The sequence below is a fragment of the Streptomyces diastatochromogenes genome (assembly GCF_002242805.1).
GTDB classification, from domain to species: Bacteria; Actinomycetota; Actinomycetes; order Streptomycetales; family Streptomycetaceae; genus Streptomyces; species Streptomyces diastatochromogenes.
The window spans coordinates 1-47,795 of sequence record NZ_MCGQ01000063.1 but is presented as its reverse complement, the minus strand read 5'-3'; the positions used below and the strand labels follow the sequence as shown (position 1 = coordinate 47,795).

General features: G+C 72.1%; 37 protein-coding genes and 1 pseudogene. 15 read left to right on the top strand and 23 right to left on the bottom strand.

Features of this window, described 5'->3' with window-relative positions:
• From BEK98_RS44310 to BEK98_RS44295, 4 genes are all read right to left on the bottom strand, one after another.
• A partial coding sequence (locus BEK98_RS44310) for an LCP family protein (protein WP_208643404.1) occupies positions 1–872 on the bottom strand: 872 nt, incomplete at its 3' end.
• A 145-nt stretch (positions 873–1,017) separates the two neighbouring features.
• A complete protein-coding gene (locus tag BEK98_RS44305; protein ID WP_094222513.1) occupies positions 1,018–1,377 on the bottom strand; it encodes an ArsR/SmtB family transcription factor in 360 nt (119 codons plus the stop codon).
• 104 nt (positions 1,378–1,481) lie between these two features.
• Entirely contained in the window at positions 1,482–3,443 is a 1,962-nt protein-coding gene (locus BEK98_RS44300) for a peptidoglycan recognition protein family protein (protein WP_167444422.1), read from the bottom strand.
• Between the two features lie 484 nt (positions 3,444–3,927).
• On the bottom strand, positions 3,928–5,682 hold the full coding sequence (locus BEK98_RS44295) for a DUF6055 domain-containing protein (protein WP_244202245.1): 1,755 nt from the start codon (positions 5,680–5,682) through the stop codon (positions 3,928–3,930).
• Positions 5,683–5,978: 296 nt separating this feature from the next.
• On the opposite strand from BEK98_RS44295, the gene BEK98_RS44290 reads away from it, so the two are divergent.
• Both BEK98_RS44290 and BEK98_RS49330 read left to right on the top strand, forming a co-directional pair.
• A complete protein-coding gene (locus BEK98_RS44290; RefSeq protein ID WP_244202244.1) occupies positions 5,979–8,501 on the top strand; it encodes a beta-L-arabinofuranosidase domain-containing protein in 2,523 nt (840 codons plus the stop codon).
• Positions 8,502–8,607: 106 nt separating this feature from the next.
• Entirely contained in the window at positions 8,608–8,781 is a 174-nt protein-coding gene (locus tag BEK98_RS49330) for a hypothetical protein (protein ID WP_167444421.1), read from the top strand.
• A gap of 35 nt (positions 8,782–8,816) precedes the next feature.
• On the opposite strand, the gene BEK98_RS51485 is transcribed toward BEK98_RS49330, so the two are convergent.
• The 4 genes from BEK98_RS51485 to BEK98_RS44270 form a co-directional block, all read right to left on the bottom strand.
• Positions 8,817–10,310 (bottom strand): ABC transporter ATP-binding protein, encoded by a 1,494-nt coding sequence (locus tag BEK98_RS51485; protein ID WP_425276661.1) that lies wholly within the window; start codon positions 10,308–10,310, stop codon positions 8,817–8,819.
• A 110-nt stretch (positions 10,311–10,420) separates the two neighbouring features.
• Positions 10,421–11,254: an ABC transporter permease gene (locus tag BEK98_RS44280; protein WP_094222509.1), complete on the bottom strand. Its 834-nt coding sequence runs from the start codon at positions 11,252–11,254 to the stop codon at positions 10,421–10,423.
• Positions 11,251–12,270 (bottom strand): ABC transporter permease, encoded by a 1,020-nt coding sequence (locus BEK98_RS44275; RefSeq protein WP_094222508.1) that lies wholly within the window; start codon positions 12,268–12,270, stop codon positions 11,251–11,253. The genes BEK98_RS44280 and BEK98_RS44275 overlap by 4 nt, the downstream gene beginning before the upstream one ends.
• Positions 12,255–13,811 (bottom strand): ABC transporter substrate-binding protein, encoded by a 1,557-nt coding sequence (locus BEK98_RS44270; RefSeq protein WP_094222507.1) that lies wholly within the window; start codon positions 13,809–13,811, stop codon positions 12,255–12,257. Before BEK98_RS44270 ends, BEK98_RS44275 begins: the two co-directional genes overlap by 16 nt.
• Before the next feature lie 231 nt (positions 13,812–14,042).
• On the opposite strand from BEK98_RS44270, the gene BEK98_RS44265 reads away from it, so the two are divergent.
• From BEK98_RS44265 to BEK98_RS44240, 6 genes are read left to right on the top strand one after another with little or no spacing between them, the layout of a single operon-like run.
• On the top strand, positions 14,043–15,032 hold the full coding sequence (locus BEK98_RS44265; RefSeq protein WP_094222506.1) for a TauD/TfdA family dioxygenase: 990 nt from the start codon (positions 14,043–14,045) through the stop codon (positions 15,030–15,032).
• Complete coding sequence (locus tag BEK98_RS44260; RefSeq protein WP_094222505.1) at positions 15,029–16,030, top strand: ornithine cyclodeaminase; 1,002 nt, start codon at positions 15,029–15,031, stop codon at positions 16,028–16,030. The genes BEK98_RS44265 and BEK98_RS44260 overlap by 4 nt, the downstream gene beginning before the upstream one ends.
• Positions 16,027–17,379 carry an alanine racemase gene (locus BEK98_RS44255; RefSeq protein ID WP_094222504.1) on the top strand — a complete coding sequence of 451 codons (1,353 nt, stop codon included), beginning with the start codon at positions 16,027–16,029 and terminating at the stop codon, positions 17,377–17,379. The genes BEK98_RS44260 and BEK98_RS44255 overlap by 4 nt, the downstream gene beginning before the upstream one ends.
• 13 nt (positions 17,380–17,392) lie before the next feature.
• Positions 17,393–18,451 (top strand): cysteine synthase family protein, encoded by a 1,059-nt coding sequence (locus BEK98_RS44250; protein WP_094222503.1) that lies wholly within the window; start codon positions 17,393–17,395, stop codon positions 18,449–18,451.
• On the top strand, positions 18,451–19,842 hold the full coding sequence (locus BEK98_RS44245; protein WP_094222502.1) for an MATE family efflux transporter: 1,392 nt from the start codon (positions 18,451–18,453) through the stop codon (positions 19,840–19,842). The genes BEK98_RS44250 and BEK98_RS44245 overlap by 1 nt, the downstream gene beginning before the upstream one ends.
• Positions 19,843–19,885: 43 nt before the next feature.
• Positions 19,886–20,623 (top strand): VOC family protein, encoded by a 738-nt coding sequence (locus tag BEK98_RS44240; protein ID WP_094222501.1) that lies wholly within the window; start codon positions 19,886–19,888, stop codon positions 20,621–20,623.
• Between the two features lie 39 nt (positions 20,624–20,662).
• Here BEK98_RS44240 and BEK98_RS44235 read toward each other — a convergent pair whose 3' ends face one another.
• Positions 20,663–21,568, bottom strand: a complete 906-nt coding sequence (locus BEK98_RS44235; protein ID WP_094222500.1) for a YegS/Rv2252/BmrU family lipid kinase — start codon at positions 21,566–21,568, stop codon at positions 20,663–20,665.
• Between the two features lie 47 nt (positions 21,569–21,615).
• The gene (locus BEK98_RS44230) at positions 21,616–23,205 is read right to left on the bottom strand and encodes an FAD-binding oxidoreductase (RefSeq protein WP_167444420.1); all 1,590 of its coding nucleotides are present in this window, start codon (positions 23,203–23,205) and stop codon (positions 21,616–21,618) included.
• An 83-nt stretch (positions 23,206–23,288) separates the two neighbouring features.
• Here BEK98_RS44230 and BEK98_RS44225 point away from each other — a divergent pair, with 83 nt between their 5' ends.
• Entirely contained in the window at positions 23,289–23,897 is a 609-nt protein-coding gene (locus BEK98_RS44225) for a TetR/AcrR family transcriptional regulator (protein WP_094222499.1), read from the top strand.
• The gene (locus tag BEK98_RS44220; RefSeq protein WP_094222498.1) at positions 23,894–25,492 is read left to right on the top strand and encodes a glycerol-3-phosphate dehydrogenase/oxidase; all 1,599 of its coding nucleotides are present in this window, start codon (positions 23,894–23,896) and stop codon (positions 25,490–25,492) included. The genes BEK98_RS44225 and BEK98_RS44220 overlap by 4 nt, the downstream gene beginning before the upstream one ends.
• Here the strand turns inward: BEK98_RS44220 and BEK98_RS44215 are convergent.
• From BEK98_RS44215 to BEK98_RS44185, 7 genes and pseudogenes are all read right to left on the bottom strand, one after another.
• The gene (locus BEK98_RS44215) at positions 25,470–26,831 is read right to left on the bottom strand and encodes a tannase/feruloyl esterase family alpha/beta hydrolase (RefSeq protein WP_094222497.1); all 1,362 of its coding nucleotides are present in this window, start codon (positions 26,829–26,831) and stop codon (positions 25,470–25,472) included. The two genes, BEK98_RS44220 and BEK98_RS44215, sit on opposite strands and share 23 nt — an antisense overlap.
• 207 nt (positions 26,832–27,038) lie before the next feature.
• Positions 27,039–28,403, bottom strand: coding sequence for a S41 family peptidase (locus BEK98_RS44210; RefSeq protein WP_094222496.1), 1,365 nt, complete (start codon positions 28,401–28,403; stop codon positions 27,039–27,041).
• Positions 28,404–28,533: 130 nt separating this feature from the next.
• The gene (locus BEK98_RS44205) at positions 28,534–28,932 is read right to left on the bottom strand and encodes an ACT domain-containing protein (protein ID WP_094222515.1); all 399 of its coding nucleotides are present in this window, start codon (positions 28,930–28,932) and stop codon (positions 28,534–28,536) included.
• A 24-nt stretch (positions 28,933–28,956) separates the two neighbouring features.
• Positions 28,957–29,220: pseudogene (locus BEK98_RS44200) on the bottom strand (L-tyrosine/L-tryptophan isonitrile synthase family protein); the annotation flags it as partial.
• A 98-nt stretch (positions 29,221–29,318) separates the two neighbouring features.
• Positions 29,319–29,975, bottom strand: coding sequence for a ScbR family autoregulator-binding transcription factor (locus BEK98_RS44195; protein WP_094222494.1), 657 nt, complete (start codon positions 29,973–29,975; stop codon positions 29,319–29,321).
• A 282-nt stretch (positions 29,976–30,257) separates the two neighbouring features.
• Entirely contained in the window at positions 30,258–31,496 is a 1,239-nt protein-coding gene (locus BEK98_RS44190; protein WP_094222493.1) for a cytochrome P450 family protein, read from the bottom strand.
• A gap of 121 nt (positions 31,497–31,617) precedes the next feature.
• A complete protein-coding gene (locus tag BEK98_RS44185; RefSeq protein WP_094222492.1) occupies positions 31,618–32,301 on the bottom strand; it encodes a ScbR family autoregulator-binding transcription factor in 684 nt (227 codons plus the stop codon).
• Between the two features lie 393 nt (positions 32,302–32,694).
• On the opposite strand from BEK98_RS44185, the gene BEK98_RS44180 reads away from it, so the two are divergent.
• Positions 32,695–34,641, top strand: coding sequence for an acyl-CoA dehydrogenase family protein (locus BEK98_RS44180; RefSeq protein ID WP_094222491.1), 1,947 nt, complete (start codon positions 32,695–32,697; stop codon positions 34,639–34,641).
• A 56-nt stretch (positions 34,642–34,697) separates the two neighbouring features.
• Here the strand turns inward: BEK98_RS44180 and BEK98_RS44175 are convergent, their stop codons facing one another.
• Positions 34,698–35,303: a TetR/AcrR family transcriptional regulator gene (locus tag BEK98_RS44175; RefSeq protein WP_094222490.1), complete on the bottom strand. Its 606-nt coding sequence runs from the start codon at positions 35,301–35,303 to the stop codon at positions 34,698–34,700.
• Between the two features lie 95 nt (positions 35,304–35,398).
• On the opposite strand from BEK98_RS44175, the gene BEK98_RS44170 reads away from it, so the two are divergent.
• Positions 35,399–36,220 carry an SDR family oxidoreductase gene (locus BEK98_RS44170; protein ID WP_094222489.1) on the top strand — a complete coding sequence of 274 codons (822 nt, stop codon included), beginning with the start codon at positions 35,399–35,401 and terminating at the stop codon, positions 36,218–36,220.
• A gap of 45 nt (positions 36,221–36,265) precedes the next feature.
• On the opposite strand, the gene BEK98_RS44165 is transcribed toward BEK98_RS44170, so the two are convergent.
• Positions 36,266–38,728 (bottom strand): SpoIIE family protein phosphatase, encoded by a 2,463-nt coding sequence (locus BEK98_RS44165; protein ID WP_094222514.1) that lies wholly within the window; start codon positions 38,726–38,728, stop codon positions 36,266–36,268.
• A gap of 175 nt (positions 38,729–38,903) precedes the next feature.
• On the opposite strand from BEK98_RS44165, the gene BEK98_RS44160 reads away from it, so the two are divergent.
• The 3 genes from BEK98_RS44160 (at position 38,904) to BEK98_RS44150 (ending at position 43,314) form a co-directional block, all read left to right on the top strand.
• Positions 38,904–40,970, top strand: coding sequence for a SpoIIE family protein phosphatase (locus BEK98_RS44160; protein WP_094222488.1), 2,067 nt, complete (start codon positions 38,904–38,906; stop codon positions 40,968–40,970).
• 93 nt (positions 40,971–41,063) lie between these two features.
• On the top strand, positions 41,064–42,542 hold the full coding sequence (locus BEK98_RS44155; protein WP_094222487.1) for a glutamate-cysteine ligase family protein: 1,479 nt from the start codon (positions 41,064–41,066) through the stop codon (positions 42,540–42,542).
• A gap of 91 nt (positions 42,543–42,633) precedes the next feature.
• A complete protein-coding gene (locus BEK98_RS44150) occupies positions 42,634–43,314 on the top strand; it encodes a DUF6215 domain-containing protein (RefSeq protein ID WP_094222486.1) in 681 nt (226 codons plus the stop codon).
• A gap of 12 nt (positions 43,315–43,326) precedes the next feature.
• Here BEK98_RS44150 and BEK98_RS44145 read toward each other — a convergent pair whose 3' ends face one another.
• From BEK98_RS44145 to BEK98_RS44130, 4 genes are all read right to left on the bottom strand, one after another.
• Complete coding sequence (locus tag BEK98_RS44145) at positions 43,327–44,247, bottom strand: EamA family transporter (protein ID WP_341869049.1); 921 nt, start codon at positions 44,245–44,247, stop codon at positions 43,327–43,329.
• Positions 44,248–44,428: 181 nt separating this feature from the next.
• The gene (locus BEK98_RS44140) at positions 44,429–45,556 is read right to left on the bottom strand and encodes a saccharopine dehydrogenase NADP-binding domain-containing protein (RefSeq protein ID WP_094222484.1); all 1,128 of its coding nucleotides are present in this window, start codon (positions 45,554–45,556) and stop codon (positions 44,429–44,431) included.
• Positions 45,553–46,305 (bottom strand): TauD/TfdA family dioxygenase, encoded by a 753-nt coding sequence (locus BEK98_RS44135; protein WP_094222483.1) that lies wholly within the window; start codon positions 46,303–46,305, stop codon positions 45,553–45,555. Before BEK98_RS44135 ends, BEK98_RS44140 begins: the two co-directional genes overlap by 4 nt.
• A gap of 35 nt (positions 46,306–46,340) precedes the next feature.
• Positions 46,341–47,759 (bottom strand): DUF6002 family protein, encoded by a 1,419-nt coding sequence (locus tag BEK98_RS44130; RefSeq protein ID WP_094222482.1) that lies wholly within the window; start codon positions 47,757–47,759, stop codon positions 46,341–46,343.
• Positions 47,760–47,795: the final 36 nt, after the last annotated feature.

The following is a 47,795-nucleotide window of genomic DNA, read 5'->3' as shown; positions in this document are numbered from 1 at the left end:
AGGAAGATGTGCTGCGAGACTGTGCGGCCCAGGTCGCTGCCGTCCCCGAAACCGTGCCGGGAGCGCACGAACTCCAGCGCCGCGACCCCCTTGAGGGTGTGACCGCCCTTGGACAGCTTCAGATGCGAATAGGTGTCGTACACATCGCTGCTCACGCACACGGAGACACCGCCGACCGCGTCCGACATCTTCACCACACCGGAGAAGTCCAGCTTCACGAAGTGGTCGATGGGGATGCCGGTGAGCTGGTGGACGGTGGCCACCTGGCACGCCGGACCGTACTGCAGCGCGCTGTTGATCTGCCCGTAGTACCCGGACGTGGACTGGCCACTCGCACTGTCCTTGCAGGCCGGGACCCGGGTCATCGTGTCCCGCGGGATGCTCATCACGGTCGCGTTCGAGCGGTCGGCGGATATGTGCACCACCATCTGCACATCCGCGTTGCTGCCCGTCTGCACACCGGTCTTCGAACAGCCACCGCCCAGCTTGCAGTCCGCCTTGCTGGTCCGGCCGTCCGAACCCATCACCAGAATGTTGATCGGCGTCCGGCCGAACGCGTCCGCCTTCTCCGAACCGCCCTTGCCGTCCAGCGACACACTCTGGATGTTGCCGTTCAGATGCTGGTAGAACCACCAGCCGACGCCTGCCGTGCCCAGTACCAGGAGTGACAGACATATCGCGGCGATCTTCAGTACTCGCTTGCCGCGTCCTGCCGGACGGGCCCGGCGCCGCGAGCGCTTGTCGCCGTGCGAGCGGGAGGCGGCCCGGCCGCCCGGGCGCGGTTCATCCGGACCGCCCGTACGCTGTCCGGGCACCCGGGCGGTGCGACCGCGCGTGGCCTGGCCACCCCGATCGTCCCACGGCTCGCTCATCTACCCACTCCCCATGAACCGTCGGACCCATCACCTCGATTGCGTGATTGCGCAATCTAACAAACCCCTGGCCCGGGCAGCGCAGATCCTGTGGGAATTCACAGGTGAGGGATCTCATGGAGCGGGGAAGCAGGCCCCGGTGGGTTCAGACGCGGGCCCCGTGGAGCTGCCGTACGAGGGCGGAGGCGGGCTGGGAGCGTGCGGTGAGCTGTCCGACCAGCACCCGTACGACGGCCACGATGTCGGGGTCGTCGATGTAGTAGACCTGACGGCGGCCCTCTCGGCGCGAGCTGACGAGGCCGGCGAGCTTCAGCTTGGCCAGGTGCTGGCTGACCGCGGGCAGCGCACCGCCCACCCGGTCGGCGAGGTGCGTCACGTCGCTCTCGCCCTGTGCCAGTGCCCACATCAGGTGCAGCCGGGCCGACGAGGCGAGCAGCCCGAACGTGGCAGCGGCCGCCGCCAGCACCTCGGCCGACGGGTCCTCGAAGCCGCCGTTCTCCGCCACAGTCCTCTCCTGCCCCCGCCCGGTTTCACCGTCCACGCATGTGCGCGCACCCAGTGTAGGGGTCCGCCCAGGGTCACCTGGGCGGACCAGGACCGCGAGCGCGGTTACTTGATGTAGACCAGGCCGTCCGTGGTGATGGTCGGGCGGCCGCTGGTGCCGACCACGACGATCTTGACGGTGTGCTTGGCGCTGCTGGACCAGGTCTTGGTCCAGATGGCCTGGCGGTACTGGGTGCTGGTGGACTTCAGGTCGATCGTGGCGGTCTTCGTGCCGTCCACGTAGACGTACGCCTGCCCGGAGGTCGAGGCGCGGGAGACCACCCAGGCGGCGGAGCGGCCGGTGAAGGTCCAGGTGAGGGCGGCGCCCTTGGAGCCGCTGGAGTACGACTTGCCGCCGAGGTAGCTGGTGGAGGAACGGGTGGTCCAGCTGCCGGACTTGGTGGCGGACGTCTCCTGCAGGATCACCGGGGTGTAGGAGGGCGAGGAGGTGCGGTAGTTGCCGGCGTAGTCGTAGGCGCGCATCGACCAGGTGGCGGCGGTGCCGGACGCCGCCGTGCGGTTGGAGCTGGTGGTGGTCGGGCCGAAGGTGGCCGTCGTCGGGGACAGCAGGTCCACCTTGCGCAGTGCGGTGTTGTCGGTGACCTTCCACCCGAGGGTGACCGGGACCGCGCCGGTGGTGACCGTGCCGGTGCGCAGGGAGAGCTTCGGGGTGGTGGTGAAGGTCGGTGCGGTCGTCTCGGCCACGACGTTCAGCGCGTCGCTCGTCGTGGTCTTCCCGGACTGGTGGACGGCTCGGACGGCGACGGTGTGAGTGCCCGGGGCCAGCGTGGCGCCGGCCGAGGTGGCGTCACCGGACACGCTGGTGGCGGGCTCGCCGTCGACCAGCAGCTCGAACTTGGAGATGAGCGAGGCGGGCGTGGTGGCCGTCCAGTGCAGCGTGACGGCGCCCTTGGTGTAGTACGTCGAGCCGGAGAGGGCCGCGTCGTCGACCGAGGTGACCTTCAGACCCTGCACCGGACCGGCCGCCCAGGCGCGGATGGTGGGCAGCTGGTCGTAGAGGGAACCGCCCGGGCACTCGGTGTTGTAGCCGTCGCGGTGGCCGGAAATCCGCTGGAAGGTGTAGGCGCTGCCCGCGGTGAAGTTCGTGCTGAAGTAGTTCGTCTGGGTGGCGCCGGCCGTCAGCTGGGAGGTGCCGTCCGGGTCGAGGCCGTACTGGCCGAGCTTCCACGCGGCCACGCGGGCGATCGAGGTCAGCGCGGCGTCGGTGGCGCCGGTGGTGGTGTAGTCGCCGAGCACGGCGATGCCCGCGGACTCCCGGTTCCAGCCGTAGGTGTGGGCACCGAGCACCGGCAGGTCGACACCGCCCTTGCGGCCCTCGAAGACGGTGCCGCACTTGTCGACCAGGAAGTTGTAACCGATGTCCTTCCAGCCGTTGACCTGCACGTGGTACGCGTAGATGCTCCGCACGATCGACGCCGAGTCGGCGCAGGAGTAGTCGTTGCTGCCGTCCGTGTGGTGGACGAAGACGGCCTTGACGTCCGCGTTGTACTCAGGCGCCTCCGGGCTGATCGACTCGTCGGCGCCCCAGTCGGCGCGTGAGGTGATCGGCGGTTCGGGCACGGTGGACGGCGGCGCCGACGGTGTGGTGGGCGACGGGCTCACCGAGGAGGACGGGCTCGCCGAGGGGGACGGGCTCACCGAGGGGGACGCGCTCTCCGAGGGAGACGCCGTGTCCTCGGCGAACGCGGCCGGATGGGCGTCACCGGCGCCGGACTTGACCTCGGCGGCGGTCACCACGCCCGGATCGACCAGGTTGACCTCCAGGCCCTTGGGCAACGGGCCGGTGGAGCCGTCCTTGTGGACGACCTGCGCCTGGACGCCGTCGGAGGGGCCGACCCACAGCGGCTCGGAGGCACCGCGGACCTCGGCGTCGGGGTGCTCCAGCGGATCGACGTTCACCTCGAGGTCACGCCATGCGCTCCAGTCCCCGGTCTCCCGGCTCCGGGTGCGCACCTGCGCCTTGCCGTCGAGGCGCTTGGCGCCGCCGGTCCAGGACACACCGAGCATCGAGAACTGCGCGGTGTCGGTGCGGGGCAGCTCCCGCCTGCCGTTCGTGGTGCCCTTCAGCGCGAGGTCGTAGACCTTCACCGGCCGCTTGGCCCGGCCGCCGCCACCCGAGTCGTGGGCGGGGCTGGCCACCGCGTAGGAGACCACTCCCGCGCCGCCCAGGACCACCGCACCCAGTGTCAGCCATGCCCGCCGCTTGAGACTCAACGGTCTGTACGCATGCGCTGTACGACGGCTCACGGAGAGTCCACCCCCACAATCGGCCGGGAAGGGCCATAGAAGAACGTCACGTCAGGCCCACCCGTCACAGAGGCTGCCCCTTCCGAAAGCGCGTACCGGCCCGCAAACATCACTGGTGGACGGGGTGAAGTGAGCCAAGACACACCGCCCGACGCCCAGTGAGATGATCTTGGCCTGGTAACGCCGCAATTACCCGCGAGTTATGGGTAAATAGGCGTCAATGTGCCGGTTCGTCACCGAAGGCTCAGATGGTGATGGCGAGTTCCTGGTCGGTGAACGCGCCGTACGACGGGTTGACGTCGCTCTCGCCGCCCCGGCCGTCACAGCCCCGGTCCGGGTCGAACGTCAGGTACGTGCCCGACGAGCACGTGATCCACATCTCGGCGTCCCCGCCGAGGACGAGGCTGCCGGACAGGTTGGCTCCGCCCTGGACGATCGCGCTGTCCCTGACGACGACGTTGCCGCTGATCGTGGCTCCGGAGTTGACCCACGACAGACCTTCGATGCGGACGCCGCCGGTCACGGTCGAGGAGCCGAAGACGGCCGCGCGCGGCCCGACGTACACGGAGGCCGCGACATTGGCGCGGTCGTCGACCCAGCCGCCGCCGTTGGCGTGCCAGTGGCCGCCACCGGTCGCGGCGGGCTTCTGGTACCCGGGCTCGTAGCCGGACGGCGTGGCCCCGCTGATCCGGAACTCGTACGGGTAGCGGTGGTTCTTGGTGAATCCGTCCAGGTACCCGTAGTGGTGCACGGTGCTCGGCGTACCGGTGACGACGAGGTAGACCTCCTGCTCGCCGGCCTGGGTCTGGAAGCTGATCTGGCCGTCGGGGCTGCTGGAGACGGTGCCGTACCGAGGGGTTCCGCTGCCGTTCACGGCGACGAACCCGTACGACCAGCCGGAGCCCGCCGCCGCGTTGACGTGCCCCTTGAAGTGCAGCTTGATGAGCGACCCGGCAGTGGAGGGCACCAGCTTGATCTTGTTGTAGCCGTAGTCCGAGGGCGCCAGCGCGTCCGGGATCGCGTAGTGGCCGGCGGACTGGTTCACGGCGTTCACCGGGACACCGTTGTAGGCGTTGAGGAAGCCCGCGCCGTACACGTTGTCGATGAACGGCTTGAAGTGGGAACGGTTGGAGTAGTCGAAGGTGACCTGGTGCTGTGCGTACTCGGCGATCCGGGTGTTGAGCTGGGCCTGGGTCAGGTTGTTGATGCGCCGGTACGTCTCCAGGGGGTGCTCGGTGTTCCTCGCCTGGTTCCAGATGTCGTTGAACGTCTGGATCCCGCCGTACTTGTCGACGAGGTACTGCAGGAGCATCCAGTTGCCGTAGTGGTGGCGGCTGGAGGAGTACGCCAGGTTCTCGGTGCGCAGGAACCGGGTCAGGTCGCCGGCGCCGCCGTCCGGGTACACCTGCATCGCCATGTACTCGGCGCTGGTCTCCCAGAACGTGCCGGCCGACGGGTCGGTGAGACCCGCGTCGCCACCCTTGCCGAGGAAGGTGTAGTTCTGGAAGACATGGCCGAGTTCATGGGGCAGGCCCCAGGAACCGGGCTGTGCGGCGGCCGGGGCGATGTTGATGACGCCGACCTTGCCGTCGGCCGATCCGCCGGCGGCCCAGGCGTCGAGGGCGGTGCGGTTCCAGGTGCGGGTGATGATCACGTCGATCTTGTACTGGGCGAGCAGCCCGGTCTCCGGGGTGAACCTCATGGTGTTCACGTAGAAGGAGTACAGGCTCTCCAGCTGGCTGAGGATGTTGTCCGGATCGAACCGGTAGTCGGCCGGGGCGGACTTCGGGTCGGTGCCTGACTTCTCGCCCCACAGCAGGACGAAGTTCGCCGACTCCTTGGTGCGGTTCTGCGCCCAGGGCACCTCGCCGGTCGCCGCCCAACTCGGCGGGATGTACAGGCTCTTGGCGGCTGCGGCCGTGGGCGTCGCCGCGGGCCGGGGGTGCGCGGCGGCTGGCGACACGGCCAGGGCCGCACCCAGCGCCCAGACCGCCAGCACCAGGCATATGCGACGTGAGCATGTCAATACGAAGCGTCCTATTGTCTCCATGGTTTGGGCTCTCCGTTCGACGAAACGACGCCGCTCCGCGTCCCTGGCGGAGCCGCGCCATGGTGCCATGGGAGCGCTCCCGCAGCCAGGCTGCGGAGCCTCGCGGGTGTCATTGACATCAGGAGTCAGTCCTCTACCGTGGATCCCCGCACAGCATGTCGCACAGCCTTCGGTATTTCGAACACCAGCCAGTGGGGCGGAGAACGGGACTCTCCGCCCCACGCCCTCGACATGCGGAGGACTTCGTGACCCCACCCCTCGGCAGACGGACGTTCCTCACCGCGGCCGCCGCGGCCGCGACCGTGACGGACGGCCCCACAGCCCAGGCCGCGCCCCGTAGCACCGGCCCATCTCGCCAACAAGCCACGCGAGTAAGGCCGTTCCCGCCCGCCGCGGTGTCCCTGCTGGCCGGCCCGTTCCAGGAGAACCAGAGCCGCAACACCGCCTATCTGCGCTTCGTCGACATCGACCGGTTACTGCACACCTTCCGGCTGAACGTCGGCCTGACCACTACCGCCCAGCCGTGCGGCGGCTGGGAGGGCCCGACCGTCGAACTGCGCGGCCACTCCACCGGGCACCTCCTGTCCGGCCTCGCCCTCGCGTACGCGAACACCGGTGACACCGCGCTCCGCGACAAGGGCCGCAGGCTCGTCGCCGCCCTGGCCGACTGCCAGGCCGCGTCCCCGTCGGCGGGCTACGGCAAGGGCTATCTGTCGGCCTTCCCGGAGAGTTTCTTCGACCGGCTGGAAGCCGGCACGGGCGTCTGGGCGCCGTACTACACCCTGCACAAGATCATGGCGGGGCTGGTCGACCAGTACCGGCTGGCCGGGAACGAGCAGGCCCTCGACGTGGTCCTGCGCAAGGGCGAGTGGGTCAACCGGCGTACCGCGCAGCTGAGTCACGAGCAGATGCAGCGGGTGCTGGAGACCGAGTTCGGCGGAATGAACGACGTCCTCGCCGACCTGCACGCCCTCACCGGCGACGCCGTCTGGCTGGAGGTCGCCGAGCGCTTCACCCACACCCGGGTCTTCGACCCGCTGGCCGCCGGCGAGGACCGGCTCGCCGGACTGCACGCCAACACCCAGATCCCGAAGATGGTCGGGGCGATACGGCTGTGGCAGGAGGGCCTGCCGGACCGCTACCGGACGATCGCCCGGAACTTCTGGCAGATCGTCACCGACCACCACTCCTATGTCATCGGCGGCAACAGCAACGGCGAGGCCTTCCACGAACCGGACGTCGTCGCGGGCCAGTTGTCGAACGGCACCTGCGAGAACTGCAACAGCTACAACATGCTGAAGCTGACCCGGCTGCTGCACTTCGAGGAACCGGGCCGCACCGACCTGCTCGACTACTACGAGCGCACCCTGTGCAACCAGATGCTCGGCGAGCAGGACCCCGACTCCGCGCATGGCTTCAACATCTACTACACCGGCCTCGGGCCCGGTTCGTTCAAGCAGCAGCCGTCCTTCATGGGCACGGATCCTCAGGCCTACTCCACCGACTACGACAACTTCTCCTGCGACCACGGCACCGGCATGGAGACACACGCGAAGTTCGCCGACACGATCTACACGCACGACGAACAGCGACTGCTGGTGAACCTGTTCATACCGTCCGAGGTGAACTGGCAGGAGAGGAACATCACTTGGCGGCAGACGACCGCCCTGCCCGACTCCTCCTCGACCCTGCTCACCGTCACCTCCGGCGGCGCCAGCCATCAGCTGCTGGTCCGCATCCCCGGCTGGGCCACCGGCGCCCGCGTCAAGCTCAACGGCCGTACTCTGTCGAACCGTCCGGCGGCCGGCAGCTGGCTCACCCTGGGCCGCGCCTGGCGCCGGGGCGACCGCGTCGAGGTCACCCTGCCGATGCGTACCACCGTGGAGGCCACGCCCGACGACCCGGACGTGCAGGCCGTACTGCACGGGCCGGTGGTCCTGGCCGGGGCGTACGGCGCCACGGCCAGCCCCTGGATGCCCCGCCTGGACACCGCCACCGTCCGGCAGACGTCGGCCAGTCCGCTCCGGCTGACCGCGACCGCCGACGGCGAGACGGTCACGCTGCTGCCCATCGCCCGCGTGCACCACCAGTACTACAACGTCTACTGGCTGACAGGCCGGCCCCCGTCCCCGCCCCCGGCGTTCGCCGCCTGGCACCGCTTCGACGAGACCTCCGGCACGTCGGCCGCGGACGCCACCGGCAACGGCAGGACGGCCACCCTGGCGGACGGCGCTTCGTGGACCCAGGGGCGCACGGGTGGAGCCGTGGCCCTGGACGGGCAGGAGGGTCATGTCGCCCTCGCCGAGGACCTGTTGGCGGGGGCGTCCGCCTACTCGGTGGCGACCTGGGTGAAGCTGGCCGGGCAGCCGGCGGCCTGGAGCCGGATCTTCGACTTCGGCACCGGCGTGAGCGCCAACATGTTCCTGACGCCGATGAGCGACGCCGGAACCCTGCGGTACGCGATCACCGCGGGCGGCGGGGGTGCGGAGCAGCGCATCAACGCCGACCCGCTGCCGACGGACCGCTGGGTCCATGTGGCCGTGACCTACGGGGCCGGCACCGCCGTGCTGTACGTCGACGGCAAGGAGGCGGGCCGGAACACGGCGGTGACCGTGGAGCCCCGCTACTTCGGCAACCACATCCGGGCCGCGTACATCGGCAGGTCCCAGTACGCGGACCCGTACCTGAAGGCAGCGGTGGACGACTTCCGGGTCTACGGCAGAACGCTGAGCGCCGCCGAGGTCACGTCCCTGGCCCAGGAGAGCTGACGAGGCTGAAGAAGCGGGACGGTTCCGGCGTAACACGGCGTCAGGCACTCCGGCTCGGCGCCGTGGCCACGGGAGCGGCGGAGCGCCGACGGCTCCGGTACGGGCCATGGCGACCTTCACCGTGCCGGACGCGACCGTCCAGGTGTCCTTCGAGGTCGAGGGTGCCGGGGAGCTGGTCGGCGTCGCCAACGGCAACCCGCACAACGTGGGGACAGCTTCAAGCAGCCGCGCCGTCGCACCTGGCCGGGCCTGCGACCGGCGAGGCTCACGCTGCCTGTGACGGCCCGAAGCTGAACACGCCTGCTCCTGAACGGCTCAGGCCAGGTCCGCCGGCTCGGCGGTGCCCAGCAGGGCGCGGGTCGTGGGATGCCGTGGTGCGGTGAACACCTCGGCCGTGCGGCCCGACTCCACGACCCGGCCGCTCTCCAGCACGGTCACGGTGTCCGTGCGGTCGGCGACGAGCCGCAGGTCGTGGCTGATCAGGACGAGGGCGGTGCCGCGCCGCTCGCGCAGACCGGTCAGCAGGTCCATCACCGCCGCTCCGGTGTCCGCGTCCAGCGCGGAGGTGACCTCGTCGCAGATCAGTACCTCCGGGTCGGCCGCGAGCGCTCGGGCGATGGCGACGCGCTGGCGCTGTCCGCCGGACAGCTCGTACGGGTAGCGGTCCGCGAACGCGGGCGGCAGGCCCACCTGTTCGAGGAGGTCCACGACGCGTTCGCGGACCTCTCCGGCCGCGCACCTGCGGTGCAGGCGCAGGGGTCTGCCGAGGGTCGCGCCGACGGTCCTGCTGGGGTTCAGGGCACCGAGCGGGTTCTGGGGCACCAGCTGCACCGCTCGCCGCTGCTCGCGGCCCCGCCCGCGCAGGCCCGTGCGCAGCGGCGTTCCGGCCAGGTGGACGGTGCCGGAGCTCGCGCGCTGCAGGCCCACGACGGTGCGGACCAGGGTGGTCTTGCCGGAGCCGGAGACGCCTACGATGCCGGCCGCGGAGCCCGCCGCGACGGTGAGGTCGACGCCGTCGAGGGCCGGGACGCCGCCGAACGCGACGTGCAGGTCCCGAACTTGGAGGACGGGTGGGCCGCCTCGGTGCTCCTTCCGGGGGCGGGCCGGGCGGGTGTGGCTGTGCGTCCGGGGTGGGGGCAGGTGTGTGCCGAGGGTGACGACCTCGTCGGCGTACCGTTCGACCACCTCGGGGTCGTGGCAGGAGAAGGCGACGGCGAGGTGGTGCTCGCGGGCCAGGTGGCCGAGCAACTCACCTATCTCGTCGCGGAGTTCCGGGTGGAGCCCGGCGGTGGGTTCGTCCAGGAGGAGGACCTCGGGTCGGCGGGCGAGGGCCCGGGCGAGGGCGACGCGGCGCTGCTGTCCGCCGGAGAGGGCGCCGGGCCGGCGTGCGGCCAGGCTTCCGTCGTCCGGGAGGCGCACCTCCGCGAGGAGTGCGCGCACTGCCTCGGGGCGTCGGTCGACGGCGAGTTCCCCGATGAGCGTGCGGACCCGCATACGCGGGTTGAGGCCGGAGCCCGGGTCCTGGCCGACGTAGGCGAGACGCTTGCCCCGCAGGGCCCGCAACTCCCGCTCGGGCAAGGCGAAGACGTCGTGGCCGAGGACGTCGACCCGGCCCGCGGTACGGGTGGTGCCGGGCGGCAGCAGGCCGGTGACCGCCCGCAGCAGGGTGGTCTTGCCTGCGCCGGAGGGGCCGGTGAGGGCGGTGAGCCGGCCGGGGCTCAGGGTGAGGGAGGAGTCCTGGAGCAGGATCCGGCCGTCCGGGGCGGCGACGGTGAGGCCGCTGACGCGGACCGCGGGGCCGTCGGCCACGGGCCTCTCCGGCTTGGCATAGGGATCACCGGATCCCTCCGGCTCCGCTTCGCCGACTGGTGTGTCGTGTACCGGATCCTCCGGCCCGGAGCGCTGGTCGCGGCTGTGGCTCACTGGACGGGCACCGCCTTCCGGCCGGTCTGCGGGGCGAGCGCGGAGGCCGCCAGGTTGACGCTGAGGGCGAGCAGGGCGACGGCGGCGCCGGGGGCGACCACGGCCCAGGGGTTGAGGAGGATCCCGGCGGAGTTCTCGCGGATCATCAACGCCCAGTCGGCGGCGGGTGGTTGAGGGCCCACCTGAAGGAACCCGGCCGTGGCGACGAGGTACACGGCGGCGACGAACCTGAGCCCGAAGAGCGTGAGCACGGTGGCGCGCAGGTTGGGCAGGATCTCCCGGACCACGAGGTACCACAGGCGCTCACCGCCCGCCGCCGCTGCTTCGACGTACCCGGCCTGCGCGACCGGCGCGGCCGCACCGGCCGTGAGCCTGACGGCGTACGGCACGCCGAGGACGACGGCGGCCGCGATGACCGCGAACCTGCCGCCGCCGGGCCAGGACAGGGTGACCAGCAGGATGGCCAGGACGGAGGGCAGCAGCATGAGGACGTCCGCGATCCGCTCCACCAGCCGCCCCACCAGGGGCCGTACCGCGCCGACCGCGCCGAGGACGGCCGCGGTGCCCGTGACCAGTACGGCGACCAGCAGCGAGGCGAGCACGAGGTCGCGGCCGCCGGCCAGCAGCCTGCTGAGCACGTCCCGGCCGAGCTGGTCGCCGCCCAGCAGCGCCTCCCCCGTACCCGCCGCGTAGGGCGCGGTCACCGGAGTGTCGATCGGGTGCGGCGCGATCCAGGGGCCGACCAGGGCGAGGCCGATGAGCAGGAGGGCGGGCAGGATCCGTACGGCGGTCGCCGTGCGCGGGGTCGCTCCGCGGGTGTCCGCGGTCATCGTCGTCCTCCCGTGAGCAGGTACCGCACCAGGTCGGCCAGGAGCAGCATCCCGGTGATGACGGCTCCGGTGAGCGCCGTGACGCCGGCGATGACGGGGCTGTCGCGGTCGGTGACGGCGGAGGCCAGCACCGAGCCGATGCCGGGGTAGTTGAAGATGGTCTCGACGGCCACGGCGCCGCCCAGCAGCATGCCGGTGGAGGTGGCGAGGCCCGCCGCGATGGCGGGCAGCGCGCCCGGGAGGACGTGGTGGGTCAGGATGCGGCGGGGCGGGAGACCGTCGAGGACGGCGGTCTCCACGTGCGGGGCGCGGGCCTCGTCGGCGAGGGCCGCGCGCACGATGCGGGTGTTCCAGCCGACCTGAGGGACGGTCAGGGCGAGGACGGGCAGGACGAGCATGTCCCAGGAGGCCGGTGAGCCGCCGGCGTCGGTGAGGGTCACCGCGGGCAGCCAGCCGGTCCACAGGGACAGCACCAGGACGAGGGCGACGGCGAGCACGAACTCAGGCAGCGCGAGGACCGCCGTCGCCGTGCCGGAGACCGCCCGGTCGAGTCTGCTGCCCGGCCGCAGGGCGGCCCAGCAGCCCAGGGTCAGCGAGAGCACGGCGGTGAGCAGCAGCGCGATGCCGCCCAGCAGCAGCGTGTTGGGGAAGGCGCCGGAGACCAGGTCGGTGACCTTCTCGCCGCGCGCCGAGGTGCCGAGGTCGCCGGTGGGCAGGCCGGTCATCCAGTCCCAGAAGCGTTCCAGGACCGGCCGGTCGAGGCCGAGCAGTTCGCGGCGCGCCGCCAGGTCGGCGGCGGTCTCGCCGCGCTCGGAGGTGGCCTTGGCCGCGTCACCGGGGAGCAGTTCGACGGTGACGAAGACCAGGGCGAGCAGCGCGGCCAGCAGGGCAGCCCGCTTCAGCAGGACGAGGCCGGCGCGGACGAGCAGGGGGGCGGGGGTCCGCGCCGGCCGCCTTTCCGCGGTGAGCGGAGAGGCGGCCGGCGTCGTGGTGTCCGGGGTCAACTGGCCAGCCATGCGCTTTCGAGCTGGACCCGTCCGTATCCGGGCAGCGTGGGCAGCCCGCGCACCCGGGACCCGGCGAGGTCGATGCCGTCGGCCATGCCCCACAGCAGATAGCCCGAGCGGTCGTACTCGATCTGCTGGAGCTGCTGGAGGAGCTCGGTGCGCCGGGCGGTGTCGGCGGTGCCGATCGCCTTCTCGTAGGACTTGTCGAAGGCGGAGTCCTTCCAGCCGGCCTCGTTCTGGCCGCTGTCGGAGACCATGGTCTTGCTGGCGAAGAAGACCACGGAGTCGTTGGTGCCCCAGTAGGTGGTGTAGAGGTCGCCCTTGAGCCAGGTCTTGTCCCAGAAGACGGCCGACTCCTGCTTGACGACCTTGATCTTCACCCCGGCCTCGCGGAGCTGGGAGGCGAGCAGGGTGGCCGATTCGGCGAGTCCGGCCATGTCCTCGGTGGTGAACAGTTCGTACGTCCGCGCGGTGTCGAAGCCGGCTTCCTCGAGGAGCTTCCTGGCCTTGGCGAGGTCGCGGGTGCGCTGCGGGACGTTCTTGTCGTAGGCGGGGTCGCCGGTGCCGAGGATGTCGTTGGCGACCGTGCCGTATCCGGACAGGACCTGCTTGACCATGGCCTCGCGGTCGACGGCGAGGCGCAGCGCCTCGCGCACCCTGGGGTCGGCGAACGGGCCGTCGGCCGTGCGCATGACGAGGGGCATCGCCATGTCGTTGGGGCGGCGGACCGTCTGGATGTCCTTGCGGGAGGCGGCGGTTCGGGCGGCGACGGCGCCGGCGTTCGAGGCGACGTCGATCTGGCCGGCCAGCAGGGCGTTGGCCATCGCCTGCGGGCTCTCGAAGATCTTCACCTCGATGGCGTCGAGGTGGACCTCGCCGCCGTACCAGTCGTCGTTGCGGACCAGGCGGGCGTTGCCCGAGCGGAACCAGTCGAGCTTGAAGGGCCCGGTGCCCGGGGCCTTGGCGATGTCCTTGTCGGTGGTTCCCTCGGGAACGACGAAGGTGGTGAGCCGGGTGAGCAGCGGCAGTTCGGCGTTGGCGTAGTCGGAGACCAGGACGACGGTGTCGGTGCCCTCGGCGGTGATGTTCTTCGCCTGGATCCCGGGCAGCCGGGAGGCGCCGGACGGGGTGGCGCGCAGCCGCTTCAGCGAGAAGACGACGTCCTCGGCGGTGACCGGTGAACCGTCGTGGAACCTGGCCCCCTTGGCGAGGGTGAAGCGCCAGGTCCTGAGGTCGGCGGACGGCTTCCAGCTCGCCGCGAGCCGGGGCAGGGTGTTCGGCTTGGCGCCGGGCACGGTGAGCGTGTCGTATACGAGGCTGAGGATCAGGTAGTCGCTCTCGTTGGACTGGGTGCCGTGCGGGTCACGGGTGATGGCACCGGCCCGGCCGAGGGCGCCGACGCGCAGCGTGCCGCCCCTGCGCGGCTTGGCGGAGCCGCCGGAAGCGGACCCGGCCGACTCGTCGCCGCTGCCGCCTCCGCAGGCGGCGAGCAGGGCTGCCGCGCTCAAGGCGCCACCTACGCCGAGCAGTTGACGTCTCGTCAGGTCCACTTGGTCCTCGATTTCACAAGCCGAGCTGAAACTTTACTTAGGCTTGCCTACCCTAAATCACAGCCGGGACACAAGGGCGCACGGGCTGTGACGTAGATCAAACTTAGGTAAGCCTTGCCTACTCCCTGTGGGCTGGCTATGTTTCCGATCGGCTACCGGGCCGCGCCACAGCGGCCCGCCCCTCCGTACCGCGACCGCACCCCCCACCCGCACCGAACGGACGGTTCACCCATGCCGACGGGAGCCATCCCCGTACGCCAGCTCAGCCCCGACTCGGCCGAGGAGCTGACCACAGCGGCCCACGCCCTGCTCGCCGCCTTCGACGGCCGCGCCACCCACCCCGATCTGCTCGCCGAAGTCCCGTACACAGCCGCCTCGTTGGGGGACGGGATCCGGCACGCATGTCGTCCCGTCGACACCCCGGACGGACTGTTCGTCCTGCGTGGTCTCCCCGTGGACGACGAGGCGATCGGCCCGACCCCCGCCCACTGGTCGACCGCCGCGGACGCGGGCGCCGCATTCGACGTAGCCCTCCTCCTGCTCTCGACCCTCATGGGCACACCCGTGGCGTGGGAGGGTCAGCAGGACGGCCGGTTCGTCCACAACATCGTCCCCTCGCCCGGACACGAGCAGGAACAGACCGGCGCCAGCAGCAGCGTGCTGCTCAGCCCGCACACCGAGGACGCTTTCCACCCCGGCCGTGCCCATCTGCTCGTCCTCGGCTGCCTGCGCAACCACGACTCCGTCGCCACCACGGCCGCCAGCGTCCGCCGCGTCCAACTGGGCGCCGAAGACGTCGAGTTGCTCAGCCGGCCGGCCCTTCCCATCCTTCCCGACGACGCCTACGCCGAGGCCCAGGCCTACGCCGGCGATCCGCCGCCGGTGCCCACGCTGTGGCAGGCCGAGGACGGCCCCACCCTGCGCTTCGACCCCGCCTACACCCCGCTGGACCGGGCCTCCGACGCCCATCGCGCCGCCTACCGCCGCCTGGAGGACGAACTCGCCCGGGTCTCCGTGGCGGTGAGCCTGAACCCCGGCGAGGTCCTGGTCGTCGACAACGACCTCGTGGTCCACGGCCGCGTCCCCTTCCAGGCGCGCTACGACGGCACGGACCGCTGGCTGAAACGTTCCTCCGTGCGCGTGCCCGGACGCCGCACCCGTCCCCCCGCCGAGCGTGCGGAGCACGGCTACGGCCAGACCGTTGTGGAGGCTTTCGCATGAGCGGCATACCCGGCAGCGCGGGCAGCGCACTGCGCGTCCTGAGCACCAGCGATGTGGCGGGCATCGACATCGGCCTCGCCGACGTCGTCTCCGTGGTGGAGGAGGCGTACGGCACGCTCGCCGCCGGCCGCTCCGACAACCCGCGCAAGCTCACCGTCCAGCCCGGCGACGGCCACTCGGTGGCGTACGCGATGCTCGGCCGGGACGGTGTGCGCGACGTCGTCGCCATCAAGACGTCGTACAAGCACGGCCTGCACGAGGACCGTGCCAAGCAGCACTACTACACGACGCTGACCCTCTACGACGACACCACCGGCCTGCCCGTGGCGATGATGGACTGCGGCCGGGTCGGCGCCCTGCGCACCCCTGCCGTCTCCGCCCTGCTCGCCCGGGAACTCGCCGCCCCCGGCAGCCGCAGCGCCCTGGTCGTCGGCACCGGCACGCAGGGGCGGCTCGCGCTGCCCTTCCTGCTGACCACCCTGCCGGACCTGGACCGGCTGATGCTCTTCGGCACGCATCCCGACGGCATCCGGGCGGTGCGGGAGCAGTTGCGGGCGCACTTCCCCGAGCGGGACGTGGAGGTGGTGACCGATCTGCGGGCTGCCGCCGGGGACGCCGACATCGTGCTGGCCACGGCGGGGCCGAACACCCCGGCCGCCGTGGAGTCCGCATGGCTCAAGCCCGCCGCGCTGTCCGTGCTGGTCGGCTACGGCATCGCCCCCTCCACCCTGCACCACGCCGACCGGGTCGTCGCCACCAGCGCCGCGCAGATGCGCGTCACCGGCACGGACATGGCCGACGCGGACGGCCGACTGCGGGAGGTGGACGCCGAGTTCCCCGAGGTGCTGGCCGGGCGCGCGGAAGGCCGTACGGACCCGGGGCAGCGGATCTTCGCCTACAACAGCGGGCTGGTCGTCACCGACATCGCGCTCGGCCACCGGTTCGCCCAACTCGCCCTCGCCCAGGGCCTGGGCACGGCGGTGCAGGTGTGGCAGTGAGCACCCTGCCGACCCTGCCCGGTCGCACGACCGAAGCGGTGCGCGCGCTGCTCCGGCCCGACTCCCTGTTGTCCGAGCTGAGTTACGCGTTCGGGGGGCCGTACCACGTGCTGTTCCCCGAGCTGTTCGACAGCAACGCCACAGCGTTCCGGAAGGCGTTCGCCGAGGCGGGTGTCGACGGGCACGTCTACTACGCCAAGAAGGCCAACAAGGCGGCCCTGTTCGCGGAGCGGGCCGCGGTGCTGGGCCTGGGGGTCGACGTGGCGAGCCACGGCGAGCTGCGCGAGGCGCTGGCCGCCGGGGTACGCGGAGCCGATCTGGTGGTGACCGGCCCGGCCAAGGCGGACGAGCTGCTGCGCGTCGCCGTGCTGCACGGCGCGCTCATCGCCGTCGACGCCCTCGACGAGCTGGACCGGCTGCTCGGCCTCGCCGCCGAACTGGGCCGCACCGCCAGGGTGTTGCTACGGCGGCTGCCGCCGGCGCAGCCGGACAGCCGGTTCGGGCTCGACGCCGGCGAACTGGAGACTGCACTGCGGCGCTGCTCGGCGGCCGGCGTGGACCTGGAGGGCTTCAGCTTCCACCTCTCCGGCTACGAGGTCGGGCCGCGTGCCGACCTCGCCGCCGAACTGGTCCGGCTGTGCCTGCGCGCACGGCAACTGGGCCTGCGCGCCGACCGGATCAGCATCGGCGGCGGCTTCGCGGTCGACTACGTGGACGCGGGCGACTGGGACTCCTTCCACGAGGCCCTCCGTCCCGAGCACTTCCACGCGGGGAAGACGTTCTCCGGCTTCTACCCCTACCACTCCCCCGTCGCCGGGGCCGACGCCCTGCGCGCGGTCCTGGCCGCCGTGCCCGCCGGGGAGCAGGCTCCGCTGGCCACCCTCCTGCGCACGGCGGGAGTGACGCTGCTCGTGGAGCCGGGGCGGGCCCTGCTGGACCAGGCCGGATGCACGGTGTTCGGCGTCCAGGGCGTCAAGGAACGCGACGGGTACGGCATCCTCACCGTGGACGGCACCAGTCTGAGCCTGTCCGAGCAGTGGTTCGCCAGCGAGTTCCTGCCGGACCCGGTGCTGGTGCCCGCGGCGCCCGGACCCGGGGCGCCCGAAGGACCGTACCCGTGCTGCGTCGGTGCCGCCTCCTGCCTGGAGTCCGACCTGCTCACCTGGCGCAAGATCCCCTTCCCGCGCCGCCCCGCCGTCGGTGACCTGCTCGTCTATCTCAACACCGCCGGCTACCAGATGGACTCCAACGAGTCACCGTTCCACGAACTGCCGCTGCCGCCCAAGGCCGTCATCGAGCCCGCCGCCGGCCCGGGCCGTCCCCGCTGGCGCCTCGACCGCCACCCATAGAGAGTTCCCGACCATGGACCTGTCCCTGCACCGCCCGCCCGTCGTGCGCCGGGTCTCCGAACTCATCGGCGCCACGCCGCTGTTCGAGCTGTGCCGCACCGAGGACGACATACGGCTGCTGCTGAAGCTGGAGCAGTTCAACCCGACCGGCACGGCCAAGATACGCATGGCCCGGCAGATGATCCTCGACGCCGAGGAGCGCGGTCTGCTGCGCCCCGGCGGCAGGATCGTCGAGTCCACCTCCGGCAACACCGGTCTCGGCCTCGCCGTCGTCGCCGCCGAGCGCGGCTACACCTTCACCGCCGTCGTCGACCACCACGCCGCCGCCGACAAGCTGCGCGCGATGAAGGCCCTCGGCGCCGAACTCGTCTACGTCGCCGCCGAGGGCGACGAGGAGCTGGCCACCGCGGCCCGCGAGGAGTTCGCCGAGAAGCTGGCCGCCGAGACGCCGGGCGCCTACTTCACCGAGCAGCACAACAACCCGGCCAACGGAGTCGGTTACCACGCCGTCGCCCGCGAACTCGACGCCACGCTGGACGGCCGCGTCGACGTGCTGATCGGAGCGGTCGGCACCGGCGGCGGGCTCTTCGGCACCGGCGGCGAACTGCGCAGGACCGTGCCGGAGGTGCGGATCGTCGGCGTGGAACCGAAGGGCTCGATCGCCTTCGGGCCGCCCGCCCACGACTACTACCAGTCCGGCACCGGCACGCCCGAGGGCGCGACGATCGGCGCCATGGTCGACTACGACCTGCTGGACGAGGGCGTGAAGGTCGGCGACGTCGAGGCCTTCGCCACCGCGCGCGTCCTCGCCCGCCGCACCGGGCTGCTGATCGGCGGCTCGGCGGGCGGGGTGGTGTACGAGGCGCTGACCCGGCTCTCCGCGCTCCCGTCCGGTACGACTATGGTCGCGCTGGTCAACGACGGCGGCGAGAAGTACATGGACACCGTCTTCGACGACGACTGGATGACCGCCCGCGATCTGCTCGACGCCCATGTGGAGGGCGAGGTCGACGAGTTGCTGACCAAGCTCCGCCCCACCACCGCCCCGGACACCCCACAGGAACAGCACTGATGCCGCCCGTCCTCGCCCGCCTGCTCACCGACGGCCGCGCGCTGGCCACGCTCGCCGTACCGCTCGCGCTCACCCAGCTCGCCCAGGTCGCGCTGACCACCACCGACACCGTCATGATGGGCCTGATCAGCACCGAGGCCCTCGCGGCCGGCGGTCTGGCCATGGTCGTCTTCAACCAGCTGCGCACCATGGGCGTCGGTCTGGTCACCGCCGTCGGCAACCAGGTCGCCGCCGCCGACGCACGCGCCGAGCGGGACGGCGGCGAACAGGCACGGGAGGAGGTACGGGACCTGGTCCGGGCGAGCCTGCTGCTGGCGACCCTGGCCGGGCTCGTCGGCGCGGTGCTGATGGTGCTGATCGGGCATGGCATGATCTGGCTCGGCCAGGACCCGGACGTCGTCGACACCGCGAAGCCGGTGCTGTACGCCATGGCACCCGGGCTCATCCCGTGCCTGTGGTTCCAGGCTATCCGGCAGTTCACCGTCGGCATGCGCCGCCCGCAGGCCCTGCTGCGCATCACCATCGCCTCGATCGCCGTCAACGCGGGTCTCAACTGGGCCTTCATCCATGGCACTTGGATCGTCCCCAAGCTCGGCCTGCCCGGCATCGGGCTCGCCACGACCTCGGTGTACGCCCTGTCGTTCCTGGCGCTGTACGCCTCCGCCCGGCGCGATCCCGCCCTGGCGCCGCTGCTGTCGCTGCGCATCTGGCGGACCCGTCCGGCCACCCTGCGCCGGCTGACCGCGCTCGGCACGCCGATCGCCGCCACCTACGGCTCGGAGGCGGGCTTCTTCTCGGTCGTCGCGCTGATGGTCGGCAGCTTCGGCACCGCCGCGCTGGCCGCGCACACCGCCGTCAACCAGCTCGTGTACATCGTGTTCCAGATCGCCGTGGGCCTCTCCCACGCCGCGTCCCTCGGTGTCAGCCGCGAACTCGCCCTGGGCAACAAGGCGGCGGCCCAACGGCTCAAGACCACGGCGCTGGCCTGCGCCGCCGCGGTCATGGCGGTCGTGGCGCTGGTGTACGTGACCGTGCCGCGCCTGGTCCTGGCCCCGTTCTTCGACACCGGCGACTCGGCGGCCACCGACATCGCCGTGCATCTGCTGCTCGTCGCCGCGGTCCTGCAGTTCTTCGACTGCACACAGAACATCGGCGTCGGCCTGCTGCGCGGCCTGGACGACACCAAGGGCGGTTTCCGCGTCACCCTCGTCGGCTACTGGCTCGTCGGTCTCCCCACCGCGGCGCTGCTCGGCCTCGGCACCGGACTCGACACCCTCGGCATCTGGCTCGGCCTCCTCACCGGCCTCGCCGCCACCGCCGTACTCCTGCTGCGCCGCTTCAACCAGGGAGTCGGCCGACTGGAGGCGACCTCGGCACCGGCGCCCGTCTGAACGGGCGGCTCGGGGCGGCCTTGGCCTGCATAGGATCGCCGGCATGGCACTCCGACCTGCTCTGGTGAACATGAAGGCTCTTGACGACTCGGCGGTCGGCCGGTTCTGGGCGGAGGCGCTCGGCTGGGGTGTTTCCGGCTCGCAACCCGGCGCGACCGCCGCCAAACCAGCCGGCTTCGACTGGCTGGACCCGGTCGGCGTCTGCATCTGCGTCATCGCCGTCCCGGAACCCAAGACACCGGCGAAGAACCGTGTGCACGTCGATCTCGCCACCACCTCCGCGGCCCATCAGGCGGAGTTGGTCGCGCGCCTCCGGGCTCTCGGTGCGACGCCCGCCCACGTGGGCCAGGGCGACGTACCGTGGACGGTCCTCGCCGACCCGGAGGGCAACGAGTTCTGCGTGCTGGAGCCGCGGGAGATCTACCGGGACACCGGGCCGATCGCCCGGGTGGTGGTCGACTGCACGGATCCGCGGGCCATGGCCCGGTTCTGGGACGAGGCGCTGGACTGGACCCTGCACGAGGTGACCGACGATCGTGCGGTGCTGCGCTCCGCCAAGGGTGTCGGCCCGTATCTCGAGTTCCTCCGCACCGGCGTGAAGACCGTGCCGGACCGCGTCCATCTTGACCTGGTGCCGGACTCCGGTGACGACAAAGCAGCGGAGGTGGCCCGGCTGCGGGCCCTCGGCGCCACCGACCTCGACGTCGGCCAGGGTGACGTCCCGTGGACGTGCCTTACCGATCCGGAGGGCCACGAGTTCTGCGTCCTCGCCCGGTCCTGACGCGGAGCCTCGTGGTTCTGAACGACGGCCGCCGAGAAGTCAGGGGCGCTCCGCGGTGGCCGGCCGCCAGAGCACCGGCAGGTCCGCGGGCCGTACCCGTACCGTCACCGGCAGCGTGGCCTCCACCTCGCCGTCGGCTCCGTAGGGGACGGGGCGGGTGGCCTCGATGCGGATCTCCTTTCCGCGCAGGACCCGTACCTCGGGGCGGTGGACGTGGCCGCCTGTCTTCAGCTCGTTCATGAGGGTGAAGAACAGCCGGCGCGGGGCCTCGCGGATCATCACGATGTCCAGCAGTCCGTCGTCCACCCGTGCGCCGGGGGCGATGAGCCGGCCGGAGCCGTAGTAGGGGGAGTTGGCGGCCACGACGGTGTAGCCGCGGTGGGCGTGCTCCTCACCGTCGACGGTGACGCGGTAGTCCGCCGGTCGCCAGGTGGTCACGGCGCGCAGGCCGCCCGCGTAGTACGACGCGGACCCGCGCAGCAGCCGGGCCTCGTTGGCGTGCCGGTTGGCCAGCGCGTCGACGCCGGCGTAGACGCTGCCCAGGACCACGGTGCGGTGGTGGACGGCCGACTCCACCTCGATGGTGTCGACCGGACTGGGCTCGGCGTGCAGCAGGAGGTCGGCGAGTGCGGCCGGGTCGGCCGGCAGGCCCAGCGCCCGGGCGAAGTCGTTGCCCCGGCCGGCGGGTACGAGGCCCAGCACCGTACCCGTGCCGCTGAGCGCGCCGCCGATGCCGCCCGCCATGCCGTCGCCGCCGACGGCCAGGACCACCCGGCCGCGTTCCCCGGCCTGCCGGGCGATGTCCTGGGCGTGGGCGAGGCTGTTGCTGTACTCCGTCTCCAGTTCGGCCCCGGCCTCGCGGAGCAGTCGGGCCAGGTGGAGCAGCGATGCCGCCCCGGTCGAGTCGCCCGCGGTCGGGTTGACGACGGCGGTGAACTGTCGCATCGGTGGGCCTCCGGGCGGTGACGAGAGTGACGGGCTGGCGGAACGGATCAGTCGGTGGGCAGCAGGACGCCCGGGTTGAGGAGTCCCTCGGGGTCGAGGCGGCCCTTGACGGCGCGCAGGGCCTCGACACCCAGCGCTCCGGCCTCCCTGACATACCAGTCTCGGTGGTCGGTGCCCACCCCGTGGTGGTGGGTGATCGTGCCGCCGGCGGCGAGTACCGCGTCGTTGGCGGCGTGCTTGGCGTGCGTCCAGTGTGCGACGGGGTCCTCGCCCTGGGCGCTGACGACGGTGAAGTACAGCGAGGCGCCGTTCTCGTACACGTGGGAGATGTGGCACATCACCAGGGGCGGGGTGCCGGCCTCGGTGAGCGTGTCGGTGAGGGCGGTGCGGACCGCCGCGTACAGGTCGGGGATCCGGGACCAGAAGGCGGCGGTCTCCAGCGTCTCGGCGAAGGCTCCCGCGTCGAGCAGGGAGTCGCGCAGGTAGGGCGCGGAGTAGCGGCCGTGGGCCCAGCGTTCGCCCGGTTCGGATCCGATCAGGGTGCCGCCGGCGGCGCGCAGGACGGCTGCCGCCTGCTCGCGGCGCTGGGCCGTGTCCTCGGCCGTGCCCTCGTAGCCGGTGATCGCCATGCATCCGGCGTTGCTCTCCAGGCCGGCGCCGATGGCCTCCGGCTGGGCGAGGCCGATGAGCGTCTCGGTCTCGTCGGACAGGCGCAGCACGGTCGGCCGGGGTCCGTCCTGGGCGAGCCGGCGCAGTGCCGCCGTTCCCTCCTCGAAGGAGGCGAACCGCCAGCCCTCGTAGACCCGCTCCTCGGGCAGCGGGCGGATCCGTACGGTCACGGAGGTGATGACGCCGAAGGCGCCCTCGGAGCCGAGGATCAGCTGGCGCAGGTCGGGTCCGGCGGCGGAGCGGGGGGCGCGGCCCGTCTCGATGGTGCCCTCGGGGGTGGCGAGGGTGAGGCCGAGCACCATCTCGTCGAAGCGGCCGTATCCGGCGGAGGCCTGTCCGCTGGAGCGGGCGGCGGCGAAGCCGCCGATGGTGGCCCACTCGAACGACTGCGGGAAGTGGCCGAGGGTGAAACCCCGTGCGGCGAGCAGGGCTTCCGCCTCGGGGGCGCGCAGGCCCGGCTGCAGTACGGCGAGGCGGGAGACCGGGTCGAGGTCGAGCAGGCCGTTCATACGGCGCAGGTCCAGGGCGACGAAGGTGCTCCGCTGGGGCGCGAGTCCGCCCACGACGGAGGTGCCGCCGCCGAAGGGGACGACGGCCAGGCCGTGCGCGGCGCAGGCCCGCAGCACGGCGAGGACGTCGTCGTGGGTCGCGGGCAGGACCACGGCCTGCGGGACGTCGGACGCGTCGCCGGCGCGCAGCCGCAGCAGGTCGGGGGTGGACTTGCCGCGGGTGTGCCGGATGCGGCTCTCGGCGTCCGTACGGACGTGCTCCTCGCCGCCGACGGCCCGGGCGAGCGCCTTGAACGCCGCCTGGTCGGCCGTGGGCGCGGGCAGGTCGATGTCCTGAAGGGCGAGCACCGGCGTGGTCCGCGGTTTGACGCCGAGCAGGTCGCGCAGCAGTCCGGTCACCGTGTCGGGCAGCGGTGCCGCCTTGGCCGGGTCGCCCCAGCCGTTCCACAGCATGTCCATCGAAGGGTCGTCCTCACAGGTCGGTGTGCTCGGTTCGCGCGGCGGCGTCTCCGCCCGGCCCCCGGGGCGTTACACTGTGACACATGACGCCTATTCGTCACAACGGTCCAGACGGTTCTGGCAACGATCACGTGCTCGACGCGGTGCGCGACTGTGTGCTGGCCGTCGGGGTCCGCCGCACCACCCTCGCCGACGTGGCCCGCCGCGCCGGCGTCTCCCGGATGACGCTGTACCGGCGCTGGCCCGACCTGCGCACGCTGGTGGGCGATCTGATGACCCGTGAGTGGATCGACGTGGCGACCCACGCGATAGCGGAGCACACGCCCGGCACCGACACGCGCGGCCGGATCGTGGCGGGGCTGGTGGCGGGGGTCGAGGCGTTCCGCGCCCACCCGCTCTTCCGCAAGATCGTCGACGTCGATCCCGAGCTGCTGCTCCCCTACGTCCTCGACCGGCGCGGGGCGAGCCAGGAGGCGCTGCTGGCCCTGCTGGCCGGCGCGCTGCGCGAGGGCCACGCGGACGGCTCCGTGCGCACCGCGCACACCGAACGGCAGGCCCGTGCCCTGCTGTTGATCGTGCAGTCCTTCACCCTGTCCCTGCGCACGATGACCGACGAGGACGATCCCGACCTCGACTCCGCGGCCTTCCTCGGCGAGCTGCGCACCCTTCTGGAGAGGACCCTGACGCCATGAGCCACCTCGAGGCCGTACGAGGCTCGTCCCTCAGCGCGGGTCGGCGTACCCGGGAACTGGCCGAGGCCACCGACGGCAGGGTCGCCGACGTCCTGGTCGTCGGGCTCGGCGCCACGGGGGCCGGAGCCGCCCTGGACGCGGCCGCCCGCGGTCTGGACGTCGTCGCGGTCGACGCCCATGACCTGGCCTTCGGCACCTCCCGCTGGAGTTCCAAACTCATCCACGGCGGGCTGCGCTATCTGGCCTCCGCGCAGTTCGACGTCGCCCACGAGAGCGCGGTCGAGCGCGGGGTGCTGATGACCCGCACGGCCCCGCACCTGGTCGCCGCCCAGCCGTTCGTGCTGCCGCTGACCCCGCTGGTGTCACGGGCGCAGGCCTCGCTGGCCTGGGCCGGGTTCCGGGCCGGCGACATGCTGCGGCTGGCCGCCCGGACCCCGCGTCAGGTGCTGCCCGCCCCGCGCCGGCTGTCGGCGACGGAGGCCCGGCACCTGGCGCCCTCGGTGCGCGCGGCCGGGCTGCGCGGCGGGCTGCTCTCCTGGGACGGCCGGGTCACCGACGACGCCCGGCTGGTGACCGCGCTGGCGAGGACCGCCGCCGCGCAGGGCGCCCGGGTGCTGACCCGGGTCAGGGTGCTGGAGCTGACCGGCACGGTCGCCCGCGTCCGCGACGAACTCACCGGCGAGGAGGGCGAGATCCGCGCCCGCGCCGTCATCAACGCCACCGGCGTGTGGGCGGGGGACCTCGTCGACGGCATACGGATCCGGCCCTCCCGCGGCACGCACCTGGTGCTGCGCTCGGAGCGGCTCGGCGCCCTGCCGGCCGGCCTGCACATCCCGATCCCGGGCGAGACCAACCGCTTCGTCCTGGTCCTGCCCCAGGGGGACGGCCGGGTCTACGTCGGACTCACCGACGAGCCGGTCGACGGCCCGATCCCCGATGTACCGGAGGTCCCGGAGACCGACATCGGCTTCCTGCTGGACGTGCTCGGGTCCGCCCTGGACACGCCGGTCCACCGGGACGAGGTCGTCGGCGCCTTCGCCGGGCTGCGCCCCCTGCTGGACACCGCCGGGCCCGACGGCCCGGGTGACGCATCGGCCCGTACCTCCGACATCTCCCGCCGGCACGCGGTGCTGACCTCCCCCGACGGGGTGACCACCATCGTGGGCGGCAAGCTCACCACCTACCGGCGGATGGCCGAGGACGCCGTGGACGCCGCCGTCGAGGCCCGCGGCCTGCCCGCGCGCCCCTCCCCCACCGCCGCCCTGCCGTTGGTCGGCGCCGCCGCACCGGACCGGCTGCGCACCCTGCCCGCGCCCCGCCGGCTGGTCCGCCGCTACGGCACCGAGGCCCCGGCCGTCCACGCCCTGACGGAGCGGGATCCGGCCCTGGCCGAACCGGTGCTGCCCGGGTACCCGGTCACCCGGGCCGAACTCGTGTGGGCCGCCGGGCACGAGGGCGCCCTCGACGCGGCGGACCTCCTGGACCGGCGCACCCGGATCGGCGTCGTCCCCGAGGACCGCGCGGAGGCGCTCGCGATCGCCCAGGAGGTCCTGGCACAGGCGACCGCCGACGTCAGGTCAGTGAACCGGCGTTGACCGGATCACCGGAGCGCGGCCGGGGAACGGTGCCGCTCGGCGGCGGCTCCTCGTCGCGCTCCACCCAGGCCGTCAACGCGGTGAAGGCGGTGCGGTAGCAGGGCAGGATCGGACGCAGCCGGTCCGGGAAGGTGTCGTAGAGGCTGTCGACGTGGGTGCCGCCCTCGATCCTGTAGTACCGATGCAGTCGGGAGCGGCCCTGCTCGGCGATCATCCGCGCGTAGACGTCGGACTGGACGGTGATCGGCAGCAGCGCGTCCAGGGTTCCGTGCAGCGTGATCATCGGTCTGCCGATGCGGCCGGTGAGGGAGATCCGGGCGACGGCGTCATGGACGGGGCGCGGCCGTGCGGCGTAGTCGTACGCGGCGTCGGAGGGGCAGGGGGCGAGGATCTCCTCGGGGGTCGTACCGGCCGAGGCGCCGGGACAGGCGGGGTCGTAGCCGGGGTCGAACTCGGCGCGGTAGATCTTCTGGGTCAGGCCCCAGTACGCCTTCTCGTGGTACGGCCACAGGAACTCCGACCCGCGCGCGAAGCCGGCCGCGTACATGTCCTCGTCGTCGGCCCGGCCCAGTTGGCGGGCGACGGCGGTGGGCAGGAAGGTGAGCGGGTTCGGGCCCTCGGGCCGCCACAGTGGGCCCTCCCAGTCGACGCCGCCGTCGTACAGCTCGGGGTGGTTCTCCAGCTGCCAGCGGGTGAGGTAACCGCTGTTGGAGATCCCGGTCATGTACGTGCGGCGCGGGGCGTGTCCGTAGTGCTGGGCCACCACGGCCCTGGCGGCCCGGGTGAGCTGGGTCGTGCGCCGGTTCCACTCGGCGACGGCGTCGCCGGGACGAGCGCCGTCGGTGTAGAAGTCCGGGCCGCAGTTGCCCTTGTCGGTGGCGGCGAAGGCATAGCCCTGGGCCAGCACCCAGTCGGAGACGAGGGTGTCCATCGCGTACTGCCTGCGGACGCCGGGGGCACCGGTGACGACCAGCTTGCCGTTCCACTGTTCGGGCAGCCGGATGACGAACTGGGCGTCGTGGTTCCAGCCGTGCGCGGTGTTGAGGTGGGAGGAGCCGGGGAAGTAGCCGTCGATCTGCAGGCCGGGCACACCGGAGGGGTTGTGGGTGCCCCGGGCGGTGAGTCCGGCCCAGTCCGCCGGGTCGGTGTAGGGCGTGCCGGTGAGGGCGCTGGTCGTCAGGTCGTCGTGACGGGAGATCAGCTGCCGTTCGGCACCGGGGACCGTGATCCGGCGCCGGCCGCCGGGACCGTCGTCTGCTCGGGCGGCGGCCGTGGGTGTGACCGCCGATGCGGCCAGCAGGGCGGCGGACAGGAGGGTGGTTCGTCGACTGGGGCGCATGACGCACATCGTTGGCCTCCCGCACCGGGTCGGCCATGGAGGGAGCCCACACTCTGACGGCGTCCGTAGTAGAGCCGACGACCATGATGCTGCGATGATCCACCACTTCCCCGTCGTCCGGCTCGCCGTACCGGCCACCGAGGTCGAGTTGCAGCGCGGGGGCCTCGTTCGCGGGCCGAGGACGCTGCCGGTCGTCCGGTAGCCCGCTCACGCGGAGGGGAGTGTCCGCACCGCTCGGTCGAACGCCGAGTCGCGGCCCTGGTCGAACTCCTCCTTCGTGAAGACGGGTTCGCTCAGCTGCGGCGGGATGCCCGTGCCGTCGAAGGTGCGGCCGGCCCGGGTCAGATACTCCTCGTTCGGCAGGCCGAAGAGCATGCCGTCGGGAAGGTGGCGCAGCATCACGTCCGAGAAGACGCCCTGCGTGGGCTGCCCGATGCGCACCGTACGGCCCGGCCGGTCCAGGAGTGCCTGGGTGAAGGTCTCCCCCGCGCTCACCGTGGAGCCGCCGGTGAGGACGGCGACGGGGCCGGTGTAGCGGGGTGTGTCGGCCGGGACGACCGGAACGGGTTCGGGGCGGGTGTGCCGGGTCGGGTCGGCCGGATCGTTGCGGGCCCGCTTGGAGTACGCGATGTAGGGGGTGTCGGTGAGTCGTTGGGCGATGCGGATGCCCAGGGTGTCGGAGCCGCCGCCGTTGATGCGCAGGTCGATGATCAGCCCCGTCAGGCGTCGCACCCGGTCGGGGGTCAGGATCGTGTTCAGCGCCCTGTCGAGTTCCGCCTGCTCCGCGCTGTACGGGGCGTCCTGGCCGGCGTATCCGCCGAAGCCGGAGATCCGCAGATAGCCCTGGCCGCCGGGCAGGTCGGCATAGGTGATGCGGCCGTCGGCGAAATCCTGCCGGTAGGGCGCGTCCTTGAGGTCGCGGGCGACGATGAACTTCTTGACCTTCGCGTCCAGTTCCTCGCTCGGCAGCTCGGTGCCCGGCCGGACCTGGTAGAAGACGCGGTCGCCGTCCTGGATCGCGACATGGGCGTCGTGCAACGGCCGCACCATCCGGCTGAAGATGTCGAAGAGTTCCTGCCTGGTGGTGTCCTTGTGCACCTGCGGCCGGTAGCGGTCGCGTACGGTGTGCCAGTCGACGCCCTTCGCGGCGAAGAACGGGTAGTTCTCCTCGAAGGTCTGCCAGAAGACGTCGAAGTCGGTACGGGGGTCGTCCGGCAGGGCGCGGGTGCAGTCGGCCGGCAGCGCGCCGATCCGTCGGAGCCCCCGGTGGCCCACCGAGCTGTCCGCGGCGAGTACGGCATGGTCGCGGTCGTGCACGGTCCGCACGGTCAGGACGGTGCCGTCCGTCGTCGTGTAGGTGCCGGGTCCCGTCTGCCGTGAGGTGTCGCCCTCGACGCAGCCGGCGGACGTGGTCTGGTACTCCTGGAGGACTCCACCGCCGAGGGTGACGACGGTGCCGTAGCCGTCCATGCGCCACACGCCGTCGGTGCCCGGCCGCGCGGCGGCTGCGGCGGTCGGTGCGGCGGCCGCGGTGAGGGTGAGGGCGACGACGGTGGCCGTGACGATGCGCACGATGTGTCCTTCCGGTGCGTGCCTGCGGGGCCTTGGGGGCACCACCAGCGTGGCCGACGGCGCCGCGCCCGCTCCATCCGGTGAACCGGTGCATCGAAGGTCGGGACAACCCCCGTGTCCCGGTGGCGGTTCAGGCGGAGCGCCGCGCCAGACTCTCCAGGACGGCCACGGCCTGATGAGCATGCTCGTACGGCACGAAGAGGTGGTCGTGGTGGAAACCGGCGACGACGTTGCAGCTCAGGCCGGCGTCGGCGAGTTCCCGCGCGACCGCGGCGGTCAGCCCCACCGCCTCGAGTGCCGAATGGACGCGCAAGGTGATCCAGGCGGCCACGTAGTCGTACCCCAGCCCCGCCGCGTCCGCCTCGTCCAGACGCGCCACCAGGGTCAGGCCCTCCTGCTCGGCGACCGTGACCACCGGAGTGATGCCGGAGGGCACACCGCCCTCGACCGTGGTGAACACATAGCGACCCGGATTCAGCTCGGGGCGCATCCCGCTCAACAGCTTCTGCAGATCTCTCTCGCCGGTCATGACCACACGGTACGGAACCTGCGATCACCGCTGCCCGAAATGGCTCGGTCTGTCGTCGCGGTAGACCAGACGGCCCAGCCGGTCCGCACGGTCGCGGGGCATGAGGGCCCAGGTGCCGTCGGTGCGGCGGAGCCCGGCCGAGTGCCACGGGGTGGTCCAGGCGTCCGGGGCGTCGAGCAGGCGGATGCCGAACTTGGCGGCGCCGACGGGCCGGAGGTGGATGGACAGCCGTACGGCACGGGGGTGGTGCTGGGCGATCAGGGCGCCCCAGGCCCACCTGCGCCGCAATGTGCGCCGCCGTGGGACTCAACCGGCGCCCCGCTATGGCCCGTACGAGCAGCACCCCGCCAAGACCTGCCCTGCCCTGCCGGCAGGGCAGGGCCGTCCTACAGCCCGGCCATGCTGTTCTCGGCGTCCCGGTCGCCGGTCGGCTCGCCCTCCAGCACCCGGGCGAGGTCCGGTCCGGGCACGGTCGCCAGCCGTGGCAGCAGACAGGTCCAGAACTCCACCATGCGCTCCTTCGACAGCCAGTCCCGGTCCCCGCTGCCGAGGACCTCGAAGCCGACCGTCGCGGCCACCACGGCCCCGGCCACGCACTCGGGCGAGAGGTCGTCCGTCAGCTCTCCCGCCTCCTGCGCCTGGGCGACCACGTCGCGCACCCAGCCGTGCCAGGAGTCCACCACCGCGGTCCCGCCGTCCCGCGCGGGGTCGCCGCTGAGCGCGAATCCGGCCCGCATGACCGGATCGGCCGCGAACGCGACCACCAGCTGGCGGATCGCGGCCACCAGCACCCCGAGCGCACTGCCGCCGGTGGACCGGCAGTGCGCGGTCATCTCCTCCACCGTGCGCGCCGCCCCGCTCTCGATCTCGCTCGCGAGGGCGTCCTTGCTCGGGAAGTGGAAGTGCAGCGCGCCGGCGCTCACCCCGGCCCGCTTGCTGATCGCGGGCAGGGACGCGCGGGCGTATCCGTCGTGGGCGAAGGCCTCCGCCGCCGCACGGATGAGGGCCTGCCGTGTGCGAACCGCCCGTACCTGCTTGACCATGACGCCCTCCTCCTGGGCCTGCGCGGAGACGAGCCCACACACCTCGGCCGATATAACCGCATGTTCAGTATGTTTACGAGGGTGCGGTGCGGCAAGACCTGACGGCACGCCAGAACGAAAACACTCAGGAACTGCACAAACGCCTCCGCCCGAGCGATCTGACGTCCCATCGACCACGAAGCAAACCGCGTGCGTGGTTTGGCTGTCGGGAGCGTGACACACAAGGAAGTCCGCCGCCCGCGACGGGCGGCGGACTTCCGGCGGGCGCACCCGCCCGCACTCTCAGGACGTCGATGGCCGCAGCAGCACCGGCAGCGATCGGTATCCGTTCAGCATGAAGGTCGGCAGCGGGGCCAACTCCTCGGGCGTGCAGGCCAGTCGCACATCAGGGAACAGGTCGAAGAGCTTGGAGAGGGCGGAGGCGGCCTCGATCTCCCCGAGCGGGGCGCCGAGGCAGCGGTGCGTTCCGTGGCCGAAGCCGAGGACGTCCCGGTCGCCGCTGCGCAGCAGGTCGAAGCGGTCCGCGTCCGGCCCGTGCCGGTCGGTCTCGTGGCCGCCCGCTGCGAAGTTGACGAGGATGCAGTCGCCCTTGCGGATCCGCACCCCGTCGAGGTCGATGTCCTCGACCGCGAACCGCATCGGCGCGTACGCCCCGGGCGTGTGCACCCGCATGGTCTCGGCGACCACGTCCGCCCAGGTCGCCCGGCCCGCACGCAGGTGCGCCAGTTGCTCGGGGTGGGTCAGCAGGGCGCCGGCCGCGTTGGTGACGAGGGTGGCCGTGGTGTCCTGCCCCGCGGCGATGAACATAAAAAGGGAGCCGAGCAGTTCGTCCTCGGTGAGGCGGTCGCCGTGGTCCCGGGCCGCGATCAGCGAGCTGGTGAGGTCGTCACCCGGCCGCTCCCGCTTGGCCTTGACCAGCGCGGCGAGCCGGCCGAAGGCCTCCAGCCGGGCGGCCTCCATCTCCTGGCCGCTGACGGTGGAGCTGAACACCGTGCTGAGCGCCGCGGACAGCGCGTCCGTCTCGGCGCCCCGCGGTACGCCGAACAGCTCGCAGATGACCCGCAGCGGCAGCACCTCGGCGTACGCGGTGCGCAGGTCGACCGGGGTGCCGGGCGGGAGGGCGGCCAGTTCGCCGAGCAGTTCGGCCGACAGCTCCCGCACCCGGGGACGCAGCGCCTCGGAGCGTCGCGCGGTGAACGCGCCGGCCACGAGGCGGCGCAGCCTGGTGTGGTGCTCTCCGTAGGCGAAGAGCATGTTCTCGTTCGCCACCCACGGATAGAGCGGCCACTCCTCGGTTATCTTCCCCTCGATGAACGGCGGCCAGTGCAGGCGGGCGCTGCGCGAGACGCGCGGGTCGGTCAGCAGCTGCTCCACGTGCCTCTGCCGTACGACGGCCCAGGCGAGCACGCCGCCCGGCAACTCCACCTGGACCGCGGGGCCTTGGGCGCGCAGCATCGCGGCCTCCCCCAGGTGGTCCTGGCCGGTGAGGTCGAGGGCGTACGGGCAGGCGGTCTCTTCCATCGGTGTGCTCCCTGGGTCGGTCCTGCATCACGTTGTGGCGTTGCGACGTGCCCATGGCAGCGATGTCCGCTCCCCCGGCTCCCGGCGGTGCCGGTGTCCGTGGTCCGCGGAGAGACCCCGGTCAGCCGGCGGCCGGCGCCTCCTGCGGTTCCCGGCGCAGCTCCATGGCCTCTTCGTAGACGCGCCGGCCCCGGTCGAGCGACATGTCCAGGCGCACCAGCACCGCGGGGACCGCGATGCTGGTCATCAGGTGCCGGTAGAGGTCGACCACGCGTTCCATCAGGTCGGCATGGTCGTTCATGATCTTGGACAGCACCTGCGCCCCGGTGAACGCTGCGACGAACGCCTTCGCCGCTGCCTCCACGTCGACCTGGGGCAGCACCTCCCCGTTCGCCTTCGCCCGCTCCAGGAGCGTGGCGTTGTAGTCGACCCAGGAGGCCATCGGCACCCGCCGGTCCAGCCCGTCGTGCGGTGACCCCTGGTCCACGGTGAGGCGGATGCTGCCGCGCACCATGGGGTCGCCCGAGCCGAGCAGATGAGCGAGGAGGAAGCCGGCGTCCAGTCCCTCCTGGAGCACCAGCTCCCGCGGCGGCGATTCCGGCACCGACTTCAGCTGGTCGGTCAGCACCGCCTGGGCGAGCTGCTCCTTGGAGGAGAAGTGGAAGTAGAGGGCGCCCTTGGTGACGTTCGCCCGCTGGAGGATCTCCGAGATGGTCGCCGCCTCGTAGCCGACGTCGGCGAACACGTCGGCGGCTGCCACCAGGATGTTGCGCCTCGTCCTGATCGCTCGTTCCTGCAGGGCCACGGCACATCCTCCGCACTGGCTTCACGGACCGGTCGGCCACAAAAAGAAACCGACAGGTACGTATCCTGCCACCTCGGAAGATGGCCTTTCAACCATGTGAACGCCCCCTCCTCACCCGGTACGCCAGAACTCCTCGAGCCGTCGCTGACCGCCACAATAAAACCTGTCGCCCGGTATCTCAACGTTCGCGCAGCGTCTGCCCGTGCGGGGAAGTCCGCCAGAGCGGACCGGAGTTGAGCATCCCGCTTACTTCTGAGGCCGAGGAACGTCCTCAAGACACCACAGTTCGGCCACCGTTGGCAGAAATTTGGCTTGATAAGCAAACCGGGAGGTCCGTATCTTCTGACTCTGCGCATCCCCACCCTTCCGGATCTGCGACGACGGGAGAGGGCCATGACCCTTCTGACACCCCAGGTACATCTCCCCTCCTTGCCGGAGATCGAGCACTACGGCACGAATCAGGCACTTGGTCCGGACACGTTCCGGCCCGACGGTCTGGATTCCGGGCCCGGCGGAGCCCTCTCCGGCACCGTGTCCGGCGAGTTGGCCCGGCTCCTCTTCGACGGCGACGACCGGGAGCACATCCACGGGATGTGGCGCGACCTCATCTCGAAGGACACGTTCCGCCACCGCCCCGGGCTCGGCTCCGCCGAGCGTGCCGCCCTCTCCTACGAGTGGCTGCGTCTGGTGAACGACACGGCCGGCGGGGCCGAGCGGCTGGCGGACGACCCGCGGCTGCTGGCGGGGTTGCACGAGTGGGCGGCGATCGTGGACGGCGGCGGGGGCCTGTGCACGGTGGCGAGCATCCACTACAACCTGTTCCTCGGCAGCCTGCTCGATCACGAGGGCGCGGAACGCCGGGATCTGTCCGACTTCACGACCCTCCGGCGTACCGGCACGTTCCTGTGCACCGAGCTGGACCACGGCAACGACGCCTCGGCCCTGGAGACCACCGCCGAACTGGACCCGGCGACCGGCGGGTTCGTACTGAACACACCGCACCCCGGCGCCCAGAAGTTCATGCCCAACACCAGCATGACCGGCGGACCGAAGAGTGCCGTGGTGGCCGCCCGCCTCATGGTCGACGGCCGGGACGAGGGCGTCTTCCTGTTCCTGACACCGCTGAGCGACGAGCGGGGCCTGCTGCCGGGGGTGCGGGTCCGCCGGCTGCCGCTGCGTACCGGCGCCCCGGTGGACCACTGCCTGACCGCGTTCGACCGGGTGCTGCTGCCGCGCGACGCGCTGCTGGAGTCCGAGCACGGCCGCCTGGACGCCGACGGCCGTTTCCACAGCGGTCTCGGCAACCGGCGCAAGCGGTTCCTGCAGTCCATCGGCCGGGTCACGATGGGCAAGCTGTGCATGAGCGGTGCCGCCGTCGGTGCGACCCGGGCCGCGCTCTCCATAGCCGTCCGCTACGGCGACCACCGGCAGGTCAGCGGGCCCCGCGCGGGCGAACGCATCCCGGTCAACGCCCACCGCTCGCACCACGGGCGGCTGCTGAAGGGCCTGGCCTCGGCCTACGCCATGACCTTCCTGCACCGCTCGGTGCTCGCCCGCTGGGCCGCCGTGCACGCCGGCGGCGACGCCGGAGAGCGGGCGGACACGGAGCGGCTGATCGCGATCGCCAAGAGCTGGATCACCTGGCAGGCACGGGACATCACCATCGAGTGCCGGGAACGGTGCGGTGCGCAGGGCCTGTTCGCCGCCAACGGCCTGTCCGAGTTCCCGCAGTACGTCGAGGGCACGATCACCGCCGAGGGCGACAACCTGGTGATCTGGGTGAAGGCCGCCGCCGAGATGCTCTTCGAGCACCAGCCGCCCCGCGCGACCCCCGAACCCCCCGGTGACGTGGAACGGCTGACGGATCCCCGGCACCTGCGCGGGCTGCTGGCCCGGGCCGAGGCCGCCTGGCAGGACCGCGCCCGGGCGGCGCTGCGCCGGGGTCCCTCCGGGGATCCGGTGGAGCGGTGGAACGGCGCTTCCTCCGCCGCCCTGGAGATGGTCTCGGTGCACGCCCGGCTGCAGGCGGCCGACGCCTTCCTGGACGCGGTCGCCCGGGCGACGGACCCCGGGGCCCGCGAACTGCTGGCGCGGCTCTGCCGGTTGTTCCTGCTGCAGCAGCTGGGCGAGCACACCGGCGACCTGCTGGCCGACGGCCAACTCTCCGCCGAGCAGGTGCGCGCCCTGCCCCAGCTGCTGGACGAGCTGCTGCGCGACCTCGCCCCGCACATGACGGACCTGATCGAGGGCTTCGACCTGCCCACCGCATACCTGGAGGGAATCCCGCTGGCCAACTCGGGCCGCGTCTCCCTGGCGGACTACACGACCGAGGCCGAGTAACAGCACTCGGAAAGGCGCGATGCGGACCCGGGATCAGCGGAACATCTGATCCCGGGTCAAGGCCGTGCGAGGCCGTCGACCCACGCCTGGAGGCGTTCGCCCTGAGCGGCCATCAGGCCCGGGTCGCGCAGGGTGTTGGTGAGGACCGACATGCCCTGGTAGGCGGCGACCAGTTCGATGGCGAGGGCGTGGGCGTCGGGGCGGCCCAGCTCGGTGAACTGGCCCTCGACCCAGTCGATCAGGGCCCGCATGACCTGGGCGGCGGCCAGGTCCAGGCCGTCGTCGCGCTTGTCGAGTTCGGTGGCCAGGGTGCCGAAGGGACAGCCGAAGCGGGCGGCGGTCTCCCGCTCCTCGACCCAGCCCGCGATCAGCGTCTTCAGCCGGGCGGCAGGGTCGGGGAGCTGCTCCAGGCGGGCCGTGAGCCTGGTGAGCTGGTCGCAGTGGGCCTCCACGGCGGCCTCGACCAGCTGGTCCTTGGTCTTGAAGTAGTAGTAGACGTTGCCGAGCGGCACATCGGCGGCACGGGCGATGTCCGCGAGGGTGGTCTTCTCCACGCCCTGCTGGTGGAAGACCTGGACGGCCGCTTCGACCAGGCGTGCGCGCTTGCCGCCCCGGCGGGAGCCGGCGACTCCGGCCGTCGTACCGGATTTTGAGTCAGTCACCTGACTAAGGATAGACAGCGCCCGGACGGATCGGCTAGCGTAGCGACTTAGTTAGTCAACTAACTCAGTCCAACGGACTCGATCGAGGAGACGTCATGATCGTCGTAACGGGTGGTACGGGGAACGTCGGGCGGGCCCTGGTCGCGCAGCTGGCCTCCGAGGGAGAGGCCGTGACCGCGGTGGCCCGGCGCATCACCCCCGAGGACGTCCCGGCGGGGGTGCGGGCCGTGGCCGCCGATCTCGGGCAGCCGGCCGGTCTCGGCCCCGCGCTGGAGGGGGCCACGGCACTGTTCCTGCTCGTCGCCGGGGACGACCCGGAAGGAATCCTCAAGCAGGCCGCCAAGGCCGGCGTCACCAAGGTGGTCCTGCTGTCCTCCCAGGGCGTGGGCACCCGGCCGCACGGCTACGCGCACGCCGCCGGCTTCGAGGCGGCCCTGGCCCGATCCGGACCGGCCTTCACCGTGCTGCGCTCGGGCGGGATGGCCTCCAACGCGTTCGCCTGGGCCGAGCCCGTCCGGCACCACCGCACCGCGGCGGCACCCTTCGCCGACGTGGCCCTGCCGTTCGTCGACCCGGACGACGTCGCCGCGGTCGCCGCCGCCGTCCTGCGCCAGGACGGGCACGACGGCCTCACCTACACCCTGACCGGCCCCGAGGCCACCACACCCCGGCAGCGGGCCGCCGCCCTTGCCCAGGCCCTCGCCGAGCCGGTGACCTTCGTGGAACAGAGCCGCGAGGAAGCCCGCGCGCAGATGGCGCAGTTCATGCCGAGCGCGGTGGTGGAGGCAACCCTGTCCATCCTGGGCGACCCGACCCCGGAGGAGCAGACGGTCAGCGGGGACGTCGAACGGATCCTGGGGCGGCCCGCGGCTCCCTTCGCGGCGTGGGCGGCACGCAACGCGCCGGCGTTCCGCTGAAACGCGGAACTCACTCAGAGAGTGCCGGCCGGCGCCTCGCAGGCCTCACGGGATCTCCTGCTCGGCCCAGATGATCTTCCCCTCGGCCGTGTACCGGGCGCCCCAGCGGAGGGCGAGCTGGGCCACCAGGAACAGTCCGCGGCCGCCCTCGTCCGTGCTGCGGGCGTGCCTCAACCGGGGGGCGGTGCTGCTGGCGTCGGCGACCTCGCAGGTCAGGCGGGCGTCGCGGAGCAGCCGTAGCCGGATGGGCGAGTCGGCGTAGCGGATCGCGTTGGTGACCAGTTCGCTGACGATGAGTTCCGTCGTGATGGCCTGTTCCGGGAAGCCCCAGTCCATCACCTGGCGGGTCGCCGCGGCCCGGACGTGTCCGACGGCGGCCGGGTCGGCGGGCACGTCCCACGACGCCACCTGGTCCGCGGCGAGGGTGTGGCTGCGGGCCAGCAGCAGGGCGATGTCATCGGGCTGCGGCTCGGACATCAGCTGCTGCACGGCGGAGGTGCACAGCGTGCCGAGGTCCGCCTCGGTCCGGGCCAGCGCCTCGCAGAGCCGGGCCATGCCCGACTCCACGTCCCCGTCACTCCCTTCGATGAGGCCGTCGGTGAAGAGACCGAGGAGGCTGTTCTCGGCCAGCTCGATCTCGGCGGCTTCGAAGGCCATGCCGCCCAGCCCGAGCGGCGGCCCGGCCGGGATCTCGGGGTAGTAGGCGTGTCCGTCCGGTGTGACGATGACAGGGGGCGGGTGCCCGGCCCGGGCCATCGAGCACCGCCGGGAGACCGGGTCGTAGACGGCGTAGAGGCAGGTCGCGCCGGTGAAGGTCGACGTGCTCCGGTCGGCCGGGGCCCGCTCGGTCTCCTCGTCGCTCAGCCGCAGCACCAGGTCGTCGAGGTGGGCGAGCAGTTCGTCGGGCGGCATCTCCATGTCGGCGAGGGTCTGCACCGCCGTACGCAGGCGCCCCATGCTGGCCGCCGCGCCGATGCCATGGCCCACCACGTCACCGACGACGAGGCCGACGCGTGCGCCGGACAGGGGGATCACGTCGAACCAGTCGCCGCCGACCCCGCCCGTCGGGTCCGCCGGAAGGTAGGAGGAGGCGACCTCCACCGCCGTTCCGCCGGTCAGGGCGTGGGGCAGCAGGCTGCGCTGCAGGGTGACGGCCGCGGTGTGCTCGCGGGTGTAGCGGCGGGCGTTGTCGACGCACACCGCCGCGCGTGCCACCAGCTCCTGGGCCAGCAGGACGTCGTCGGGCCCGAACGGGACCGTGTTGAGCGACCGGGCGAACGTGGTGAGGCCCAGTGCCGTGTTCCGCGCCCGCATCGGCACGGAGATGAGGGAGTGCACACCGAACTCCCGGATGCGGGCCGCTCGCTCGGGCTGCTCGGTGGCCCACAGGGCGTCGGACGGGTCGAGGACCGGGATGAGGACCGGCTCGCCGCTGATGAGGAGGTTGACGTCGCTGGGCGGAGGCAGGAAGTACACCTCCTCGCCGATCCGCACCACGGCCTCGGGGACGCCCTCCCGCACCGACTGCAGTCCCGCGCGGCGCATCGACGGCCGGGCGGGCGCCGGTCCGGCATCGGTCAGCCAGGCACCGTGGCCCTCGGTGCTGAGCACGGGCTCCAGGAGGTCGACGGCGACGAAGTCGGCGAACCGCGGGACCGCGAAGTCGGCCAGTTCCTGGGCCGTCTCCAGCACGTCGAGGGTGGTGCCGATGCGGGTGCCTGCCTCGTTGACCAGGGACAGGATCCGGCGGGCGGTCCAGCGCTCGGTGACGTCCAGGACCATGTAGCAGACCGCGGTGGTGGTGCCCTCGGCGTCCACCAGGGGGAAGAAGGAGGTGGAGTAGGCGTGCTGGCGATGCGGATCGGCCCAGCTCCAGCCGCTGTACTCGTAGTCGGTGACCGGCTCCCCCGTCGCCAGCACCTTGCGCATCAGGCCTTCCAGGGTCTCCGCCTGCAGCCCCGGCAGCAGTTCGCTCAGCCGGTGCCCCAGCCGCTGTTCCCGGGGCACACCGCCGAACCGCTCCAGCGTGTCGTTCAGCCAGATGTAGCGCAGCTCCAGATCCATCACGGCCATGCCGACCGGTGCGCGGGTCAGGAATCCGTCGAGGACGGACTGGCCGACCGTCCACTGCGGCCGCTGCTCCCGTGCCGAGAGCAGAAAGCACTCCTGCCCTCCCATCCGGAAGGCCGCCGAGACCCGGAGATCGATCTCGATGCGGCGGCCGTCCCGGTGTCGTACGGGCACGAGACCGTTCCATCCCATTCCGGCGCGGCACCGCTCCGCGATGCCTGCGGCACGGGCCGGGTCCTCGGGCACCGCCAGCAGGCGCGCGGCCGGCTGGCCGACGACCCCGGGCGCGGGGCGGCCGAGCAGCGCTTCCGCGCCCCTCGTCCAGCCGACCACGACGCCGTCCGCCGAGATCACCGCCGCGGCGTCGGTGGAGGCGTCCAGGAGATCATGCGGTTCCACGGATGTGGACGCGTCGAAACCCTTTCGCGGTGGTTCCATCTGCTCCATCCTCTTTCTCCACCATGGTCCTGCTTGTTCACTGGATACGCACGGGCCGGTGCTGGGGTTGGGGCAGGCGGAACCAGGGGGCAGCATGGAGGTGACGGTCATCGGCGCTCGGGCGTGCGGCCGTACCGGCACGGACGGGTGACCGGCCGCTGGAGGTGGATCTGGCATGGCAGTGGAATCCCTGCGCGCCGGCGGCGACGAGCAGAACCCCCAGCCGCCCCGGCCGACCGGCCTGCTGGACGTGCTGAGCGTGGCCGCGGTGGCACTGGACACCCGCGGGCGCATCGTCTTCTGGACCCCGCAGGCCGAGGACCTGTTCGGCTACACGGCGGAGGACGTCCTCGGCAAGTACGCCGCGCGGCTGCTCATCCGTCCCGAGCATCTGCAGGCCGTGGTGAGTCTGTTCACGGAGGTGCTGGAGACCGGCCGGGGGTGGGCCGGCGCCTTCCCGGTGCGGCACAAGGACGGCAGCAGCCGGCTGACGGAGTTCCGTACGATGCGGCTGCTCGACGACCTCGGCGACGTGTACGCCCTGGGCATCGCGGCCGACCACACCCTGCTCCAGCGGGTCGAGACCGACCTGGCGCTGTGCGAGCGGCTGATCAACCAGTCCCCGATCGGGTTGGCCCTCATGGACCCCGATCTGAAGTATCTCCTGGTCAACCCGGCGCTGGAGCGGATCGACGGGATCCCGGCGGAGGACCACATCGGCCGCCATCTGCGGGAGACCCTGCCCTTCCCCGACGTCAACACCGTCGAGTCCGCCCTGCGCCAGGTGCTCACCACCGGCACTCCCCTGCTCGACCAGTACCACGTGGGCCGTCCCCCGGCCGATCCCGAGCACGAGCACGCCTGGTCACTGTCCTTCTACCGGCTCGAGGACCCCGGTGGGCGGGTCCTGGGCGCGGCCGCGTCGGTCGTCGACGTCACCGAGCGGCACCACGCAGCCGCCGAGGCGGACCGGGCCCGGCGGCGGCTGGCGCTGATCGCCGACGCCTCCGCCCGGGTGGGCACCACGCTGGAGGTGGAGCAGACCGCCCTGGAGCTGGCCGACATCTGCACGCCCGTGCTCGCGGACGTGGTCGCCGTGGACGTCCTCGACTCCGCGCTGGCCCTGCGCCGCGCCCGCCGGCCGGACAACGGCCCGGAGCTGTTCCGCGCCCTCGCCCTCAAGGCGGCCCACCCCACGGTGGCGCTCCGTGCCGCCGACGCGCCCGGCAACGTCGCCTCGTACGACGGCGACCGCCTGGTCACCCTGTGCGTCCACACCGGCCGGCCGGTCCTGGTGCGCCACGTCGGGGCGCGGGATCTGCGGCAGATCGCCCGGGACGCCGAGGCCGGCGCGCTCCTGTCCCGGGCCGGCGTGCACTCGTATCTCGCCGTGCCGCTGATCGCGCACGGTGAGGTGCTCGGCGCGCTCGATCTCAAGCGCACCCGCAACCCGCTGCCCTTCGACGAGGACGACGTCGTCCTGGCCGGCGAGCTGGCCAGCCGTGCCGCCGTGGCCATCGACAACGCCCGCTGGTTCCAGAGCGTGCGCAACACGGCGCTCACCCTCCAGCGCAGCCTGCTGCCCGACCACTCGGCGCACCACACGGGCCTGGAACTGGCCTCCCGGTACCAGCCCGCGCAGGCCACGAGCGAGGTCGGTGGCGACTGGTACGACGTCATCCCGCTGGCCGACGACAAGACCGCCCTGGTGGTGGGCGACGTCATGGGCAACGGCATCGACGCGGCCGCGACCATGGGCCGGCTGCGCACCGCCACCTGCGCGTACGCGGACCTGGATCTGGCCCCCGGCGCGGTGCTCCAGCACCTGGACAAGATCACCTGCGATCTGGAGCACTACATCGTCACCTGCCTCTACGCCGTCTACGACCCCCGCAGCAGGCGGTGCACGATCGCCAACGCGGGACACATGCCGCCCGCCCTCGCGCGGCCCGGTCGGGCGCCCGTGTATCTCGACCTGCCCACCGCCGCTCCGCTCGGTGTCGGCGGCATCCCGTTCGAGGCCACGACGACCGAACTGCTGCCCGGCGACCTGCTGGTGCTGTACACCGACGGTCTCGTGGAGACCCGGCAGCACCCCATCGACGACCGCCTCGACGTCCTCCTCGGCTTCCTCGACGAGCCCCGCAGGCCGCTGGAGGAGACCTGCGACCTCCTGCTGTACGGCCTGCGCCATCCCGACGACCACGACGACGTGGCCCTGCTCGTCGCCCGGGCCCTGTAGCTCGTGCGGCGGCTCTCCATCCGCTTGGTGGGGGTCGCCCGTCGGTGCGACTCTGGGGGAGAGGTGTCCGAGGAGCGGAACCCTGGAGGGCCGATGGGACGGGACGTCCCGGCGCTCGTCTTCACCCGCGAGGACCGCCGCCGGTACCGGATCAAGATGCAGGAGTGCCTCGACGCCCTGGCGCAGATGCTCCGCGACGCACGCTTCGAGTCCGAGCGACCTCAGGTCGGGCTGGAGATCGAGCTGAACCTGGTCGACGACCGGGCCGAGCCGGCGATGCGCAACACCGATGTGCTGGAGGCGATCGCGGACCCCGCGTGGTCGACCGAACTGGGCCGGTTCAACCTGGAGATCAACGTTCCGCCGCGCGGGCTGACGACGGGCGGACCCGACGCGTGGGAGTCCGAGATCCGCTCCGCGCTGAACCACGCGGACGAGCGGGCCAGATCGGTGGGCGCCCGCCTGGTCATGATCGGCATCCTGCCCTCCCTGCGCCAGGAGGACATCGGCGAGGCGTCCCTGTCGGAGAACCCGCGCTACCGGCTGCTCAACGACCAGGTCTTCGCGGCCCGGGGCGAGGATCTGCGCATCGAGGTGGACGGCGTCGACCGGCTGCGGACCTACGCGGACACCATCACTCCGGAGGCCGCGTGCACCAGCACCCAGTTCCATCTGCAGGTGTCCCCGGAGACGTTCGCCTCCTACTGGAACGCGGCGCAGGCCATCGCCGGGGTCCAGGTCGCCCTGTCGGCCAACTCGCCGTTCCTGTTCGGCAAGGAGCTGTGGCACGAGACCCGTATCCCGCTGTTCGAGCAGGCGACGGACACCCGCCCGGAGGAGATCAAGGTCCAGGGGGTACGGCCGCGGGTGTGGTTCGGCGAGCGCTGGATCAACAGCGTCTTCGACCTCTTCGAGGAGAACCTGCGTTACTTCCCGGCCCTGTTGCCCCTGTGCGACGAGCAGGACCCCGGGGAGACGCTGGACCGCGGGGACATCCCCGACCTCTCCGAACTCACCCTGCACAACGGCACCATCTACCGCTGGAACCGGCCCGTCTACGCCATCGCCCACGACCGGCCGCACGTCCGGGTGGAGAACCGGGTGCTGCCCGCCGGACCGACCGTCGCCGACACGCTCGCCAACGGCGCCTTCTACTACGGGCTCACGCGCGCCCTGGTGGAGGAGGACCGCCCGGTGTGGTCGCGGATGTCCTTCTCCGCGGCCGAGGAGAACCTCCACACCGCGGCCCGGCATGGCATCGAGGCGCTGCTGTACTGGCCGGGCATGGGCGAACTCCCGGTGCCCGAACTGGTGCTGCGGCGGCTGCTGCCACTGGCGCACCGGGGGCTGGAACTGTCCGGCATGGACACGGCCTGGCGGGAGCCGCTGCTCGGCATCATCGAGCAGCGCTGTGTCACCGCCCGCAACGGGGCCGTGTGGCAGAAGGAGATGCTCCACCGCATCGAGGACACGACACAGGCCGGCCGCCACGAGGCCCTGCGGCGGATGACGGAGCTGTACATCGACTTCATGCACCTCAACGCCCCGGTGCACACCTGGCCCGTCGACTGACGGAGCCTGCCCCCTATAGGAGATGCCGGAGGAGACGATCACCGGTTAGGCTCCTCCCGCGTTTGTCGGGGGACGGCTGAAGTGGGGGAACATGGTGGACGATTCCGCGTCCGAGCAGGCCCGGAGACCGGTGGTCCAGGCACTCGCGGCGGTGTTGGTCTTCGCGGGGGTGGCGGGAGTCCTGTGGGCGCAGGCGGCACTGGACGGCTCCTCGGACGAGGGACCGGCCAACTGCTCCAGCGACCGTCACAAGCCCGGCAGACATGTGTCGGCAGCCCGGTTGTGTACGGCGCTGAACCGATCCGACCTGCCCGTGCTCCTCGGGACCCCGCAGGAACAGGCCGAGATCGCCTACGGCTCCGAGAGTTCGGCCAAGGACGCCGACGGCACGCAGACCCCCTCGTCCGAGGCGGAGGTCGACCTGAAGACGTACTCCGTGAAGCTGTGGGCATCGGACGACGATTTCCGGGTCGGCGAGTTCTCCGGGCTCTTCGCCAGCGACGTGGAGTCGAGGAAGGTCCTGGGTCACCCCGCCGTCCTCTACTCGGACAACACCATCTCCCTCCGCTTCAACCTCGGCGGTCGCGGCAAGATCGACTCCGGCCCCGGTGGCATCGCCCGTCATCTGCTGGTCGCCAAGGACCCGAAGGACGGGGGCGGTTCGCTCGAGATCGCCGTCTGGCGCCAGGACGACGCACCGCCCGACGACACCGCGCTCTTCCGCGTCGCCGAGCGGGTGCTGCCGACGGTCCCCGGCTGGACCGGCGGCTGAGGCCGGGCTCTGTCACGTGCCCTTGCCGAGCGGGCGCGGGCCGTGCGTCGCGCGCCGCGATCCGGTGTCCTCGGGCGGACCGTCGTCCGCGCCCTCCGCTCCGCCGTCCGTGTCGGCGGGTTCGCCCGAGCGCGTGGCCCCCACCGAGGCCAGGGCCACGGCGCCGACGCCCACCCACTGGGTCGCGGCGAGGTGCTGGCCCAGCAGGACCAGGCCCAGCAGGGCGCCGACCGCCGGTTCCAGGCTGGTGAGCACACCGAACACGCGGGGCGGGAGCCGGCGCAGCGCCTCCAGGTGGAAGGTGTACGGCAGGACGCTGGAGAGGACGGCCACGGCGGCGGCCAGGGCGAGGGTTCCCGGGGCCAGGAGCCGAGTGCCCGCCTGTGTGATGCCGTAGGGCAGGCTCAGCAGGGCCGCCCAGGTGACCGCGACAGCGAGGCCGCGGCCGTCGGGGACGCGCTCGGCCAGCCGCTTGCCGACCAGGATGTAGCCGCCCCAGCAGCAGCCGGCGACGATGGCGCAGGCGACGCCCGCTCCGTCGAGGGCGGTCCCGGAACGGCTGAGCAGCACGACTCCGGTGGCGGCCAGGCACGCCCACAGCAGATCGGGCACGCGCCGCGAACCGCACAGGGCGATGGCGAAGGGGCCGAGGAACTCGAGGGTGGTGGCGGCTCCCAGGGGCAGCCGGTCGACCGCTTCGTAGTAGGCGAGGTGGTGCAGGGCGAGCAGGGTGCCCGCCGCCGCGGCGATGCCCAGGGTGGCCCGGTCGCCCCGGATCCGGGGCCGCCACAGGGAGACCAGGACGACGGCGGCGATGCACAGCCGCAGGGTCACCACCCCGGCCGGCCCCACGGCGGGATACAGGCGGGTGGTGAGCGCGGCCCCGCCCTGCAGGCCGAGCACACCGCCCATGACGAGCCCCGGGGCGGGCACGGCACCGAGCCCTCGGCCGATGGCCGTGGCGGCGCGAGCGCGGGGGGTGTGGAGCCGGCTGATGAGGGGCCTCCTTCCGGCGGCCCGGCCCGCAGGGCACGGGGCCGCCTGACTTGGTGGATCGTCGCGGGGCTGCTGGCGCCCCGGGGGCCGGGCGGGGCCCGGAGGACGGGTTACGGCGTCACGCGGCCGAGTCCGTGCGCGCGGCGGGCCGTTGCGTGCGCAGGGTGTCGCGCAGGCTCAGGAGCCTGTGTGTCAGGGGTGCGATGTCCCTGGTGTGACGGGCTTCGGCCAGGTCCGGCAGACGGGCGGCCAGGGCCTGGTGGGCCCGTGGGCCGAAGCGGACCTCGCCGGACGGACGGACCGTGACACCGTCGTGTGCGGCCATCCTGGTCTGCCACGCCACCGCTTCGTCCTGGGTGAGACCAGGAGGCAGGTCGAGGCCGATGCGGCCGCCGGTGATACGGACGGGGTAGCCGCCCGGCAGTCCCAGCGGCCCGGGCAGGTCGGCGTGCACCTCCTGTTCTGCGGCCAGCCGGGCGGCGAGCACCGCGGCGGTGTGTCCCGTCACCGCGTTCAACTCCTCGCGGGAGCAGGCGCGGTGGGCCGTCAGCAGTTCGCCGACATGCGGTACCGGCCGGTCGTCCAGCCATACGCGGGCCTCGTCCGCGGGGTCGGCGGGTGCGTGCAGATGGGCATGGTGGGCGAGCACCCTGAGCCGTTCGCCGGCCTGCGGCCGCAGTACGGCGCGCAGGGATGCCGCCAGCGTGGCGGAGTTCCCCACGCCGCAGAACACGGGCAGTCCCTCGGCGTGCAGCAGGGGGTTGACCGCGTCGGGGTAGCAGGCGTTCACGAACAGCGTCGGGACCCGGCTGCTCCGGATCGCCTGTGCCACGTTCCGGGCCAGTACGGCATGGAGCGGCAGAGCGATGCCGAAGCCGCCGGCCGAGAGCAGGTCCGTCCACGCGGAGGGAGCCCGCGTGGCCTCCCAAGGGGACTGCACGGACGCGCAGTTGAGCACGACCCGGGGCCGGGTACGGGCCAGGACCGCGGTGAGCGCCTCCTGGTCGGCCGCGTCGACGGGCTCGGGCGTGAATCGGGTGGGGGAACCGGAGACCGCGGCCCGGGCGCCCGCGACGGCGGCGATCTCGTGGGCGGCCCGGGCGGAACGGGCGAGCACGGTCACCGTGCCGGGCGGTGGCACGGCCGCGACGGCCAGCGAGTAGCAGATGGCGCGGGCCAGGGACCCGCCGCCCACCACGGCGATGCCCTGCGCTTCCTCGTGCCGGGCGGCCTCTTCGGCCGTCATGCGGTGACCCGCTGGGCGATCTGGATGCGGCGCAGGTGGCGTCCGGTGTCGGTGAAGGCGTTGCGGGCGTGCAGCATGCGCCAGTTGTCGAAGACGAGCATGTCGCGCCGCTCGTACTGGATCGCGATGTGCTCCCGCTCGAAGTACGCCTTCGCGCCGTCGAGCAGCGGGCCGATGCGTTCGTCGTCCTCACGCACCAGGTTGTTGAAGGAGTAGCGGACGATGGTGCCGTCGGGGTGGTCCTCGATGACCGGGTGCTCGGGATGCAGGTCGAGGCCCAGGTGGCGCATCGCGTCCGTGGTCTCCCAGGTCCAGATCCGCTCGCGCAGGAAGGCGCGGTCGTCCTCGGCGAGCGTCGCGGTCCAGGCATGGGCGTCCGCGAGCGTGGTCTCGCCGCCGGCTCCCGTGTTGGGGGTCTCGCACCACAGGGCGAGGTAGCGCGGGGGCAGGCCTTCGAAGTCGTAGCCCTCGGAGTGCGGGTAGAGGGGTTTGGTGTTGCCCGCGTGGTAGAACTCGTCCATGCCCGGTTCGGGCCGGACGTCGCCGACCAGGACGCCGGTGTACTGCGGGACGAAGTCGCCGAGCCGCTTGGAGAAGGCCACCGGGTCGAAGGTCTCGGGTACGCGGCTCATGAGGACGTAGCCGTGGCGGTCCATCAGGGTGTGGAAGCTCTGCCACACCAGGTCGTCGGCGAGCGGTGCGCCGTTGAAGTCGGTCAGGGACAGCAGGCTGTCGGCGTGCCTGGGCATGGTTCCTCCTGTGTGTGGTCCGGTCCGGGGCCGGTTCAGCGGGCGGCGGTGGCGCGGACCGCGTCCTCGATGTGGCCGGCGAGTTCTGTCGCGTCGGCCGCGGTGCGGCGGTGTGCTTCGGGGACCGGCCGGTAGTCCTGGTCGCCGTAGCTGCCCGAGCCGTGGATCAGCAGGTCGTCGCTGTCCGGGAGCAGCCCGCGGTCGGCGGCGTTGAGGGTGCCGGTGACGGCCATGACCAGCGACCATTCGCGCAGCCTGCGGGGATCGGCGGGCAGAGCGAGGCCGGCGGCGGCGAGGAGGGCGCGCGCCTCGGCGTAGCGGCTCAGGCACTCGTGCAGGGAGACGACCACGCCTCCCCCGCCGTGCGCGGCGATCAGGGGGTCCATCCGGGCGGAGGTGACGGGGCGGCGGGTGTAGAAGGTGGGGTCGAGCTGTTCCTCGGGATCGAAGGTGGTCGCCGGGAAGTGCGGGTCCTCCTCCTGCCGGTAGAGGCCCGCTGCGGTGTCGAAGCGGTACGCGGGCAGGTTCGTCCGGTCGTGGGTGCCGTGGCGCAGGCTGAGCACCATGTCCGGGGTGCCGAGGTGCTGGACGAGGAAGTAGCGGGACTGCGGCAGGCTGCTTCCGCCGGCCGTGACCCTGCGGTGGCCCAGCTCGTGTCCGAGCAGTCCGAAGGCGCTGGAGACGGAGTGCACATGGGTGCGGCTGCGTGAGCCGTCGTCGCCCGTGGGGAGCAGGTCCCGCTCGGCGAAGGCCCGCAGGACGTCCGCGGCCCGGTAGTTGTCGAGCCCGAGGGTGTACCAGACGCGGGTGCCGTACTGCTTCCACAGCCGGTCGGCGTGGGTGACGGCGAACGCGGTGGCCAGCTCCTTGACCGCGGCCGGTTCCTCGCAGGCGTGCACCACGAGGGGGTTGCGGACGCGCAGTGCGGGGTCCTCGCTCAGCGGTGACGTCCACAGCTTGGCCGTGGACTGGGCCGGGACCACACTCGCGATGTGCAGCTGATCCGCCGTCACCAGCCCGCAGTCGACGGCTCGGTGGACCGCGTCGCGCAGTGCGGTGGCCTTGTTGGCGGAGGACGGGGTCACGATCAGGACGCGCTCGCCGGTCTCGGTGATGTGCCGTACCGCCCGGGCGACGATCACGAGCGACGCCAGGGTCTTGGTGGTGCGGGTCGCCGGGTTGCGCATCAGGTCGAGCAGGCGCAGGCGGTGGCCGCGGTAGGCGGGCAGGTCGGTGACGCCGATGTCGGAGACGGCGAAGAAGCGTTCCAGAGCGGGGCCGGGGTCGGGCAGCCGGAAGGCCGGGGAGAACATCGGGGCCCCGTCGGGGCCGTCGGAGCGGTCGTGTTCGAGAGCGGTCAGCGCCTGCCGCAGTTCGGCGTCGTAGTGCGTGAGGGCGTTCTTCAGGACCGTAGTCGTGGAGGTCTGTGCGGATGCGGAGAGGGTGGGGGTCACGTCGTTCCCGTTCGGAAAAGGGGGTGGGGGTGGGGG

Coding starts and splice junctions, on each gene's coding strand:
- BEK98_RS44250 (WP_094222503.1), top strand. CDS start 17,393: ATGGACCTGTCCCTGCACCGCCCGCCCGTCGTGCGCCGGGTCTCCGAA.
- BEK98_RS44245 (WP_094222502.1), top strand. CDS start 18,451: ATGCCGCCCGTCCTCGCCCGCCTGCTCACCGACGGCCGCGCGCTGGCC.
- BEK98_RS44190 (WP_094222493.1), bottom strand. CDS start 31,496: ATGGAAGAGACCGCCTGCCCGTACGCCCTCGACCTCACCGGCCAGGAC.
- BEK98_RS44230 (WP_167444420.1), bottom strand. CDS start 23,205: ATGGACATGCTGTGGAACGGCTGGGGCGACCCGGCCAAGGCGGCACCG.
- BEK98_RS44265 (WP_094222506.1), top strand. CDS start 14,043: ATGCCGACGGGAGCCATCCCCGTACGCCAGCTCAGCCCCGACTCGGCC.
- BEK98_RS44140 (WP_094222484.1), bottom strand. CDS start 45,556: ATGACGGCCGAAGAGGCCGCCCGGCACGAGGAAGCGCAGGGCATCGCC.
- BEK98_RS44195 (WP_094222494.1), bottom strand. CDS start 29,975: ATGGTCAAGCAGGTACGGGCGGTTCGCACACGGCAGGCCCTCATCCGT.
- BEK98_RS44300 (WP_167444422.1), bottom strand. CDS start 3,443: ATGCTCGGTGTGTCCTGGACCGGCGGCGCCAAGCGCCTCGACGGCAAG.
- BEK98_RS44205 (WP_094222515.1), bottom strand. CDS start 28,932: ATGACCGGCGAGAGAGATCTGCAGAAGCTGTTGAGCGGGATGCGCCCC.
- BEK98_RS44235 (WP_094222500.1), bottom strand. CDS start 21,568: ATGCGACAGTTCACCGCCGTCGTCAACCCGACCGCGGGCGACTCGACC.
- BEK98_RS44150 (WP_094222486.1), top strand. CDS start 42,634: ATGGTGGACGATTCCGCGTCCGAGCAGGCCCGGAGACCGGTGGTCCAG.
- BEK98_RS44260 (WP_094222505.1), top strand. CDS start 15,029: ATGAGCGGCATACCCGGCAGCGCGGGCAGCGCACTGCGCGTCCTGAGC.
- BEK98_RS44165 (WP_094222514.1), bottom strand. CDS start 38,728: ATGGAACCACCGCGAAAGGGTTTCGACGCGTCCACATCCGTGGAACCG.
- BEK98_RS44275 (WP_094222508.1), bottom strand. CDS start 12,270: ATGGCTGGCCAGTTGACCCCGGACACCACGACGCCGGCCGCCTCTCCG.
- BEK98_RS49330 (WP_167444421.1), top strand. CDS start 8,608: ATGGCGACCTTCACCGTGCCGGACGCGACCGTCCAGGTGTCCTTCGAG.
- BEK98_RS44215 (WP_094222497.1), bottom strand. CDS start 26,831: ATGCGCCCCAGTCGACGAACCACCCTCCTGTCCGCCGCCCTGCTGGCC.
- BEK98_RS44220 (WP_094222498.1), top strand. CDS start 23,894: ATGAGCCACCTCGAGGCCGTACGAGGCTCGTCCCTCAGCGCGGGTCGG.
- BEK98_RS44280 (WP_094222509.1), bottom strand. CDS start 11,254: ATGACCGCGGACACCCGCGGAGCGACCCCGCGCACGGCGACCGCCGTA.
- BEK98_RS44170 (WP_094222489.1), top strand. CDS start 35,399: ATGATCGTCGTAACGGGTGGTACGGGGAACGTCGGGCGGGCCCTGGTC.
- BEK98_RS44155 (WP_094222487.1), top strand. CDS start 41,064: ATGGGACGGGACGTCCCGGCGCTCGTCTTCACCCGCGAGGACCGCCGC.
- BEK98_RS44135 (WP_094222483.1), bottom strand. CDS start 46,305: ATGCCCAGGCACGCCGACAGCCTGCTGTCCCTGACCGACTTCAACGGC.
- BEK98_RS44240 (WP_094222501.1), top strand. CDS start 19,886: ATGGCACTCCGACCTGCTCTGGTGAACATGAAGGCTCTTGACGACTCG.
- BEK98_RS44225 (WP_094222499.1), top strand. CDS start 23,289: ATGACGCCTATTCGTCACAACGGTCCAGACGGTTCTGGCAACGATCAC.
- BEK98_RS44180 (WP_094222491.1), top strand. CDS start 32,695: ATGACCCTTCTGACACCCCAGGTACATCTCCCCTCCTTGCCGGAGATC.
- BEK98_RS44160 (WP_094222488.1), top strand. CDS start 38,904: ATGGCAGTGGAATCCCTGCGCGCCGGCGGCGACGAGCAGAACCCCCAG.